This window comes from Bacteroidota bacterium, from assembly GCA_030706745.1.
Taxonomy (GTDB): Bacteria; Bacteroidota; Ignavibacteria; order Palsa-1295; family Palsa-1295; genus PALSA-1295.
Window position 1 is genome coordinate 1 of sequence record JAUZNX010000003.1, and the last position, 57,671, is coordinate 57,671.

Annotated in this window: 54 protein-coding genes, 2 tRNA genes and 1 riboswitch (1 of these 57 running past the window's edge); of the genes, 27 read left to right on the plus strand and 29 right to left on the minus strand. The window is 53.9% G+C overall.

Annotation, left to right across the window (positions count from 1 at the left end; translation table 11 throughout):
* The first annotated feature begins 79 nt into the window (after window positions 1–79).
* Window positions 80–1,069: a T9SS type A sorting domain-containing protein gene (locus Q8902_04735; protein ID MDP4198860.1), complete on the plus strand. Its 990-nt coding sequence runs from the start codon at window positions 80–82 to the stop codon at window positions 1,067–1,069.
* A gap of 36 nt (window positions 1,070–1,105) precedes the next feature.
* Window positions 1,106–1,318: a hypothetical protein gene (locus Q8902_04740; GenBank protein ID MDP4198861.1), complete on the plus strand. Its 213-nt coding sequence runs from the start codon at window positions 1,106–1,108 to the stop codon at window positions 1,316–1,318.
* Between the two features lie 12 nt (window positions 1,319–1,330).
* On the opposite strand, the gene asnB is transcribed toward Q8902_04740, so the two are convergent.
* Window positions 1,331–3,175: an asparagine synthase (glutamine-hydrolyzing) gene (asnB, locus tag Q8902_04745; GenBank protein MDP4198862.1), complete on the minus strand. Its 1,845-nt coding sequence runs from the start codon at window positions 3,173–3,175 to the stop codon at window positions 1,331–1,333.
* A gap of 139 nt (window positions 3,176–3,314) precedes the next feature.
* On the opposite strand from asnB, the gene Q8902_04750 reads away from it, so the two are divergent.
* The 5 genes from Q8902_04750 (at window position 3,315) to speB (ending at window position 8,023) form a co-directional block, all read left to right on the plus strand.
* Window positions 3,315–3,659, plus strand: coding sequence for a 4Fe-4S dicluster domain-containing protein (locus Q8902_04750; protein MDP4198863.1), 345 nt, complete (start codon window positions 3,315–3,317; stop codon window positions 3,657–3,659).
* A gap of 36 nt (window positions 3,660–3,695) precedes the next feature.
* The gene (locus tag Q8902_04755) at window positions 3,696–4,529 is read left to right on the plus strand and encodes an MBL fold metallo-hydrolase (protein ID MDP4198864.1); all 834 of its coding nucleotides are present in this window, start codon (window positions 3,696–3,698) and stop codon (window positions 4,527–4,529) included.
* A gap of 188 nt (window positions 4,530–4,717) precedes the next feature.
* Window positions 4,718–5,431: a DUF3575 domain-containing protein gene (locus Q8902_04760; protein ID MDP4198865.1), complete on the plus strand. Its 714-nt coding sequence runs from the start codon at window positions 4,718–4,720 to the stop codon at window positions 5,429–5,431.
* A gap of 85 nt (window positions 5,432–5,516) precedes the next feature.
* The gene (nadB, locus tag Q8902_04765; GenBank protein ID MDP4198866.1) at window positions 5,517–7,121 is read left to right on the plus strand and encodes an L-aspartate oxidase; all 1,605 of its coding nucleotides are present in this window, start codon (window positions 5,517–5,519) and stop codon (window positions 7,119–7,121) included.
* Window positions 7,118–8,023, plus strand: coding sequence for an agmatinase (speB, locus tag Q8902_04770; GenBank protein MDP4198867.1), 906 nt, complete (start codon window positions 7,118–7,120; stop codon window positions 8,021–8,023). The genes nadB and speB overlap by 4 nt, the downstream gene beginning before the upstream one ends.
* 7 nt (window positions 8,024–8,030) lie before the next feature.
* Here speB and Q8902_04775 read toward each other — a convergent pair whose 3' ends face one another.
* From Q8902_04775 to Q8902_04790, 4 genes are read right to left on the minus strand one after another with little or no spacing between them, the layout of a single operon-like run.
* Window positions 8,031–8,639 (minus strand): hypothetical protein, encoded by a 609-nt coding sequence (locus tag Q8902_04775; protein MDP4198868.1) that lies wholly within the window; start codon window positions 8,637–8,639, stop codon window positions 8,031–8,033.
* A gap of 8 nt (window positions 8,640–8,647) precedes the next feature.
* Window positions 8,648–9,244: a hypothetical protein gene (locus Q8902_04780; GenBank protein ID MDP4198869.1), complete on the minus strand. Its 597-nt coding sequence runs from the start codon at window positions 9,242–9,244 to the stop codon at window positions 8,648–8,650.
* Window positions 9,245–9,250: 6 nt separating this feature from the next.
* Window positions 9,251–9,973, minus strand: coding sequence for a hypothetical protein (locus Q8902_04785; protein ID MDP4198870.1), 723 nt, complete (start codon window positions 9,971–9,973; stop codon window positions 9,251–9,253).
* 17 nt (window positions 9,974–9,990) lie between these two features.
* The gene (locus tag Q8902_04790; protein MDP4198871.1) at window positions 9,991–10,992 is read right to left on the minus strand and encodes an ABC transporter ATP-binding protein; all 1,002 of its coding nucleotides are present in this window, start codon (window positions 10,990–10,992) and stop codon (window positions 9,991–9,993) included.
* A gap of 706 nt (window positions 10,993–11,698) precedes the next feature.
* Between Q8902_04790 and Q8902_04795 the strand changes: the two genes are divergently transcribed.
* From Q8902_04795 to Q8902_04815, 5 genes are all read left to right on the plus strand, one after another.
* The gene (locus tag Q8902_04795; GenBank protein MDP4198872.1) at window positions 11,699–11,962 is read left to right on the plus strand and encodes a hypothetical protein; all 264 of its coding nucleotides are present in this window, start codon (window positions 11,699–11,701) and stop codon (window positions 11,960–11,962) included.
* Between the two features lie 57 nt (window positions 11,963–12,019).
* Window positions 12,020–12,277: a hypothetical protein gene (locus Q8902_04800; GenBank protein ID MDP4198873.1), complete on the plus strand. Its 258-nt coding sequence runs from the start codon at window positions 12,020–12,022 to the stop codon at window positions 12,275–12,277.
* A gap of 143 nt (window positions 12,278–12,420) precedes the next feature.
* Window positions 12,421–13,881 carry an OmpA family protein gene (locus tag Q8902_04805; protein MDP4198874.1) on the plus strand — a complete coding sequence of 487 codons (1,461 nt, stop codon included), beginning with the start codon at window positions 12,421–12,423 and terminating at the stop codon, window positions 13,879–13,881.
* Window positions 13,882–13,992: 111 nt separating this feature from the next.
* Window positions 13,993–14,307, plus strand: coding sequence for a hypothetical protein (locus Q8902_04810; GenBank protein ID MDP4198875.1), 315 nt, complete (start codon window positions 13,993–13,995; stop codon window positions 14,305–14,307).
* On the plus strand, window positions 14,304–14,468 hold the full coding sequence (locus Q8902_04815; GenBank protein MDP4198876.1) for a hypothetical protein: 165 nt from the start codon (window positions 14,304–14,306) through the stop codon (window positions 14,466–14,468). Before Q8902_04810 ends, Q8902_04815 begins: the two co-directional genes overlap by 4 nt.
* A 73-nt stretch (window positions 14,469–14,541) precedes the next feature.
* On the opposite strand, the gene Q8902_04820 is transcribed toward Q8902_04815, so the two are convergent.
* Window positions 14,542–15,705, minus strand: a complete 1,164-nt coding sequence (locus Q8902_04820) for an ABC transporter permease (GenBank protein ID MDP4198877.1) — start codon at window positions 15,703–15,705, stop codon at window positions 14,542–14,544.
* A 26-nt stretch (window positions 15,706–15,731) separates the two neighbouring features.
* On the minus strand, window positions 15,732–16,667 hold the full coding sequence (locus tag Q8902_04825; protein MDP4198878.1) for an ABC transporter permease: 936 nt from the start codon (window positions 16,665–16,667) through the stop codon (window positions 15,732–15,734).
* Window positions 16,668–16,707: 40 nt separating this feature from the next.
* A riboswitch (cobalamin riboswitch) is annotated at window positions 16,708–17,000 on the plus strand.
* 180 nt (window positions 17,001–17,180) lie between these two features.
* Here Q8902_04825 and Q8902_04830 point away from each other — a divergent pair.
* The 5 genes from Q8902_04830 to carA all read left to right on the plus strand — a co-directional run bounded on the left by Q8902_04830 (window position 17,181) and on the right by carA (window position 22,766).
* Window positions 17,181–19,127 carry a TonB-dependent receptor gene (locus Q8902_04830; GenBank protein ID MDP4198879.1) on the plus strand — a complete coding sequence of 649 codons (1,947 nt, stop codon included), beginning with the start codon at window positions 17,181–17,183 and terminating at the stop codon, window positions 19,125–19,127.
* Window position 19,128: 1 nt separating this feature from the next.
* On the plus strand, window positions 19,129–20,202 hold the full coding sequence (locus Q8902_04835) for a hypothetical protein (GenBank protein ID MDP4198880.1): 1,074 nt from the start codon (window positions 19,129–19,131) through the stop codon (window positions 20,200–20,202).
* A 26-nt stretch (window positions 20,203–20,228) separates the two neighbouring features.
* On the plus strand, window positions 20,229–20,774 hold the full coding sequence (locus tag Q8902_04840; protein MDP4198881.1) for a hypothetical protein: 546 nt from the start codon (window positions 20,229–20,231) through the stop codon (window positions 20,772–20,774).
* A 118-nt stretch (window positions 20,775–20,892) separates the two neighbouring features.
* Window positions 20,893–21,576, plus strand: a complete 684-nt coding sequence (locus Q8902_04845) for an ATP-binding protein (protein MDP4198882.1) — start codon at window positions 20,893–20,895, stop codon at window positions 21,574–21,576.
* Entirely contained in the window at window positions 21,573–22,766 is a 1,194-nt protein-coding gene (carA, locus tag Q8902_04850) for a glutamine-hydrolyzing carbamoyl-phosphate synthase small subunit (GenBank protein MDP4198883.1), read from the plus strand. Before Q8902_04845 ends, carA begins: the two co-directional genes overlap by 4 nt.
* Here carA and Q8902_04855 read toward each other — a convergent pair.
* The 10 genes from Q8902_04855 to Q8902_04900 form a co-directional block, all read right to left on the minus strand.
* Complete coding sequence (locus Q8902_04855) at window positions 22,763–24,565, minus strand: hypothetical protein (protein MDP4198884.1); 1,803 nt, start codon at window positions 24,563–24,565, stop codon at window positions 22,763–22,765. The genes carA and Q8902_04855 overlap by 4 nt on opposite strands.
* Entirely contained in the window at window positions 24,562–28,062 is a 3,501-nt protein-coding gene (locus Q8902_04860; GenBank protein MDP4198885.1) for a tetratricopeptide repeat protein, read from the minus strand. Before Q8902_04860 ends, Q8902_04855 begins: the two co-directional genes overlap by 4 nt.
* A gap of 84 nt (window positions 28,063–28,146) precedes the next feature.
* Window positions 28,147–28,698 carry an HAD-IIIA family hydrolase gene (locus tag Q8902_04865; GenBank protein MDP4198886.1) on the minus strand — a complete coding sequence of 184 codons (552 nt, stop codon included), beginning with the start codon at window positions 28,696–28,698 and terminating at the stop codon, window positions 28,147–28,149.
* Window positions 28,688–30,133 (minus strand): undecaprenyl-phosphate glucose phosphotransferase, encoded by a 1,446-nt coding sequence (locus Q8902_04870; protein ID MDP4198887.1) that lies wholly within the window; start codon window positions 30,131–30,133, stop codon window positions 28,688–28,690. The genes Q8902_04865 and Q8902_04870 overlap by 11 nt, the downstream gene beginning before the upstream one ends.
* Before the next feature lie 101 nt (window positions 30,134–30,234).
* A complete protein-coding gene (locus Q8902_04875) occupies window positions 30,235–31,581 on the minus strand; it encodes a glycosyltransferase (protein MDP4198888.1) in 1,347 nt (448 codons plus the stop codon).
* Between the two features lie 453 nt (window positions 31,582–32,034).
* On the minus strand, window positions 32,035–32,181 hold the full coding sequence (locus Q8902_04880; protein MDP4198889.1) for a lmo0937 family membrane protein: 147 nt from the start codon (window positions 32,179–32,181) through the stop codon (window positions 32,035–32,037).
* Window positions 32,182–32,222: 41 nt separating this feature from the next.
* Window positions 32,223–32,369: a lmo0937 family membrane protein gene (locus Q8902_04885; protein MDP4198890.1), complete on the minus strand. Its 147-nt coding sequence runs from the start codon at window positions 32,367–32,369 to the stop codon at window positions 32,223–32,225.
* Window positions 32,370–32,452: 83 nt separating this feature from the next.
* Window positions 32,453–33,283, minus strand: a complete 831-nt coding sequence (locus Q8902_04890; protein MDP4198891.1) for a carbohydrate ABC transporter permease — start codon at window positions 33,281–33,283, stop codon at window positions 32,453–32,455.
* Window positions 33,284–33,286: 3 nt separating this feature from the next.
* Entirely contained in the window at window positions 33,287–33,868 is a 582-nt protein-coding gene (nadD, locus tag Q8902_04895) for a nicotinate-nucleotide adenylyltransferase (GenBank protein MDP4198892.1), read from the minus strand.
* A 128-nt stretch (window positions 33,869–33,996) separates the two neighbouring features.
* A complete protein-coding gene (locus tag Q8902_04900) occupies window positions 33,997–34,323 on the minus strand; it encodes a hypothetical protein (GenBank protein ID MDP4198893.1) in 327 nt (108 codons plus the stop codon).
* A 279-nt stretch (window positions 34,324–34,602) separates the two neighbouring features.
* Between Q8902_04900 and Q8902_04905 the strand changes: the two genes are divergently transcribed.
* From Q8902_04905 to Q8902_04925, 5 genes are all read left to right on the plus strand, one after another.
* Window positions 34,603–35,448, plus strand: a complete 846-nt coding sequence (locus Q8902_04905; GenBank protein ID MDP4198894.1) for an RNA polymerase sigma factor — start codon at window positions 34,603–34,605, stop codon at window positions 35,446–35,448.
* 5 nt (window positions 35,449–35,453) lie between these two features.
* A complete protein-coding gene (locus Q8902_04910) occupies window positions 35,454–37,022 on the plus strand; it encodes a hypothetical protein (protein ID MDP4198895.1) in 1,569 nt (522 codons plus the stop codon).
* Complete coding sequence (locus tag Q8902_04915) at window positions 37,022–38,515, plus strand: hypothetical protein (protein MDP4198896.1); 1,494 nt, start codon at window positions 37,022–37,024, stop codon at window positions 38,513–38,515. Before Q8902_04910 ends, Q8902_04915 begins: the two co-directional genes overlap by 1 nt.
* 133 nt (window positions 38,516–38,648) lie before the next feature.
* On the plus strand, window positions 38,649–39,809 hold the full coding sequence (locus tag Q8902_04920) for a pyridoxal phosphate-dependent aminotransferase (protein ID MDP4198897.1): 1,161 nt from the start codon (window positions 38,649–38,651) through the stop codon (window positions 39,807–39,809).
* Window positions 39,810–39,826: 17 nt separating this feature from the next.
* Window positions 39,827–42,952, plus strand: a complete 3,126-nt coding sequence (locus Q8902_04925; protein ID MDP4198898.1) for a M1 family metallopeptidase — start codon at window positions 39,827–39,829, stop codon at window positions 42,950–42,952.
* Between the two features lies 1 nt (window position 42,953).
* Here the strand turns inward: Q8902_04925 and Q8902_04930 are convergent, their stop codons facing one another.
* The 7 genes from Q8902_04930 to Q8902_04960 all read right to left on the minus strand — a co-directional run bounded on the left by Q8902_04930 (window position 42,954) and on the right by Q8902_04960 (window position 50,716).
* Entirely contained in the window at window positions 42,954–43,304 is a 351-nt protein-coding gene (locus Q8902_04930; GenBank protein MDP4198899.1) for a DUF6252 family protein, read from the minus strand.
* A gap of 173 nt (window positions 43,305–43,477) precedes the next feature.
* Window positions 43,478–45,592 carry a transketolase gene (gene tkt / locus Q8902_04935; protein ID MDP4198900.1) on the minus strand — a complete coding sequence of 705 codons (2,115 nt, stop codon included), beginning with the start codon at window positions 45,590–45,592 and terminating at the stop codon, window positions 43,478–43,480.
* 108 nt (window positions 45,593–45,700) lie between these two features.
* Window positions 45,701–46,249, minus strand: coding sequence for a hypothetical protein (locus Q8902_04940; protein MDP4198901.1), 549 nt, complete (start codon window positions 46,247–46,249; stop codon window positions 45,701–45,703).
* Between the two features lie 61 nt (window positions 46,250–46,310).
* Entirely contained in the window at window positions 46,311–47,156 is an 846-nt protein-coding gene (locus Q8902_04945) for a 3-hydroxybutyryl-CoA dehydrogenase (GenBank protein MDP4198902.1), read from the minus strand.
* A 13-nt stretch (window positions 47,157–47,169) separates the two neighbouring features.
* On the minus strand, window positions 47,170–47,910 hold the full coding sequence (locus Q8902_04950; protein ID MDP4198903.1) for a glycosyltransferase family 2 protein: 741 nt from the start codon (window positions 47,908–47,910) through the stop codon (window positions 47,170–47,172).
* Entirely contained in the window at window positions 47,911–49,509 is a 1,599-nt protein-coding gene (locus tag Q8902_04955) for a glycosyltransferase family 39 protein (protein MDP4198904.1), read from the minus strand.
* Window positions 49,510–49,543: 34 nt separating this feature from the next.
* Complete coding sequence (locus Q8902_04960) at window positions 49,544–50,716, minus strand: thiolase family protein (protein ID MDP4198905.1); 1,173 nt, start codon at window positions 50,714–50,716, stop codon at window positions 49,544–49,546.
* Between the two features lie 155 nt (window positions 50,717–50,871).
* Here Q8902_04960 and Q8902_04965 point away from each other — a divergent pair, with 155 nt between their 5' ends.
* From Q8902_04965 to Q8902_04975, 3 genes are all read left to right on the plus strand, one after another.
* Complete coding sequence (locus tag Q8902_04965) at window positions 50,872–51,294, plus strand: cobalamin B12-binding domain-containing protein (protein ID MDP4198906.1); 423 nt, start codon at window positions 50,872–50,874, stop codon at window positions 51,292–51,294.
* A gap of 80 nt (window positions 51,295–51,374) precedes the next feature.
* A tRNA-Ser gene (locus Q8902_04970) sits at window positions 51,375–51,465 on the plus strand.
* A 5-nt stretch (window positions 51,466–51,470) separates the two neighbouring features.
* A complete protein-coding gene (locus Q8902_04975) occupies window positions 51,471–51,944 on the plus strand; it encodes a putative metal-dependent hydrolase (GenBank protein ID MDP4198907.1) in 474 nt (157 codons plus the stop codon).
* Window positions 51,945–52,103: 159 nt separating this feature from the next.
* Here the strand turns inward: Q8902_04975 and Q8902_04980 are convergent.
* Window positions 52,104–52,177, minus strand: a tRNA-Met gene (locus tag Q8902_04980).
* Between the two features lie 161 nt (window positions 52,178–52,338).
* Here Q8902_04980 and Q8902_04985 point away from each other — a divergent pair.
* Window positions 52,339–52,923 (plus strand): hypothetical protein, encoded by a 585-nt coding sequence (locus Q8902_04985; protein ID MDP4198908.1) that lies wholly within the window; start codon window positions 52,339–52,341, stop codon window positions 52,921–52,923.
* A complete protein-coding gene (locus Q8902_04990) occupies window positions 52,920–53,585 on the plus strand; it encodes a class I SAM-dependent methyltransferase (GenBank protein ID MDP4198909.1) in 666 nt (221 codons plus the stop codon). Before Q8902_04985 ends, Q8902_04990 begins: the two co-directional genes overlap by 4 nt.
* 62 nt (window positions 53,586–53,647) lie before the next feature.
* On the opposite strand, the gene Q8902_04995 is transcribed toward Q8902_04990, so the two are convergent.
* The 4 genes in view from Q8902_04995 to Q8902_05010 are tightly spaced (at most 29 nt apart) and all read right to left on the minus strand, a layout consistent with a single transcriptional unit that may run on beyond the window.
* Window positions 53,648–55,369, minus strand: a complete 1,722-nt coding sequence (locus tag Q8902_04995) for a hypothetical protein (GenBank protein MDP4198910.1) — start codon at window positions 55,367–55,369, stop codon at window positions 53,648–53,650.
* Window positions 55,370–55,398: 29 nt separating this feature from the next.
* A complete protein-coding gene (locus Q8902_05000) occupies window positions 55,399–56,193 on the minus strand; it encodes a hypothetical protein (GenBank protein MDP4198911.1) in 795 nt (264 codons plus the stop codon).
* Window positions 56,190–56,720: a dihydrofolate reductase gene (locus Q8902_05005; GenBank protein MDP4198912.1), complete on the minus strand. Its 531-nt coding sequence runs from the start codon at window positions 56,718–56,720 to the stop codon at window positions 56,190–56,192. Before Q8902_05005 ends, Q8902_05000 begins: the two co-directional genes overlap by 4 nt.
* A gap of 15 nt (window positions 56,721–56,735) precedes the next feature.
* Window positions 56,736–57,671, minus strand: partial view of a hypothetical protein gene (locus tag Q8902_05010; protein ID MDP4198913.1) — the end only. The gene runs 1,050 nt beyond the window's last position; only the last 936 of its 1,986 coding nucleotides appear in the window; its start codon lies off the right edge, out of view; its stop codon occupies window positions 56,736–56,738.

Here is a 57,671-nt window from a genome sequence, read left to right on the forward strand (position 1 = left end):
AAGCCCATGGTCTTACAGATGGCCGTCGCTCGAAAACTCATACATCTCCTCTATGCGATGGAAAAGCATCAACGGGCATATGACCCTAAATATCAAAAATCACAACGGAACGGAGGAACGAACTAATACGGTATCTCCGGACTCAACCGGGTTCTACGATCTTCGGCAGATTATCACCGATGGTTGCGGCTCCGTCATGACTTATCAATGGACGGGGACGAATCCGCCTAAATTGTTTATCTCAACAGATCGAGGGGACTCTTGGATGGCCGCTGATTCGAGTATCCCTAATTATTATGGTTCTTTTGCTCGTGACAATCAATGCCACCTCATTTTGTGGAATAGGTATGGGATCTTCGAATCGTCGAACCATGGTGTGCATTGGGACAAACGCTATGAGGGAGCAATGGATACCGAGATTCAAGCCGCCGCATTTGATAGCAAGCAAAGGCTATTTGCATTGACCGCGAATGGCAATCTATTCCGCTCCTCTGATTATGGTCGCTCTTGGCAGTCAGTTTCAAGCGTGAACGAGGGTGGCCAAAAATATCTTTGGATTGATCCGAAGGATGATCTCTACACCCTGAGCGACATCGGGGCTGGCCTTCTTCTCTCAACCGATGGTGGGAATACCTGGTCGGTCGATACGCTGGGAATCGGCAACTCCTCCGCTAGTGGGATGGCATTCTCAAAAGATGGATACGCCTATGCTGTAACTCGAAGGGGTCTTGGTCTTATGAGATCACCACTTCTGGGCTTGAGCGTTAAGGGAAATGGCGAAGTACCAATGAACTCTACTGATGTTCAGTCTTTTCCCAACCCCTTCACCCGCTCGACCACCATTCACTTCGCGCTGCCGAAGCCGGAGTATGTGACAATTGCTGTGTTTGATGCCGAAGGCCGCGAAGTCGCGCGGCTGGCGAGCAGGGAGTTCGGTGTGGGCGCGCATGATGTGACGTTCGATCGCAGCGAAGGCAATACGCATGGCGCACTTCCGGCGGGTGTCTATTTCTACCGCATCACTGCTGGCGGAGAAGCGCAAACGCAAGCGATGATCGCCGAGCCGTAGTAGAACCGAATAGCGATTGACATGCGTTTTGCCAGCATGATTAGCAGACATCGACACACCACAATTGAGAGCAAGACCGCTCCGAAGCCACGCAAGCGTGCAGTGGTGAAAACGCGCGCGAACAGCCGCTATTCGTTCGAAAACGCCCTGAAATTCTGGAAATCTCACCGCGTTGATCTCTCGACGTTCGAGTTCGACCGGGCCGAAGCCAATGAGTCCCACCTATGGGCGATGATCGTTATGGATTGAGATGCGTTCGGCTCACCGCGCCGTTTGATCCGCATGGCATCGCCACCAATGCTCCAGGACGATGATGCTCCAGGGCTTCAGGTAATGCGAGTGGCCGGTGATGAAGTCGCGATGAACTTTGGCGACGCCCTCTTTTCGTAAAAGCCCCTCCTCAATGAGTGCAAGATTGCCGTTGGCGAGTAAATCAAGTTCGGGCTTGAGCGCGCCACGGAGCAGCCACTCGTGCATCGGTAGCTCGAAGCCAGACTTCGGCTTTTCGAGAATCTCGTTGGGAATCACGTCCCTGACAGCGTCCGCCAAAAGCTGTTTCGATCCGCCGCGCGCCTTAAGTTCGATTGGAAGTTGCCACGCGAATTCCATTAGCTCCTTGTCCAGCAACGGTGCTCGGGCTTCGAGGCTGTGCGCCATTGTCATCTGATCGAGATCGCGAAGCAAGGTATCGTGGAGATAGTACTGCAGATCGTGCTCGATAATACTTTGTAAATCTGGTTTTGGCACATAGGTCCTATAGGACTTATACGACTCACTCGAAGAATTCGCGAGCAATGAAGTAATCTCCTCAGCAGAGAACAGCGACCGGATGTTTGCCGGATCGAGCAATGCTCTCACGGCAGTGGCAGAGCGGCTGCCGGTATCTTTCGGGAGTAATCTAGCAAACCGATGCCGCAGTCCCGCCGGGAGCGACCACACCAATTCTGCCAGTTTCTTATGCTGGGCAAGCCAGCGATATTTGCGGTAACCCAAGAACAGCTCATCGCCGCCAACGCCACTGAGTACAACCTTGAGCGATGGACTTGCCGCGCGCGCGAAGTGCGCGACGAGGAAGGTGTTCAGCCCATCGCCCGTCGGGGAATCCATCGCGCTGAAGAACTTGGGAAGCAATGCCGCCACATCCTCTCCGGATATGATTCGCTCGTGATGACGCGTGCCGAATGCGGTTGCCCCGATGCGCGCCATCTCCGTTTCCGAAGCAACGTTCTTCGAGTGAAAACCGATGGAGAACGTCTCGATGGGTTTCGAAACTTCGCGAGCCATCAGCCCGACGACCGCGTTCGAATCGAGACCGGCCGAGAGAAATGCTCCGACCGGCACATCGCTAACCAAGCGGTACCGCACTGACTCTTCAAGGAGCCGCCGCGTCTCACGGACGGCCTCGGGATAAGCTATAGCCGTTGGGCTGTACTCGGGAAGCTGGTACCATTGTGAGATGCTGACCGTGTCACTCTTGACTCGCAGGACACTGCCGGCGGGCAAAGTCGATACGCCCTGAAAGATCGAGAGCGGATGGGGAACGGCATAGAACGCCAGGTACTTGCGCATCGCATCCGCCGAAACAAGTGGTCGAACCAAGCCGCTGCGTATCAGAGTCCGTGCTTCCGAGGCGAAGAGAAGGACTGAGCCTAGCGTTGAGTAGTAGAGCGGCTTCTTGCCAATCGCATCGCGGGCAATGAGAAGTTCGTTCGTGCTTGCGCCCCAGAATGCAAACGTGAAAAAGCCCCGCAGATCAGGAATAATCTTATCACCGAACCGCTCCAGCAACGCAAGCAGAACGGCGGTGTCGCTCGGTGGCACGGCCAGTTTGTATTTCGCGCGCAGCTCCCCGTAGTTATATATCTCTCCGTTGAAGATAAGGACATTTCCATCCTTTGATACCATAGGCTGGTGTGCCTCGGCCGATGGATCGATGATGGAAAGCCGGGTATGAGCAAAGCCGAGATGCCGATCGGGAGAAATCCATTGGCCGCTATCGTCCGGACCGCGATGGGCGAGTGAGGCGGACATAGTGGAGAGCTGCCGCCCTGTGTCTTCAGGAAGGGGCGTGCGATCGAGCGAAATCAGTCCAGCGATACCACACATTGTGAGGGACAACGGTAATGGTAAGATCTTTTGTTCGGTGGCGCCTTGTCGTAACAAAATCGCGCTCTCCGCTGTTGAGGGCGCGCAAGTTTCAAATTGGTGTTTTTTCAGGAAACAGGAAAAGGAGAAGCAGAGACTTATGGCCATCATGATCACGACGGAGTGCATTAATTGCGGTGCATGCGAGCCGGAGTGTCCGAACAATGCAATTTATGAGGGTGGCGCAAACTGGACCCTTGGCGGTCAGAGCTTTGGTGCTGACGATCCGGGCCCCAGCGGTGCGGTTGGATTCTTCTCCTCCGATTACTTTTACATTGTGCCGGATAAGTGCACGGAATGCGTGACCTTTCACGACGAGCCGCAGTGCGCCGCTGTGTGTCCCGTCGATTGCTGCGTGCCGGATCCGAATTGGGTCGAACCTCGCGAACAACTCGAAGCCAAGGTGGCTTGGCTGGATGAAGTCGATCCAGGTCGTAAGCGATAAATTTACTGCACTGATTTTCGCGCTCCGTTGCTCAAGATGCAGATAGGACCATATTCGCTCACGCCTATAGAGACCGGCCATTTTGCACTCGATGGCGGTGCAATGTTTGGCGTTGTTCCGAAGAATCTCTGGTCGCGAACGAATCCCGCTGATGAGCAGAATCGGATTGAGATGGCGCTTCGCGCACTCCTCCTCCAGACTGATGGGATGAATATCCTCATCGACAGCGGGATGGGCGATAAGTATGACGAGAAGACTCGCTCGATCTACAAACTCGACAATTCAAAATGGACGTTGTTGAGTTCGCTTGCAGAACGGGGCCTAAAGCCCGAAGATATTACTCATGTGATCCAGACTCATTTGCACTTCGATCATTGCGGAGGGCTTGTGACGCGCACCGAACAAGGCGAGTTGGTCCCGACTTTTCCGAACGCGCGTGTCTTCGTGCAGAAGGATAATCTTGCCTGGGCTCGGAATCCTACGGAGAAAGATCGCGCCAGCTACTTGAAGCATGATTGGGAGCCGATTGCCTCTATCGGTTTGCTCGAAGAGTTGGACGGGCCTGGCGAGCTATTTCCTGGCATCGAGCTTAGGATTTTCAATGGTCATACTCGCGCTCAACAATTGCCGCTCATTCACGACGAGGTTGGCAACCATCTCTTTTACTCCGCCGATCTCTTTCCTACAAAGGCCCACGTCAATCTTGCGTGGATCATGGGTTATGATAACTTCCCGCTGACCACGCTTGAAGAGAAACGCATGCTTTTGCCGGAAGCATACGAGGCAAAATGGTCACTATATTTCGAGCACGATGCAGCGAGTCCTGTCGCCAGAATTGAGAGTACTCCGAAGGGCTTCAGGGCGGCTTAAGGATTTATCCACAGGATCTGCAAAGGACGAGTGGCCGTGCGAAAGCTATAATGTTAATAATTTCGTAATATTTTGGCCGGTTCGAGGGGTGGTTTTCTTCATTCCCTTGGTATATTTGCAGTGTTTAAAGCCCGGTTCGATTGCCCGGAATCGGAAAATGTCGTTTATCACAACTTGGGGGATATAGTATGATTCGTAAAGCAACTGTTGCTACCGTTTTGATTGCAGTCTTTGGATTGTGTGTCGGTCTATCGACTAATGCCAACGCACAAGAAAAAGACGATTGGATGAAGCCAATCACAAAGCAGGGAAGTGCTGCCTTCGTGTTCACTATCAATGGACTTGGGAGTTTTGGTATTGGTGGCCCTGGTCTGGGCGCTGTTCCAGTGCCGATCCAAGGAGACTTCAATCCGAGATCACCAGCCGATTCGATGATGACTCTCAATGGTTTGGGAATGAAGTATTTCTTTTCCGACGATATGGCGCTTCGTGTGGCCCTCGGTTTCAATCACTCCTCGAGAAAGGATTTCGACACTTCGAGTTTCGCGCCTGCTATGACTGCCTGGGGTATTGGCGTAGGTGTGGAAGATCATTTTCGACCGCTCTATAGCGTCAGCCCATACGCAGGGCTTCAGGTCAAATATGCATCTGAATCCGCTGACGAACAGTCAAACCAAAATATCACCTACTCGGGCCATACCTTCGGGATCGGGGCCTTCGCAGGTTTTGATTGGTTTGTGACTCACGGCATCGCCATCGGTGCGGAAGGTGGTCTAGGCTGGATGACTTCGAGTTTTAGTCAGACATTGAGCGGAACCGGCGGATCAACCACAACAGGTCCAGACGTTTCCAGCATTGCACTCGCGATGGACGGGCTCGTCCACGTTGTCGTCTATTTCTGATTGGAATAGAAACGCTTGTTAAGCCCTCCAAATTGGAGGGCTTTTTATTATCATACTGCTGTTTAGCTGATTTCGCGGCAATAATTTGGAAACTGACGTCCTCGTTCTCGGCTCCGGCTCGGCCGGACTCTTTTTCGCTCTAACAATTGCGGAGCACTCCTCCTTTCGGGTTCTCATTATCACAAAAAAAGAGCGTTCGGAATCGAACACGAACTACGCACAGGGCGGCATTGCCAGCGTTGAAAGCGAGGAGGATTCTCTCGAAGCGCATATCCAGGACACGCTCATCGCCGGGGCGGGTCTCTGCCATCAGGATGCCGTAGATGTCCTGGTCCGCGAGGGTCCTGACCGTGTGAATGATCTGATTGAACTTGGCGCGAGCTTTACACGCAGTCGTGGCGGAAAGCTCCACCTGGGACGGGAAGGTGGCCACTCGGCGAATCGCATCGTGCATGCGAAGGATCTGACCGGCCGCGAACTGGAACGCGCGCTCCTCACGGCTGTCCAAGAGAAGCAGAATATCAAGATCATCGAGAATCACTATGCTGTTGAGTTGCTAACCGATCATCAACGAGTCGGGCGAAAAGGAAGTCCCAAAACGGTCAATTGTTATGGCGCGTATGTATTAGATGAAGTGACTGGCAAGGTTGAGATTGTTCGTGCCAAACGAGGAGTGATGGTTGCGACCGGTGGTGCGGGACAGGTATATCTCCACACGACGAATCCCGCCATCGCGACCGGTGATGGAATTGCCATGGCCCGCCGTGCTGGAGCCCGCATCGGGAATATGGAATTCATTCAGTTCCATCCAACAACATTGTTTCTACCTGGTGCACACTCCTTCTTGATTAGTGAGGCCGTCCGTGGAGCTGGTGGCATCCTTCGGAATCAAGCTGGCGAGCGATTCATGGAGCACTACGATCCTGCCCGCAAAGAGCTAGCTCCCCGAGACATTGTCGCTCGTGCAATCGATGCCGAATTGAAGCGCAGGGGAGATGACTTCGTCTACCTCGATGTATCGCAACTAGCGGCCAAGGCAATTCGCCAGGAGTTTCCGAACATTTATCGCCAGTGCAAAGAGCATGGCATCGACATCGCGAAGCAGCCAATTCCAGTCGTTCCGGCAGCGCATTATACTTGCGGAGGAATCGTCACCGATCTGAACGGCCGCACGAATATCAACCGGCTGTATGCCGCCGGCGAGGCATCCATGACCGGTGTGCATGGCGCCAATCGACTGGCCAGCAATTCATTACTCGAGGCGCTCGTCTTTTCCCGCCGTGCTGCAATGGACTTGCTCGCGTCAAGCATCAGTGAACGGGATAAGGCAATGTCGATCGAGCTAATGCCTTGGGATGAATCTGGCACCGAGAATGCCGAGGAATGGATTTACGTCTCCCATGACTTGCGGGAGGTGCAGCAGATTATGTGGGACTATGTTGGAATCGTCCGGAGCAATTATCGTCTTGAACGCGCACTCCGGCGTATTCAACTAATTCGGCGAGAGATTGAAGATTATTATCGCCGGACTAAGGTGACAGTCGGATTACTGGAGCTTCGCAATGTAGCCGAGATCGCGCTGCTGATCGTTCGGAGTGCGATGCGACGCAAGGAGAGCCGAGGACTTCACTATACGACAGATTTCCCCAAAACAGATGATCGTCATTGGAAACATGATACGATTCTATGACTAGAGCGTTACCCGAAGCAAAGAATTTTCTCGGCCTGCCGAAGCGATCGAGTACGTATGAAGCGAGTAAAGTCGTCATACTTTCAGCGCCGTATGAGAAGACCACGAGTTATGGCGGCGGTACCGCCAAAGGTCCCGCGGCCATTCTCGATGCATCGCATTATGTGGAATTTCTGGATGACGAGCTCTTCCGCGAATTGTGTTTCGAAATTGGAATCGCTACCATGCCGCCAATAGCATTTGGCAAGCGAGCAGGAAAGTTGATGCTTGCGCATCTTCAACAGGAAGTCGCGAAGCATCTTGATGCCGGCAAATTTGTGGTTACGCTAGGTGGCGAGCATACCATTTCGACAGCTCCCATTCTCGCTCACGTTGCCAGATATTCTAATATGTCTGTGCTCCATTTCGATGCGCACTCCGATCTTCGCCGCGAATATTCAGGGACACCTTACAGTCACGCATGTTTCATGGCTCGCGTTGCAGACGCTGGTTTCCAGATGTCGAACGTCGTTCAAGTTGGGATTCGCGCTCAAGAGAAGGCTGAGTATGACTATGCAGCGCAGATTGGCGTCCAAACCTTTTACGCTACAAAGATTCGCAGGGGAGATCACGGCAGCAGGTGGCAGAAGGCCGTCGTCTCGTCAATTCCTTCCAATGAAGTCTATGTGACCTTCGATGTCGATTACTTTGATCCCGCCATCATGCCATCGACTGGCACACCAGAGCCGGATGGATTCCTCTGGAACGAGACGATGGAGATCTTCCGCGAACTGAATCGCGCCGGCAAGCGGATCGTTGGGTTCGACGTGGTCGAGCTGGCACCGGATTCAAAGGCTCGCCATGCTACCTATCTCGCGGCAAAGCTGGTCTATCGAATGCTCAACTTTGCATTTGCCGGCTGAACGCACGTTACGGCAGACGTTTGAATGTAATATCGTCGAACCACACGGGGTTGCCATGAAGCGACCCGGTCGTCGCCCTGCAACCAGCCGATAACTGTAGCGTGACCGTATCGCTGGGTAGCAGAGAAAGCGTATCTAAAAGCCTCTCGCTGTGCCACTGATCCGTGTCCAAAGTAAGTTGTGTCTTTGTACTCGAGACTCCTCCGTTAGTCTTTATGATCGCCATCCAGCCTGGGGGAAATGTCCCCTCCTGAAGAATGTACTTCATGTGCAGCAGCGTAGTCAGAGAGTATACTCCACTGGAAAGGTTCGTAAAACTCCGGGTCACGTAATTCGTGGCTGGCGGAAAATCGGCTGTGTGTAGCTTCAGCGACCAGGTGCCATCGCCAGGCGGCGCGGAGAGATCGAAATCGACTGTATCCTCTGGAACAGAGGCGTGATAGGTCCAGCCGTTAAGTGAAGGCATGCCATTGATCGCGAAGAGCACGTGGTTCAGAATCACGGTGGTGTCCGGTTTGGAATTGCCCGTCGTGCCGGAAGGCGACGTCGAGGATTTGCATCCACCGACGATAATAATTAACGCGAGAAGAAAGCCAAATGCACGCAATCTCAACATAGCGAATCCTATCTAACCTTTCGAAATGTAACGTCATCAAACCGTACCGCATTTCCCTGGACGCTCGTATCTGCAACAGCCGCTGAGAGCTCAATCGTAACGGTATCGGAAGAAAGCAGCAATAGTGTATCGAACAGGCGCAACGGATGCCATTGGACGCTATCTCCACAACGCATGGTGTCGAGCAGCGATGCCCCGGCGCGCGCCCGTAGAATGCCAATCCATCCTTGTGAGGCCGACCGGTTACTGTACTTCATCTTGGTCCATGCTGTAAGTTCGTAAATTCCCGTCGTGAGATTCGTGAAAGATTGCGTTGCGCGATTGGTCGGATTGGGCGTGTCTGCCTTATGGAGTTCGAGACACCACGTGCCGCCTGTGGGCGCATCCTGCTGGAAGATCGCTGTGTCATCCGATGATGAAGGGTGGAAAGTCCAGCCATTGAGCGAGGGGCCATTGCCGCGCTCGAACATCGCATTGGTTGGGAATCTCAGCGAGTCCGGAGTGGTAGGCGAGTTGGTCGCAGGACCGTTGCCACTGGAGCAAGAAGCAAGAATGGCTGAACAAAGACAGAAGAACAGAAGCTCAAATCTCGTATGTCTAATCAAACTACTTTATCCTTTCAGTTTCCAAAGTGTTTCGATCATGTCATAGCCTTGCGGGTCCATCTGCTTCAAGCGCGCCTTGTCGAACGGCGCATACGAGAGAGGCCCACCAAAGTATGCCTCACTCAGGACTGCAAAATAATCGTGACTGATTCGAAACGGGAAGTGCTGCTGGTTGTTGATCTGAACGTCGTAGACATGGCTCGACTTCGCATGCTCGAATGCGTCATTGATCGTCTGATTGTGCAGGCCGAGCGCCTGCTGATGGTAGGAATACGCCAGCCATTTGAGCAACGGCAACGAGTCGTGAGGCATGTTCGCGTAATCCGGCGCCTGGATTTCAATCGCGCCCTCCATTGCCGGGTCGAGGTCCGGACGTTTCCTTGCCCAGTTTGCCATGCTGTGATAGAGGTGGAGAATTCGTCCGCTATGCGAATTCAGCGACAGCCATAGCGGCACTTCCTTCAGTTGGCCGATCGCGGCAGCCGGTATCCGCTGTTCGATCACACCGAGTTCGAAGTTCAGGATCGAGTCGGAAGATTTCAACAGCGACCCGTGGTTTCGCATCGAGGGATCAATGTAGACCTTCCAGCCGTGGATCGTCTTGACTGTGTGTGGAATCCAACGGCGTGCGGAACCCGCCGGGTGTGGAGCGGCAGGCTTCACCTGCGCGAGTCCATCGCTACTTAAACAGACGACGAACAGAACTGCAAAGGCGATGCGAGTCTTCATAGACCATCTATCTTGTGTTACGCTTCGACCAAATCCGCCGGCCGCTCGGCCTTGACGCGCTCCCAATGGAAGCACGCCGCAAAGTGTCCCTTCTCGTGCTCGATCAGGGCCGGTTCTGACTTGTAGCACTCTTCTGTCGCATACGGACAGCGCGTGTTGAAATGGCAGCCGATTGGGAAATTCGTAGGAGCAGGCACTGTGCCTTCGATTGTCATCAGCCGCTCCGTCTCGATATGAAGCTTCGGGATCGACCCAAGTAAGCCGACGGTATATGGATGAAGTGGGTTGTGAAAGATCTCATCGACATTGGAATATTCCACGATGTGCGCGGCATACATCACGGCCACATTATCCGCGGTCTCGGCAATGACACCAAGATCGTGTGTAATCAAGACGACGCCCATTCCAAGCTCTTCCTGCAAGCGATTGATCAAATCGAGGATTTGCGCTTGGACGGTCACGTCAAGCGCCGTTGTCGGTTCATCCGCAATCAGGATATCGGGTTTGCAGGAAAGCGCGATCGCAATCATCACGCGCTGACGGAGTCCACCCGAAAGTTGATGAGGATACTCGCTGTATCGCTGCTCGGGAGCAGGGATTCCGACCAGACGAAGCATCTCGATCGTTCGTTCTTTCGCCTCTGCTTTTGTCACCTTCTGGTGGAGCAGAATTGATTCTTCGATTTGATTGCCAATCGTAAAAACGGGGTTTAGCGAAGTCATCGGCTCCTGGAAGATCATGCCGATCTTATTGCCGCGAATCTTGCGCATTTCCTCGTCGCTCAGCTTGAGCAAGTCCTGACCATCGAACATCACCTGCCCACCGACAATCTTGCCTGGCGGATCAGGGATCAGCCGCATGATGGATAGCGCTGTGACCGACTTGCCGCAGCCCGACTCGCCAACGACGCCCAATGTCTGCCGGCGATCGACGGTATAGCTGACATCATCGACAGCTTTGGAAACGCCGTCGTCCGTGAAGAAATAGGTCTTGAGGTTCTTAACTTCGAGTAAAGCCATTCACAATAAAGAAATGAGCGCCCAATTCGTAACGATTATGGGAGAGCGCGGGTAGGAAACGGGTTGCTCCCGCATTTCGTCCCCATGTGTGTGCGATCCGTCTTTTCGAAACAGGTGCCCGAAGTTAAAGTAAAACTTTAATTCTCTCTTTTGAATTGTCATTTAATGAACGCCTTCTCCCTTTGCGCGAAAACCCGCATCGATTGTCAATGAGCAATGGGTGCCCATCAGCGCCCTCTCGAATATACGGCGCCCAAAACTGGAAGTCAATAGGTGACTGATCATTTTTGAATTTTATTTTGGCCGCTCGATGTCATCTCCGCGAACCGCCCGCCCTCGACCTGATCGGGGGACGGGAGTCCATTTCCCGCCCATCGCCATAGGGCACATTTCTGGCCGCACGACAATTGGATTCAGCACCAGATCATCAGCTCCTGAGGCGATTCATCGCGCCCTTCATCTTCGCAGGAGTCGCGGTGATGTCCGAACCTGTGACGACTTTGACATACGTGCAGACGTGAGTCGGCTTGCAATTGATAGATGGAGGACAGAATTGTGCTATCTTTGTATTGAACGTTCCATCGAACCGTCTGGCGAGTTGACAAGTCCCTCGGTCCCGGCCCGATCTAATGCTCTGATAATACGCATGGGATACCCCCTGCGCATTCCTATCCCTGACGTCTTCTTCTAATAACTTATTGTGACCATGAAAACAAAGTTCGTGCTCTTCGCTTCCTTGCTTTTGCTCGCGCTCGTCGCGGCATTCAATCCTTCGCGCACGCAGTTTACCAATGGCTCGACCTATATCGGTCCGGAACTCGGGCTGGGAATTGGTTTTGGAAACGGCATCATGTTCGGCGGAATGTTCGAGACGCCGATCACGAATCCCGGCACTGTCGGGCCGGGCCGGCTCGCCATCGCCGCGCGGGTCGATTACTGGAGCTGGGCGAATTCCTATCCCGGCGCTTAATCGTACACGTATTCGTATTCGTACATTCCGATTGGAGTCATTTGCGACTATCACGTTGTGCTTCTCGATCCGAAGGGGATGCAGACCAAGTGGGATCCTTTTGTCGGGATTGGGATCGGATACGTTATTGTCGGTTCGCGTTACTCTGGACCAGCCTCTGGAAATGGCTTCAATCCTTCGTCGAGTTATGGAAGCGGCGCGTTTTTTACCGGTCAGGTTGGAGCGCGATGTTTCTTTTCCCCGTCGATGGCCATTCGCGCGGTATATGGCTTGAGCTATCTTCCATTTTGCGTGGGACTCGACTTCAAGTTCTGAGCATACCGGACGATCTCGTTTCGCGGGTGATGGCCTCGGTCATCACATGCGTGCGTGGTGGTGCGGCGAGCTTCGTGTTCGCAGGAGACCCGTGCCTTTTATTCGTGTCTTTGTATTCTTGAGTTCTCTACTCAAACACCATCATGAAATCAACCATAGTTACACTTTCTCTGCTCTTCGCATTCACTACCGCGAATGCTCAAAGCGTCGCAAAGGCCCGAGTCCACCTCGGCCCCAATATCAACACCGCGAATTCCATCGAGTCGCATCCTGTGCTTTCACCGAATGGTAAAAGTTTATTTTTTTCCCGGGGCACGTTAGGGGCCACTCATGTTTTCCGCTCGGAATTGAACGGCATGAATGAATGGGGGAATGCCGTGGAAATTCCCGAGTTCGACATCAGAGGAGTTGGTGAGGTAGATTACGTTTTTCCCGATGGCAACCGAGTCGTGCTCTCCGGTCACTATAGGGATACCGATGGTGTGTTCGTGTCGGATTACAATGGAACGACATGGACCGAACCAACTCCCATTCAGTTTGAACATACAATAGCGAAATGGTTTTCTCCGAACGCGACATTCAGCACCAACGGAAAGGTTATGATTCTTAGTAACAATACCAAGCTATCAGCAAGCTTCCTCCGATCGAATGGAATTTGGAGCGACCCCGTTGCTATTCCAGAGCTCAATGCCGGGTTACTTTCATATACGCCGTTTCTTGCTGCAGATGATAGGACACTTTACTTTTCTGCCAACGGGTATGGAACACTCGGGGGAAACGACATCGTGAGAACGACGCGACTTGACGATTCGTGGTTGAAGTGGAGCAGACCGGAAGATCTTGACAATACTATTAATTCTCCCGATTGGGAATCGTATTTCTATATGAGTGCCGCCGGCGATGATGCTTATGTGTATAGTCGGGCGGTTGGCAATGGTGACATATACAGGGTCACAATCGCGGCCAAAGCGCGCCCTAACCCCGTCGCTCTAATTACGGGGACCGTCATCAATGCAAAGACAAAAGAACCGCTCGCCGCGGAGATCACCTATGATGATATTGAATCGAACCAGAATGCCGGCGTAGCGAAGACGAACGCGCACGATGGTAAATATAACGTCGTCCTTCACTATGGGAAGAAGTATAGCCTCGCCGCGCGAGCGGAGCATTTTTATGCGCTGTCGGATGTCCTCGACCTGACAACGGTGAGCACGTACCAGGAAATCAGCAAGGATATCCTGATGATGCCGATGGAAGTGGGTGAGACCATCGGACTCCACAACCTGTTCTTTGAAACGAACAAGGCAGAGCTTCAACCAGCTTCATTCACGGAATTGGATCGGCTGGTTGGCATCGTGCACTCGAACCCGTCACTGCGCATTCAAATTGGAGGCCACACCGACAATGTCGGATCATCGGATCATAACTACACACTTTCCCTGGCGAGGGTGAATGCCGTGATCGCCTACCTGACACGCAAGGGCATCCCCTCGAATCAGCTTACGGGTAAGGGGTACGGCCAAACAAAGCCTGTAACCACCAATGCCACCGAAGAGGGACGGGCGCAAAACCGGCGAGTGGAGTTTACAATTCTGGCGCTATAACTGGCACACCTGCTATGGGATCGACGATGTGCTTGGCCGCGGCGTATTCCCATTTCTAATAACTCATTTCTTCCAACTTTTTCTCGAAGATGAAACAAAAAACTCGTCCTCTTGGCTTCGATTCTCTTGCTCGCGCTCACCTCCGCGCCGGCCGCGCGCCCGCAATGGGTGGATACGAAAGGGCCGCGTGATGGGCCGTATGGGGTTACTGTCTATGCCCTTGCGGTGAGTGGCACGAACCTCTTTGCGGGGACTCTCGGCGTCGGCATCGTCTGGCGCCGGCCGCTTCGGAATTCGGAAATAGCGATGTTTCACACATCGCTCCGATCCAAAATTCGATTCAAAGTTACCCCAATACCTTCTCCCAATCCACTACCATCGCTTTCACGCCGGAGACGAGCGGCTATGCGGATGTCTCAGTCGTGAATCTGCTCGGCGTGGAGGTCGCGCGGATATTTTCTGGCGAGCTAACGGCAGGGGAGCATAGCTTCGCGTTAAATCCCTCTGGCTTGCCAGATGGGATGTATGAGTGCCTCATCCGCATGAACGGTCACGTGGAGACGTTGCCGGTGATGTTATCGCGATAGGTTGTGTAGGGGCAAGCTCCAGCTTGCACCACAACATTGTGCAAGCTGGAGCTTGCACCCACACGCACACCATTTATCGTTTCAGCTTCGGGTCGAACGCATCGCGAAGTCCATCGCCAAAGAGGTTAAAGGCGAAGACGGCGATCATGATGGCGAGAGCGGGGAAGAGGGTCAGGCCCCAGTTCGAACCGGCGGCGATGAAACCATAGCCATCGTGGATCATTTGTCCCCAGGTCGAGGTCGGCGGCTGCACGCCAAGTCCGAGGAAGGAGAGCGACGCTTCGTAAATAATCGCGTTCGCAAATCCGGCCGTAGCAATGACGATGATCGGTCCGAGCGAGTTCGGCAGGATGTGCCGGAAGATGGTCCGCTTGTTCGAGAGTCCGAGGGCTTTGGTCGCTTCGACGTACTCGGTCTCGCGCAATGCAAAGAACTGCCCGCGCACGATGCGTGCCATATCGACCCATTCCGTAATGCCAATGGCGAAAATCGTCTGCCACATTCCGAGACCAAGCGCAATCGAGATTGCGATGATAAGCAGAAGCGATGGAATCGACCAAACGACGTTCGTGAACCACATGAGTCCATCGTCAATCCAGCCGCGATAAAATCCTGCCAATGAGCCGAGCAGCACACCGATAAAGAGGCTGCACATCTCGGCGAAGAACGCAACGGTCAGCGAAACACGCGCGCCATACATGAGGCGCGAGAGCACATCGCGGCCATAGCGGTCCGTGCCGAGATAATAGACGGGTGTCTTGTGCCAATCGCTTTCGGAAGTGCCCGCAAGACGGGAGATCGCAATGGAGCGGTCACGGCCTTCCTCGGTTGTGTAAATCACACGGTTGCCCTGAGTGCGGCACTCCGCAATTGGGATCGGGATCGTTTGCGTGGGATCCACCTCGCTCTTCGTAATCAGAACGTTGCCGTGAAAATCCATCGGCTTCGTCGAATACTCGAGCACTTGCAGATTGGGATCGAACGGTGCAAGAAAGCTCGCAAAGGCCGCGACCAGAATGAGAACGAAGGTGGTCCCAAGGCCCAACATCGCCAGCTTGTTGCGGCGCAAGCGTCGCCAGGAGTAATACCAGAGCGAGTGCGGCGTGGTCTTGAGGATGGACTCGTTCTCAGCCCTCCGAAGATCGGTCTCCGCTTTCGTCAGGCGAATCGGCGCCGACGAGCGAGCGAGTGACTCGGCAGGGGCCGATTCGGTGCTGCTGCCAACTGCAATGTCCATTGAGTCCACTTTGTCCTTAGCGTCCACTATGATAGCTTCACCCTTGGGTCCAACCGGGCGTAGAGAATATCGACGATAAAATTTACAACGACGAAAATGGCCGCCGAAAAGATGACCGTACCCTGGATGAGCGGGAAGTCGCTTCGAAGGATCGCATCGACCGCTTGCAGACCGATCCCCGGCCAATTGAAGATATACTCGATGAAGTAGGTGCCGACCAGCAGTCCCGCGAGCCAGGCGCTCACGGTTGTGACGACCGGATTGAGCGCGTTGCGGAGCGCATGACGATACACGATGCCTTTCCAACTCACGCCTTTGGCCTTTGCCGTGCGGACGTAATCGCTCGAGAGCGTCTCGAGCATACTCGATCGCGTGACGCGAGCGATAATCGAAACAGGTCGGAGCGCCAGAACGAACATCGGCAAAATAAGATACTCGATGTGCAACTCATCACCTTGCCACATGTAGCCAGAGACCGGCAGCCAATCCAGCACCGCGCCGAACAGGAGCATGGCGAGCAATCCCATCACGAATGCCGGCACGGAAATGCCGACGAGTGCGAAGATCATCGAAGCGTTATCGATCAGGCTGTAGGATTTGACGGCACTAACAATTCCTATTCCGATTCCGAGGATGGTCGCAATGACCATCGCACTGATCGAGAGCGTAGCGGTCGCGCCAAATCGCTCCCAGATACTGGTCAGTACAGGGCGATTCGATGACCATGAACGGCCGAGATCGCCTTGCGCGACATCACCGATAAAGCGAATGTACCGTTGCCAGGCTGGCAGATCGAGTCCCAGCTGATGCCGAATGGCGGCCTGTGTTGCGAGATCGGCACGCTGACCTTGCATCATGCGTGCGGGATCGGGCAGCAGGTTCATGATCAGGAATACTACGGTCACCACGCCAAAGATGACGAGGACAGAATAGATCAGGCGGCGCAGGGTAAATGCAAGCATCTGAAAGACAAAACTACGTGGGCAGCGAAATCGCTTCGTATATTTGCAGCGAAGATGTGGTGCCTCGCATAAAAGTATGAGCGATCATGCTGTGAGGTGAAAAGGGAATCTCGTGATGCTCGGAGCAATCGTCCGGGCCAATTCGAGAGCTGCCCCGCAACTGTAACTCCGTAAAAGTCCACTGATCGGTCGAAACCGATTGGGAAGGCAAAGGGAGTTATGAGGATGGAGGATGAATCCTGAGATCATCGATGATCTCACAACATTCATCATTCATCATTCATAATTTCTCCGGGAGAAGCCAGGAGACCTGCCACGTCAGAAATAGATCATCTGCCTTCGTGGGAGAGGCAACGGTCGTACCAGCTCCGGCATTCGCGCGCGTTCGCGCCTTTTTCAATCCGGTTTCCGCTCGTACCGCTGTCCGCTCCCGCGTAGGTCCATCGGCATCGACCACGATGCAGGGAGATTCATTTAGTGCAGCGGCCCATCCGCTTCTTTGGTTTTGTCGTTATGCTGCTCATTCGAGCGGGCATTTTGCACGCCCAAACCGAAGATAGCATCAAGCATCTCCCGCCGAAGTCAATCGAGGTCACGGCTCCGCGCGAGTCCGATCTTCACGTTGTCGATCCGCGTGCTAATGAAATAAGGTCCGCGACCGAAATCACCAGCGTGACCGGTTCAACGATTGCCGGCGACGCACTCCGGACGCTCTCTTCGTCCCTAGATATTCGCCGGTATGGCCCGCTGGGTAGTATTGCGATTCCGAGTTTTCGAGGATTGCCGGCCGAGTATACGGTCGTTTATCGGGATGGTATTCAACTCACCAACGAGCAACTTGGCCTGACTGATTTGGGTCAGTTGGCTCTTCACGGTATTTCTCGCGTCGAGTTGATTCCAAGCTCTACGGCGGTGTTGCTCGGAGGTGATGCCATCGGCGCGGCGATTGACCTGGTGAGCCAATGGAGTGACACCGCAACCGTTCGAATTGGAACGGAGCAGTCTGGTTACCAGCATTCCAGCGGCATTCCGGAAAGTGATTACAGCGCCACCGTTGCCGCTCATCCCATAGATGGCCTCGACATATTGGCTGGCGGCTCCAGCGCGCAATCGAGCGGCAAATTCCCGTTCTACCAGAGCACGACCAATAGCTACGTTCTGCGAGAGAATAACGATGTGGTTCTGAGGAGCGCTGATCTTACTGCCAGGTATCAGGCTGACGGTGGTAAGACCATCCAGCTAATCTCCAACTACTTCTCTGCCAATCGCGGCTCGCCAGGATTTGCGACGACGCCCTACCGAGGCGCAGCTTCTTTGGATGAGCGGTTATCCGACGAGCAATACCTCACCGGTCTCAAGTTCGAACAGACCGGCGAACGTTCGTCAAGCACTATCCGCGGATATTATCAGCATCAGTATGAGTCGTTTGCGGGCGCCATTGAAGGCTTCCACGATACAACGAGGAATGAGATGCTTGGGGCGGACGTCACTGCAACATCAACGTTTAGCGAGTGGCTGAAAGGACATACCGGAGTCTCATACCAGCATTCGCGGCTTCTGGGATCGGCTGATGTGCTCACCACGCCAAACGTTGCGATAACCCGAGAGAAGGTTTCGGGTTACGCGGCAGCGATAATCGCACCGGTCGAGTTCTTCCGTGCAGCGCCCTCGGTGCGAGCGGAATACGTTTCGGATATTGCGGCATTTGAGTTACTACCGCAATGCGTCCTCGAGTTTGTGCCACTCAGCGAACTCTCAACCAGTCTGGCCTATAGCAAGAGCTTCCATGCTCCGACACTGAACGCGCTATACTGGAAAGGGCTCGGCAATCCGGCACTCAGGCCGGAGCACTCGGACAACGTTCAAGTGGCGGCCAGTTATTCCTCGGAAACTCTTGTTCTTCATCCACATTTGAGTGCGACATATTTTTATGCACGCATACAGGATGAGATCCTCTGGCAGCCACCCGGAACGGGTGGAGACGCCTGGCAGCCGTTCAATGTCGGGGTGGCGGAATCGAAGGGATTGGAAGTGGCTGGTTCGGCATCGTACAGCATCGATTCGCATTCGTCTGTTTCGGTCGAAGAGCGATACACGTTCCTCTCTGCGCACAACGTGACGCCGGGCGATACGGCCAGTGGCCGGGAGCTGATCTATTCCTCTCCGAGGCGGTCGCTATTGATCGGGAAAGTCCAGCGTGATGATTGGGGATCACTCGCGTTCACGGCGACCTACCAGGGCCACCGCTTTAGCGACCCTGCCAATACTTCGTTGGGCGAGCTTCCGCCAGTCACGACATACGATCTTGTCCTGTCGTCCCGCGAGTTTGCGTTCGGCAATATCGGCTTCCACGTTCTGCTCGGCGTAACAAACGTGACGGACGTGAATTATGAGGAGGTCATCTACTATCCATTGCCGGGTCGCGCCTACAAACTTTCTATTGAACTCAACTACCATTGAAATGAAAAAACGCCATATTGCTTTCTGCGTTGCCCTGCTGTGTGCGGGCACGCTTCCATCCTGCAGTTCGACGACGGCGCCGCCACAATCAAACTTAATTCCCCTAGCGATCCATGATACGATCGAGCTGGCTTCCAGCGATCGGGCACTCTACGTGGTCAACGAGGGCAACTTTGGCAAACTCAACTCGTCGCTTGATGTCGTCGTCTTTCACAGCAGGTTGACAACATCGGATACAACGATCTATCATGGTGTCCTCGCCGGCCTTGGTGCCGGAAATGATGTTGCATTTAACGGGGATGAACTTCTCGTATTGGATAACGGCTCGAACCTGCTCGACCTTGGATCTGAAAATCCGCTCCAGTCCATGTCGGCGCTTCCGATGGGGGTGGACATGCCGAATAAGATGGCGGTGATCGGCACGAACCGCTTGCTCGTCACACGGCGAGCATCGAACAGTGCGGCGATCGTGGACCTGTCGCAGTCGGCAATTGTGGATTCGATTCCACTTGGTGAGCCGAGCGTTGCTGTCGCGGTCCTGAACAATAAGGCGTATATCACTACGGGTTCCTACACCGGTCCCTGGCACCTGAAGATCGTCGATCTTGTGTCGCACGCCGTGAAGAAGACCATACCCCTGGGTGGGTCACCGGAGCAAGCGGTTGCCGACTCCACTTCGAGCAACATTATCATCGGCATGATTGGTGATTATGCCACGGTCTCGCCACAATTCTATTTTGTAAACGCTACAACTGATCTCATCGCCGATTCACTGACCGTTGGCACGCCCAAGGACGATGCCGAGCTTACGACCGGCTCGAAGCACTTCATTATCATGGGTAGCGATATTTATGCGCTTAACGCGCCAACTCACCAGTTGGGAGCAAGCTTGGTACACGCTTCGTCGCCGCTCTACAAGGGCTTCTACGATGGCTCAACCAACCAGATTTTCGCTGGTCTGTATGACTTCACCAGCGGTGCCGGGAAGGTAGAAGTGTATGATGCGACTACTGGTTTGCTGAAATGGTCGTTCGCCACCGGAATCGGCCCTGCACATTTCGCGTTCTACCACTAATTCTATATCAGCATCGCTGCAATACTATGAATCAGAATCGTAATCAAGCCATTTTAGCAGGACTTCTTGTCCTCTTTGCGATGGCGACCCGTGTGCTGTTTAACCAGTTGCACGTATACAATTTCAACGCGGTCATGGCCGCCGGACTATTCGCCGGCGCATTTCTCGGGAATCGCCGATTCGGCATCGTAATTCCGCTTATTGCCATGCTGGCGACGGATTTTGTGCTCGGCTTCTACGATTGGCAACTCATGCTCTTCGTCTATGGCTCGCTGGCCGCGGCCGCATTCATTGGGAAGTGGTACGCCAAGAATGCCACTCTACCACGCTTTGCCACATCGGTTTTGGGCGGCTCGCTGCTGTTCTTCATGGTGACGAACGGTGCGGTCTGGCTTCTGGCGGAAGGGGCGATCTATCCGAAGACGTTGGCTGGGCTCGCACAGTGCTACGCGGCAGGACTTCCGTTTTACCGGAATACGCTGCTCGGCGACATAACCTGGAGCACCGTGCTCTTTGGTAGCTACGAATTGCTCCGTTTCAGGCTCCCGAAGCCAAAGGCAGCCGTAGCATGATGATGACGAATGTTATAGCAACGAAGGCTCTCGCGGAAGCGAGGGCCTTCTTTTTGTCAACAATGCTCCCCCGGCATTTCAAGGCAAGGGAGCATCGATCGCGATTCGGGGGTGATTGTTGAAGACAGCATTATCCTGGAGCAGTGGGAAGGACAGTGCTTGGGCACTCCATGTGTTGCGCCAGCAGTGCGTCGAGGTCAGCATGTTGCTGACGACTGTGAACCAGGCGTTCGATCGCGTGGCGATGCACGGTGTGCGTCGGGAGTTGCTCGAAGCGCAGGCTGAATCGGTCGGAGTGCCGCTCATGGTGGTCGATCTGCCGTGGCCATGCTCGAATGAAGCATATGAAGGACGTATGAAATCGGCGACAGAAAAGCTGATCTACGATGGGTTTGACACGATGGCCTTCGGCGATCTGTTCTTACGCGACATCCGTGACTACCGGGAAAAGCAGATGGCCGGCAGGGGTCTGAATCCGGTTTTCCCTCTTTGGGATAGCCCAACAGCACAACTGGCCGAAGAGATGATCTCCGGTGGTTTGCGCTCGCAGGTCGTGACGGTCAATCCAAAGAAGTTAGATGCCAAGTTCGCAGGACGACCGTGGGACCGCGCTTTCATTCAGGAATTGCCCGAGGGGATCGACCCATGTGGTGAATATGGGGAATTCCACACCTTTGCATTCGATGGCCCAATGTTCGGACGCGCAATTGATTTTCGAGCCGGTGAGCATGTCGAACGCGACGGATTTGTCTTTGCAGATGTTCTACCATTCTACCAAGAGGAAGCAGTAAACCAGACATGAGCGACAAAGAGACACAAAGCCTGAATGGAAAATCTCCGGCAAGCAGCCGGATGCCTGCGCGTCTTGTTTTGGAAAACGGTGCTGTCTTTCAGGGGCTGGCATTTGGTGCACTGGATGTAAAGCGTACCATTGGCGAGGCCGTATTCACGACCAGCATTACTGGTTATCAGGAAATCCTGACTGATCCATCCTATGCAGGACAAATCGTCACCATGACCAATCCGCTCATGGGTAACTACGGCGCAACGCACGAAGATCTGGAAAGCAGCCATCCGTTCGTCAGCGGATTTGTCGTGCGTGAAGCATCGGAACGCTACTCCAACTGGAGGGCCGAAGAGAGTCTTGGTGATTTTCTTCGTAAGACGGGTGTGCTGGCTATTGAGCAGGTCGATACGCGGCGGCTTGTCCGGCTACTTCGCAGCGAGGGTGCTATGCGGAGCGTCCTTTCCATCGAAGCACTATCTGACGCGGAGTTGGTGGAAATCGCGCGGCTAAGTCCCAATATGGCTGGACTCGATCTTACCAAAGGCGTTACGACGAAACAAACCTATGATTTTCCGGAAATTACGAATGACGAATTTCGAATTACGAATCAGGGGACAGAGTCAGTTCGTCATTCCCCAATGCCTCATGTGGTTGTGCTCGATTATGGAATTAAGCAGAATATTCTTCGCAAGCTTTCTGCCCACGGTGCGCGGCTGACAGTCATGCCTTCGACTACAACGCTCGAAGAGATCATGGAACAGAAACCCGATGGGATTTTTCTCTCGAACGGCCCCGGCGATCCCGATGCCGTGAAGGATACCATTGCGATGCTCAAGCATCTTATCAAACGGGAGGAGCAGCCGATCTTTGGGATCTGCCTTGGACATCAACTGCTATCGCTCGCGCTGGGTGGCAATACCTACAAGCTGAAGTTCGGGCATCGAGGCGCCAACCACCCAGTCAAGAATCTGCTGTCGGACAAGATTGAAATCACATCGCAAAATCATGGTTTTGCTGTCGATTGGAAGACAATGCCGAACGACTGCGAACTAACGCATCTCAATCTCAACGATCAGACCGTCGAAGGCTTCCGGCATACGAAGCTACCTCTCTTCGCCGTACAATATCATCCTGAAGCCTCACCGGGACCGCATGAGAGCGACTATCTCTTCTCGCAGTTCATCGAGGCGATGCGGACCGCCTAAAAAGCGTAACGCGCATTCACCGTTACCGAACGCGGCGATTCGATATACCCTGGCCAGAAATCGCTGGCTCCGTTCAGAATATTTTCGATCTGAAGTATTCCTGCGAGCGCAGGTGTAAGTTGTGCCCGCAATTCAAAATCAATCATGCCGAGAGTCCGGTCGGGGAGCGTAATCGAGTGAAACCGGAGCGACGGCTTGAACGTCTCCCATAGAGAATTGAACCGATAGGTCGCCTCGAACTTTAGGATTGGTTCGAATGGCATGGCAATATCGCTATCGAGATCGGTTGCGGATGTCAACTTAAGCGAGGCCGTCAGTATGTCACGGTCAAACAAGAGGAAGTTGCCCGAAGCCCCAAACTCCTCACGCCGTGTTGAGGCTTGTCGTGCGGTCACCAGAATAGACGAATCTCGCAGCCGGAACGCCATGAAGACGGGTTCGTGGTCGCGTGTGATCACGCGAGCTTCGAGCCGAAGCACATCATCGGCTGAAATGGCGTAGTTCATAAATGCAGCCAGATTCAGTTTGTCTATGACAGCGCCTCGACCACTTGACTGAGCGTAAAAGGGATCGATAGCCGTAAGGGTCGCCATGCTCGAAAGCTGCGCCTGTGGATCGAAACTCCCACCAAACTCCCAACGCGGATTCAGGGCAATCCGGAGATGGGCAACAGGGGAAAGCGGTGTGCCACCCCCCGTTCCGGAAAGTAGCTTGATTCCGGCATCCCATGCAAACTCACTATTTGTTTTGGTGCCGAATAGCACAGAGCCGTCTTCCGATTCCACAAGACCGTCAGTATTGAGCGAGGCCCGTGAATAGGCGAGGCCAGCGCGGACCTGGAATGCGCTGGCAATCGTGGAGCCGAGGCCAAGCGCGAAGTATTGTGATGATTCCGAAGGGTTTTCTGTCAAGTCTTCACTCCACTCGCAGTCTGCAAGATGCAGTTGGTACTGCAAGAGTTCGGTTGCCTCCCCGTGGAGTGTTATACCCGCCTTCAGCAGCGCCATATCGTGATTCATCGATCTCGAACCGAGCGAGTCGCTGATTAAGGTCAGAGCGCGGTTCTCAATTCCCAGAGTCGCATCGAGCTCCGAAGCATGTCGCGTAAGAAGTGCCGGGTCGGTGCCAAGCGAAGCGTGAAACGCGCCGTCCAGACTCAAAAAAGTATGCAGCGGAAGCGAGGGACGCTCGACAAAATCGCCGCTCGCGTCATAAGACATTCGCTCGTCGAATGCTTGTTTGATAAATCCATAAATTGCTGGCTGGTCGATATTACCTCCGCCCACTTCAAGAAATGCTTCAAAGGGTTCGGGCATGGGCATCGACATCGGAATGGGTGACTGATCGAAGAAGGGGAGCACCTCTCGCGTCACCGGGTTCATTCGTTCAAGAATCGTTGAGTCGAATGGTACCTGCGTCATTTCGCTTTCAGTCATGATCGCGGCCGGGTAGTTAAAGTGAACGCGATTTCCAAATCGCGCCAGTTCCGGGATTTCGACGAGTTCCGAATCGAGCCACTCCTTATGCGAAAGCGATACCGCAGTGTCCACGAGTGCGAATGCCGAATCCGAGAAGGCTCGTTCGGTCGTATCATTCGCATGAGCATGTTCCAGATCGGAGGCATGGACCGTATCGCGATAGATCAGCGTCCGTCCCTTTTGCGAACGGCGAAGTTCCTGCAGCATGGATGGAGGAAGCGGTCGACTAATGCTTGCACTCCGAAGCGTAGAATCGACGGAGCCGGTTTGCGCCAGCACTGCCGCTGGCAGCAGAAGCAAAAGGAAGATGAGTAACTTCATCGAGCTTTTCCTTTCTTTGCGTTTTTCGCTATCTTTGCCGGCGCGATCTGTTTCAGCAGCGATTCGGCGGAGGCGCGCTGCCGGCTACTAGCACCTGGAGTTCGGAGCAATTGCCGCAACGGTTCAGCGGCTGCTGACTTCCGTCCCAGGGCCAATTCTGATTCTCCGAGAGCCAAAAGTCTCCGTGCTTCCGATTCGTACGAAAGTGGAAAGTCCTTCTTTGCAGACTGCAGGGCAGTGACGGCCGACCTGTAATCATTCAAAGTCAGATAACTCTCTCCGATGCGGACTGCCGCCGCACCACCCCAAACATCCTTTGGATGGGCGGTCGTAACGCGTGTGAATTCCATACGGGCTTCAGTCACTGTTCCCTTTGCTGCGAGAAGTTCACCGGCCCGAATCGCAGCTCGAGCCGAGACAGATGCTTCGATCGGGTAGCGATATGATAGGTTGCGGAAGACTGCGATTGCAGAATCTGGCTTCTTCTGGTCAGTCAGCATCTCCGCATATTCAACCATGGCCTGCGGTGCGGCATCGTTCGAATAATATCGGTCGGCAAATGCTGCTTGATAATCCGTTGCCGCCTGAGCGAGCAAATTCTCTTTCCGTTCAATTCGGGCGCGATCCAGATACGCTTCGGAAGCAATGCCGAGTGAGTCGTATTGTGCGATAATTGTTGCCAGTTGCGAAAGCGCCCGCGCAGTGTCCTTGCCGAGCAGGGACGCTCGGGCAAGTAGTAAGTCTGCGCGCGGTCGAAGACTGTGCATTGGATACTTGCTGATGAAGGATTCTAATAACTGTGTGGAGTGTGCGGCCTCGCCGACACGCAGACTGATCTCGCCAGAACGGAGCATGAGTTCCGGACCGAGTGGCGTTTCCGGATTGCGGGCCATGAATGTATCGGCGACGGCAATTGCTTCGCCGGGGCGTTTGAGGGTCAAAAGCGCATTCTGGAGAGCGATCAGTGCGTCGCCAGCCTCCCGCGAGCGAGGGTAATCGCGCAACAAGTCCTGATAGTAAGTGATGGCACTTCGAAGATCCTCATGGCGGCTTCGCTCTTCGCCAGCAACATACAGAGCGCGTGGCGCAAGCGCCGATTGATGGTACTGAGCAAGAATGACCTGCACATCACGCTCGGCCTCGGCAGTCTGGTTGATGGAGTATGCCGCCAGGGCTCGGTCAAAGTGGGCTTCGTCGATAATGTCGCTTCTGGGATAACGGGTTGCTAAATAGGCAAAAATATTCATTGCACTTCGTGCACTGTCCATGCGGTATCGAGTCACACCGAGCATGAGTAGCGCCCGCGTCGTGCGAAAATCATTGAAGGCGGGGCGATCGACAGCGAGATTGTAGAGCCGGTTTGCGTCCGCGAAGTTGCCAAGAGCATAATAGGAATCGCCGGCTCTGGCGAGAACATCGTAAGAAAACCGGCTAATGGAATCGAGAGCAATGACGCTCTGGAAGGCGGTCGCTGCGTGGGCATAGTCATTCGCTTCGAAGAGGCTCCACGCGTATCCATATTGGGCATCGACCTTGCGAGCGCTGTTAGGGAAGTCAGCCAAGAGCCGGGAATATGTTGTAAGTGCAGAATCATACTGGCCATCGCGCAGGTATGCCTTGCCGAGCCAGAAGAGGGCTTCATCGGTCCGTCCGGCTACCCGTTCGTTAGTGAGCCGGAGGTAGGTGTGGAGCTCGTCCGCGGCATCGTGCCACGCGCCAAGCGGGATCAGCGAGAGCCCTCGCTCGAGATGCGCTGCAGCACGGGCTGCTGTATCATCTTGAGGAATGTTTGCATAAGCATTCAGGAAGTAGGCATCCGCGCGCTCATACATGCCTCGTCGATAGGATAGCTCGCCGAGCAACAGCGAAGCATAGGCGCCCCTCACCGTTTGCTCGCTCGTGACCGGCTCGAGCAGCTTTGCCGCCTCGTAACTGTGTTCTCCGAATCGAATGAGAGCAAGTTGATATGCGGCAAGATCGCTATAAAGCATCGTCTTGTTGAGCGCAAGCTTCTCGAGTACATCGGAGGCTTCACTGCTCATTCCGGCCCGTGCCAGCGCGACTCCGGCATAATAGCGGGCGCGCTCCGGAAAATCATTGTAAAAGAACGATGCGGTATCGAGCGTTGTACCACCGAGAGCGCTGGTGGAAAGCGTCGCGGCGCGGCTCAGCGATACAGAATCGTTCAAGAACGGATCGAAGAATTCGCCGCGTTCTCGCAAGGTGGAGGTCGCCCCGCGAAGCATACTCTGGCCGGAGGTGCTTGTGTCGATCACTGCGAGTTCTAGAAAGGCACTTGCTGCCTCCTTATACTTTGCGCGCTCGAAGAGCGACCATGCCCGCTCGAAGCGAATCGCATTGGCAACGAACTTCGCTTCCTCGCTGCTTCGTTGGAACTGTGACATCGAATCGATCGATAATTCGGCATCACGAAGGACCTGAGTCGCGTCGTCGTATCGGGCTAGCCCGGAAAGCGTGCTTCCGCGCACGAGAGCCACTTCACTGCGGTAGTAATTCGAAGCCAATTGCGTGGCATATGCACCAGAGCCCTCCGGAAGCCGTGTCGAACCGAGCATTCGGTCGTGGGGCGTTCGGATCAGCATCATTTCTTGAATCAGTGGCGACACATACCCAAGATCACGATTGAACGATGGGGAGCGGTGCTCGGTCACGGTATAAAGTGAGTCGGCCTGATCGAGTGTGGTAAGCGCAGTGAGGAGATGACCGCTTCGTCGTTGCTCCGCAGCCTGCCGTAATAGAGCCAGCAAGAGAATCGGACTTTGTCGAATGTTCGCTGCCAAGGCAAAATTGGAGTCGGCTCCTGTCGCATTACCTTGTCGTTCCTGTAACTCGGCAAGCCGAAAGCTCGAGAATCCGATCATCCGTGAATCGCTCGAAGCAGTGATTGCTCTTCTATAAGCATTTTCGGATTGAGCAAACTCTCCCAGGGCGCGGAGTCCTTCGGCGCGCCAGAACTCCACTTCGGTCGTGATGTCCGCGGCGGAGGAGGCATAATCCGTAATGCCATTCAGTTGATTGAGTCCTGCAGCGATATCGGGCCGCCGAAGAGGCCTGTGGGCATAAGACTCCAGAGCACTTAACAGAGCCGCTCTGCTCTGTGTCGGGCTGGCTACCGTGGCACTGGAAACTGCTCCGGCTGCAAGGGCTTGCGCTTCCATGTTCGAGCCATGCAGGTAAGCTCCGAGAGATCGAAACAGATCGAGCGTTAGTCGTTCTTCAGCGCGTCCATATTCTTCGCGTTGATCGAGTTCTATGTCGAAAAGACGTTGCGCCGCTTCGCCCGTCAATCCCGTGCGAAATAAGTCAAGAGATTGCTCCGATTGCTCTTCGGATAGGGGCAAGAAGATTAGGGAGCGATCTGCCGCCGATGGGTTGGCCGAAAGATTGGCGTGCTGTGCGAGCCCCGTAGCAGGGGCCAGCAAAAGTAAAAGCAGGAGGGCGGCGCGTGTTCGGAGTGGCGCGGCCGGTGAATCCATCAAGTCGAGGCTGTTCTAAAGTGAGATGAGTCGTTCATATACAACGGCTACAGAACAACAATCGGTTCTAAACCTGGCATTCTGCTATAAAAATTTCAGAATCTCTTCGAGTGTGTGAATCACTTTCGTGGCCTTGGGAATTTCTTCAGAGTGAACGGTTACGAGATACGCGGTCTTGGTCCCGGCGCGCTGACCGGCTTCAATGTCACTCATGGAATCGCCGATCATCCAACTGTTTTCGAGATCGATATTCCATGTTTGCGCCGCTTCGAGAAGCATTGCTGGCGATGGCTTGCGGCGAGGATCCGTTGAATTGGCACTCGTGGCATAGAGGATATCATCGAATTTGACGCCAGTTTGCTGAAGCAGTCGGGACTGAAGATCGTCATGAACGGAATGGAGTGCGCCTTCCGTCATCAGCCCAAGCCCGACACCGCGCTGGTTGGTTATGATGATGGCGAGATACCCTTTGTTCTTAACCGCTTGCAGAACGGACGCAATTTCCGGTGAGAGGTCCAACTCGAGCGGATGGCGGACGTAACCGCCGAGGATCCGAGTATTGATCACTCCGTCACGGTCGAAGAAAATTGCACGTCGTTTGGCATCGTGCCCAGATGCATGAGAATCAATACGCATTCTTATCGCCGGCAATCACATGGATGATCGTGCGGCCAACAATAGCAAGGTCCAACAGGAACGACCAATTTTCAATATAGTAGAGGTCATGCTCGATTCGGTGTTGCATAGCCTCTGGAGTCTCCGTGGCTCCGCGCCATCCATTGACCTGGGCCCAACCGGTCAAACCAGGCTTCACGAAATGCCGGACCATGTACTGCGAAATAATATTCCGATAGTCTTCTGTATGCTTCAGCATGTGGGGACGAGGGCCAACAACCGACATGTCGCCGCGAAGGACGTTCCAAAATTGCGGGAGTTCATCCAGACTCGTCATGCGAAGAAAGCGGCCAACACTGGTTCGGCGGGGATCATCATCCTTTGCCTGTAGTATGTCGGCGGTACCATTCGAGCGCATTGTCCGAAACTTGTAGCACATGAAGGTCTTGCCACCGAAACCGGTTCGAGCTTGCTTGAAGAGCACCGGTCCCCGCGACGTGAGTTTGATCGCAATCCCGCTTGCGAGGTAAACCAGTGGAAACACAAACAGAATTACTGCCAAACTGAATAGGATGTCGAACGATCGTTTGGCCAATCGTTTAGTCCAAATGTCTAGCGGCGCTTCGCGAGTACGCACAATCGAAAAAGCTCCGATCTGATCGTAGGTATTGGTATCGAATGATCGGTCCACGGCACCAGCCTCCGGCCGAAGCAAGGAAACACGAATGCATCGGTTCTCGCACTCATGGATGAGATGCGAGATCGTTTCTTCTGTCGCGGTCGGCAGCGCGATCATGACTTCATCAATTGTCTCGCGGGCTGCAATCCGATCGATGTCAAGTACACGGCCTAGGATCATTGAGCGAACTCCGCTCTGAATTCCATTGTCATCGAGGAATCCGACAACATGATACCCATACTGTGGATCATCGGTTACCGTACGATAGAATTGTTCTCCGGCATTGCCCGCACCAATAATGAGCAAGTTCTTTCTCGGAGCCCGCTGACTCTGCACGGTTTTGCCGGCCGATTGCAGGATGATACGAAACGCCATCAATACGACCGGGGCCGCAACCAGAAAGTAGCCGAGAAAAAGTCTGGAGTAGTAAATGTAACCGCCGCGAGCGGTAATGACAATCAGAAGTCCCGCGCCCAGCAAAAGACCGGCGCGGCCAATCGCCCGAACGTCTTGAAGGCTCGTTAGGGCCGCATGCTTTGTCGCGACCGAGCGAGGCGTGTAGAGGCGTTGCCAAACGCCAATGATCATCCAGAGGCCAATGAGAAAATATTCGAGCTCGCGATAGACCGACCAAGCTGCGGCATTGTGCGGAGCGCCCATAAGTGGCATAAACGTCCCAAACCGAAGGCCCAGCGCCAAGTGGTATGTGGCATTGAGCACAAAGAGATCGGCCAGAAATAGCAGGGTTCGTCCGACGGCAGGGGGGCGTGATCGCATCGGGACCCCAAACTGTGAAACGTCAGATTTCGTCGCGCGCGATGAATTTCGCGCAAGCGGCTCACGAAAAAATCTGATCGTTTGGGCAGTTGCTTCCATTCTCAAGTCTCAACTAATTCAGGCGCCGTTTGGACAGTCGTCACTGGATCCGGTAGCAAGCCCGGCACGATTTCACGGATCGTCTGGTCCAATGCACGGAACATATGCTCCCAGGTATATCGCGTTTCCACGAGCGCGCGAGCATTCCGCGCAAGCTCGCTGGCGCGAGCCGGATCGCGCAGAAGCATCAGTGTAGCATCTGCCAACTCTTGATCGGTCGAGCGAATGAGAGCATGGACGCCATCCTCCAGGCCTTCGATTCCGGAAGCCCCAACGGGTGTCGTGACAATCGGAGTCCCAAGCGCCATCGCTTCGAGCAGTTTATTTTGAATGCCGGCTCCGACAGTTTGCGAGTGAACGAGCACCTTCGCTCGCCGCAAATATGGTCGCATGTCCTTGACATCTGGAAACAGCGTAGCTCCGGAAGTATGCTGCACAAGTTTCACGATTTGAGGATCGGGTGATTTTCCAACGACCGCCAGTTTGGTCGAGGGGGAGCCTTGCCGGATCATGGGATAGACCGATTTGAGCAGCCGCCGTGCCATCAAAATGTTATGGTATGTACCCAAATGGCCGAAAAAAATCAGGGAGTCCTCGCGTGGACCATCATAAAAATCATTGTCGGCCAGCGAAATGCCGTTCGATACGATTCCCGTCGGCAGCGTCGGATCTGCCATGAGAATCCGATGTTCGTCGGCTTTGGAGACAAACGTAATGCGTGCGAATCCTTTCGCCATCGCCCGCGGCTCATACGAGCGCAAGCGAATTGCATCCATTTTTCGAATTAAGTACTGCGCATGATCGGACGGACTACGCCAGAGAGAGAATCGCTGCGATGCGCGTTCCTCGAGGATCACACGAGCATCTTCAGCCACCAGCAATTTCGGTGTCCGCGTGTGATTGCGAACGAAGTGGGCCGTGCGAAGAAAGAAGCAAACAATTAAGTCATACTCGTTTGCGGCGAGTGCCTCATCAACAGCCTGCTGCATCGCGCGGTCGTTGTAATAGGTAAACTCGATTGGCGTGGTAGAGATCACGTGAGTAACAACTCGGCGTAATGCGCGTGCATGATCGAACGGGACAATTCGAACGTTGGCAAAAGCGTCAAGCGCATTCGCGGTCTCCGGCGTCGCCGCATGCGCCTCATCCAGTGCGATGAGATCGACCTGGGCCTCGGTGGACAGATGACGAACAAGGTGGTACGCTTTGATCCGATCGCCACCGATCAAAGGAAATGGAAAGCGATGGGATAAAAAGAGGATGCGCGGACGCTTCTTTGGCGAATGACCATTGGCATGGCCATTCCGCGCAAAGCCATTCAGGGGAGTTCCTGTGTGACTTCCATTCATTGTATGTCCGTTCCTTGCCCCACTTATCATCGGCCGTCTCCCAGATTCACGTTCTCGATATTCACGCACGCGAAGGTCTCATGCTATTTAGAGGAACCCCGAAGCAGTAAAAGGTAACAGGTATTAATTGATACCCTTCTATGTCCGAACTTGGGTCTCGAGGCGCAGCAGTTGCAAGCGCTTGCGGGGCGGTCGAACGCATGGTACGATTCATGCGAGTACGAGCCAGCGCGAGATATGGTCCGAGGTCCGTCAGAGGAAACGCAAACGCCGGATTGTGCAAGATTCTTCCCGATTTCTTAAGTTATTCGATAGTCACGAATGAGTGCCGAAGCCAAAGCCGGATCAAACGATTCCAGCTTAAGTTCGTAACACAAAAATAGACAACCTTATTGCGAAAAGCAATAGGGGCACTCATTTGTGACCTTACCGGGGATTGCCCATATGGGCCGATCAAATCGGACGCCGGCCTTGAATGATGCGAACCAGCACCACAATGATCGCGATGACAAACAGGATATGAATAAGGGCGCCGATATTGAAAACCGTATACCCAAGAAGCCACGCAACAATAATAAGTACCAAAATAAACCAAAGCATACGCGTTGTCGCTAAAATAGTGTGAAGTTGCCTCAGCCCGTTTAAACCGCACGTCGGCCGGTGATGAGTCGTACCAACAGCAATATTATCGCCAGCACTACCAATAGATGGATAAGTCCTCCGGCAATGTGCATGGCGATTCCCAGAACCCAGAGTACCAGCAGGATCGCGATTATCGTCCAAAGCATAATTTTCTCCTTCCGCTTCAATACGGCAATATTTTGCGTGAAGAAGTTCAAGAAGCGTACCATTAAGAGGACGCTCTTGGCAACTAACCTTTTATCGCGCCTGCTGTGAAGCCCGCAATGATTTTTCTCTGGAAAACCGCGAAGAGAATCAGGACCGGGATCGCGCTCATTCCGGCTCCTGCCATCAGGTGACCCCAGTCTATGGACTGTTTTCCCTGATAGAAGGCTAGACCTACTGGTAATGTCCGCATGGAGGCTTTATTGACGAAGAGAAAAGGAAAGAGGAATGAATTCCAACTGGTCAGAAACTGATAGATAAAAAGCACCACCAGCATCGGTGTCGCGAGCGGGAAGATGATGCCGCGGAGAATTGCGAAGGTTTTGGCTCCATCGATTCTTGCAGCTTCCTCCAGTTCTTTGGGGAGGCTCTCGATGTATTGCCGCATCAGGAAGATACCAAATGGAGTGACGATGAATGGCAAAGTCAAGGCAAAATATGTGTTAATCCAGCCAAAAGTCACCACTTCGCGGTACAGCGGGATCATCACGACATGCGGAGGTACCATAAGAACCCCCAGCACGCTCGCGAACAGCAGTCCCTTGAGGTAAAAGCTTCGGCGAGCAAGGGCATAAGCCACCATAGTACAAAAAATGCAGCTACCAGTGGCCACAATCAGCGCCACGATCAGGGAATTGATGAAATAGATCCCGAACTGATCGGACTGAAGCGCATCGGAATAATTCGAGAATGTGAATATTCCATGCAGCAACTCCCTGAATGTCGCATTGCCAGCGGGATTATCCGAAAGCGATAACAAAATCATCCACACCAGCGGAAAGATCATTGACGCGCCGGCCACGAGCAGCACGATGTGTGCAAGCGTTGAGGAGCGCCCTTTCAATGTCGTGATCATTGTCTACAAGTATAGATCGTGTTCACGAATGTACGCCCGAACGGACTCGGGTACCTGGTAACGAATAGACTGACCATCACGAACACGCCGGCGGATCTCGGTCGAAGAGATCTGGAGTTGAGGAATAGTGAGATTCTCGACCAGAATCTCGAGTTCAGCCTCAATGGGCTGGCGTGTAGAGGCTGGGCGATCGAATACAACCACCTTGCACAGTCTCAAGATTTCATCCGCCCGATACCATGAGCCAAAAATCTCAAGTTGGTCCCTGCCAATCAAGAGATAAAGTGCCTTTGGTTGATAGTGCTGGCGTAGCGCCTGAAGTGTATCAATCGTGTAAGAGGGCCCTTCTCGTTCTATTTCCATGGCAGAGACCTCAAAGCTTGGATTATCTTCGGTTGCCATCCTGATCATTGCCAGCCGGTGTCGGGCCTCTGTGATTGCCTGTCCGGTTTTGTGAGGAGGAATGAAAGCAGGAATAAAGAGCAGCTTATCCAGCTGGCAGGTCTCGACCGCAATCTCACCTGCAATGAGATGCGCGAGATGCGGGGGATCGAACGTGCCACCGAAAACTCCGAGCCGGTTCATGGTTGTACTAACAACGATCGAAGCGAATTCCTTTTATCGAATAAAAAAAGAGTCTGACACGAAAGTGCCAGACCCTTACCTTTGTTCTTCGCTTGCTTTCCCTCGAATGAGGGTAACCTTTTCTAATATTAACGGTGCAGGATCGAATCCAACACTGTGGTATCGAGTCCGCCGGTGCCGCTATCAGGTGGCGGCGGCGGGGGCGGTGGTGGTGGCGGAGGAGGCGGTGGGTTCTTTATACCGCTATCCGGTGGCGGCGGCGGAGGTGGTTGTCTATGGTGACCAGTGTCAACCGGAGGTCTCCGGCGGATAGTGGTATCCTTACCATGCTTTATACCGCCGCCAGTGCCGCCTGTTCCGCCAGTGCCAGGACCAGTCGGGTTAAAGCAGCTCGCCACTCCAAAGCCTAACGCGGCTATGAACGATAGTACTGCAAATTGCTTGATTCGCTTCATGTACGTATTGATTAGAATTATCCTGAATGTGACCGTTTCAAAAACCCTCACAGCCATGTCCGGAGATATAACTCCTCAAGGACAAGCTTATCACAGACAAATTTAAAATAAGTTCTGGCAATTAGAAAGCGACAGCCATTCTATTGGAAAAGCGGCATGTACATGAGTTGTTGTCAACATCCCAAATACTTCTGGTCGGCCAATTCCCACAGAAACCCAATCAAACGTTTGTAACGCAAATGCCCATTCCACGCCAAGTAGCCTAGGAGTAATAAGCACTTGAAGAGTCGCATTGCGGCTTCTGCTCAGCAAGTCCTCGAAATCAATCCTGTTATAAACCGTTTGCAGGAGTGTTACATGGACAGGAGCAAGAAAACGTTGGGCGAATTGGCGATACCAATTGGTGCGATCAATGCGCGTGCGTATTCCGAAAAGCGAGGAAATAGGGCGTTGCGCGAGCAACCACCCGAAATCGCTTCGGATCGTGCGGCGTCTGCGCTTGCCGGGTCCATAGCAGATGCTGAGGTCACGTCAACGAGCCAACTGACTCGTGCCGAGACCAAAGCTGCCCTCGAAAAACTGGAAGATGCCGATCTGCTGCGGCGATTTCAGTCGGGCGAAGAACACGCGTTCTATGTGCTCTTCGAGCGTCGGCATAAGGAGATTTACATGCATTGCTATCGCATGTGTAATCGAGATGGGGAGAAGGCCAACGACGCTTTTCAGGATACTTTTATGAAGGTATTCCAGCGCAAAGACCTTTTTACGGATGCGACGAATGGTCGCGCTTGGCTATACAGGATTGCGACGAACACCTGCCTGAATGCTCATCGCTATGACCGCCGGCATCCAACCGAAGGGTTGGAGGACAATGTGACTTCGATCGACCCGAGGTATCAACCGGATTTTGGAACCGAGCAAAGCTCGCTCCGCGAGGCGCTCGAATCTGCTGTTGCCAAGCTCCCCGAAGAGCTTCGACAGCCTTTTATTCTTCGCGAACTGGACGAACTCAGCTATGAAGATGTAGCCGAGCAATTGGGCATCACGATCGCGGCCGCAAGGCAACGGATCTACCGCGCGAAAATTTTGCTCCGCGAAGAACTTGAAGATTTAGTAAACGGATAGCCGTCATGGAACACTCGAATAAAATGGATGGCGCATTGCCTGGCGGGATACTGCCGAGTGGAATGTCGCAAGCCGAAAAGGACAAGCTCGAAGAACGCATCATGGCGTACTTCGATGGCGCATTGGATAAGGCGTCGTCGAATCGGCTCCTCAGCGACGTCTCGGCAAATGCGGAGGCGCGCGCGCTATTTCACAGTCACGAAGTGCTCAATCGTGTGATTGCTGCCGCGCGTGTGCCACTCGAAGCGCCCCTGGAAGTCAAACGGTCTATCGTCGAGCGCATCCCCAGTTTGGTCGCGTTCATACCCGGTCTACTCGGAACATCCCAGATGCTCCCGGTCTTGACACAGAGCGCGAATCCGTTTCTCGCATTCCTCAGCAAGATACCATTGTCAACCGCTATCTCCATCGGTACATCTGCCGTGGTGCTGACGACTGCTGGCGTGATTGTGAAGAACAAGCTCGATGAAAGTGCTGCCAACGAAGCGAGATCGCATGTTGCAGTTGTCCGGCAACATGAAGCACCTCCGGCGAGCGCGATGCCTTATGCACCATTAGCGACGGCGAATACTGACGCTGCTCACGCACCATCGATGAATGGAGCAACTCCTCACATCGCTACTGAGAATGCAGCATCTACTGGTTCGACGGCTGCAAAAATTGCACGTACCAGAGTAGCAAATAATAGGGCAGCGACTTCTAATCAATCTTTCGCTGTCGCGAATAGGGCCTTTCGAGCCGATGAAGCCGCGAATTCCAACAATAGAATTCAGGCGAATGACAGTCGTCATAGTCAACCGGTAGTAACGAGAACTCCAAGCGCCCTTCCCGAGCAATCGAAAGCAGATGCTCCAACGCCCCCGGATAATACTCCTGCACTCACTGCGGTCGCGCCATCTAGTGTGCCGGCGGTTGCAGCGAACATTCCGGTTTCGCGTCCTTCTGTCATTTCGCCAATGCCACTCGATTTTGGTGACGGGATTGTTTTACGACCTTTCGTCTCCTCTGGAGTTGGGATTGCGTCCTGGTCCGCTGGGCCAACACTTGTCGAAGGTGCGAAGCACCGAAGCGCAGGAAGCAAACTCATCCAGGACTTTCGAGCCGGGTTCGATCTTGCAGTCAACGACGTGCTCTCACTGCGATTCGAGGGAGGCCAGAGCCAATTCGCGCATCAGGTCTTGCATGGCGATAATCTCTCTGGCAACGGAGAATTGCCAACGTATGCCATCTATACCGCCGTTACCCTCGATCAGGCATATTGGACCGGGATCGGTCTATCATACTCGATTGCTGTCGGTCAGGTGCCACTACAGTTCAGTCTTGATGGAGGCCCGGTATGGCTGCATCCGATTGGATGGACTGCAGGTCTTGGCCTTTCGACCGAGTTCGATTTAGGCTCTAGGCTCGCACTGCGACCTGGCATGACCTTCAACCTTACTGGTACGGGCCGCGATGGGATGCGGAACGCCGACGCCAATCCCGCATCAAGTATTTTCCTGAATCGTGAGTTCAACGAATCGAGGATGATCTACTCCTCGCTTGGACTTAACATCGGCTTTATGTTCCGATTCTGATGAAATCCTTACTTACCATATTTCTCCTCGGCCTAGCACTCGCTGGCTGCACCACGCTAACCGCGCCGGTGCCGGCGACGCTTCCGTCCGACCTGACAAGCTACTTCTGGCCGAATAAGGATACCTCCTTCAACTATATCGCTAGCACTGGTAGTGGTCATGCGATTACGCTAACGTCAGGTGGGGCGATTTATGATAAGGACCTCGGAACAGATTCGACAGTATTACTCAATGTATCCCTTGGCAATGCTCAAGTGAACATTTCCGGTCTGTCCGCAGCGGACTTACTCGGTCTCGATGCGTCCTTGAGCATCGTAAGTGATACCGCCCCGAACTTCGGTAGTAATCCATTGGCCCTCAGCTCGATAGCTTCAATTGGCAAGACATTATATGCTTCGAGCGGCAATAACATATACCAATATTATCCACATGGGGATTCTTTGCATGCGGTATGGCAAGCGCCGTTCTCGGGTATTCGCCTGATTGCGGGACGGGCATCGAATCTTTATGCATTCCAGATCGGTGGTAATGGGATTGCAATAAAGCAAAAGGGCGCCAATTGGACGGCTTCTGTCCCGGCGCCGGGAAATATCAACTGTTTTACTCCAGGCGATGAGTTTGGGCACGATCATGTCCACTTTTGGATCGCAACTGGCCCCCGCCTCTATCGTTATTCCCAATCCGGCTGGGCACCGGTCGGGTTCGTCTTCTCAGCGCCAATTACGGCCATGGACGAAGTTTTTGACGATGACAATTTGCTAGTTGGGTTAAGTAACGGCGCGCTGTTTAATGTACATTCTGACGGTCATCGTGATTCGTTAGGAATGCTGCCGCCACCAATCACTGCCATTGAAAACGGGTTCGTAGGCACTTCGAATGGCTTGTTTACTTTCTATGGACCCAGCCTCACGCCCGTACGGAATGGCGCGATTACGGCTCTTCTCGGATCAGGCGGCGGTGGGGTTTTTGCCGGGCTTAGCAATGATAGTGTCTTTTGGTATTTCAATAATGCTCAGATCGACTTTGGGACTCCCGCAAGTGTTCCCGTGAGCCAATTTAGTGATACGGGGCTTACACCACCTCTTTTTGCGCTGGCCGGTTCGCAACTCTACGAGCATCAAAAGGATAATAGCTGGGTGCTACGAGGTCAGGGTACGCCAACCGCTTCAAAATGGACTCCGGGCACCTTCACGATGTTGAAAGATGTCCCGGATTGGCGCGCGGCATATGTGGAAGACTTTTCGTCCAACGACATCCGAGGCTACGCATATTGGGCAAGCGTTGTGCTTGGCACGCAGGGGAGCGCGAACATTCAGCTTGATGGTCTTGCATACAACGATGTGATTGCTGTACAATACACACCGATGATAAATGGTGTTGTCGAAAACATATCCGCGCCAACATATCTGATCTACTATCAGCGCGGCCGGGGTCCTATTCGAATCGAGCGAACCGAGGCCGGGGTTAAGACCATTACCCGGCTGGTCCAGTAACGCAACTTCAATTCGCTCTAATCGGCGGAGACGAAAATTCTCTCTCGTGCGTTTGTAGTCCTTCCTATTTGTGCGGATGAGCGCCTGCGGAAGCAGGAATCATGCGCGGTACGTTCGGACATAACCTTAGACAATGCAAATCGCACAGCGTATCGATCGTCTCGGCACCGAGACCTCTTTTGTAGTCCTCGCCAGAGCTCGTGAACTCGAGGCCCAAGGTAAAGATATCGTTCACCTTGAGATCGGCGAGCCCGATTTCGATACTGCACCGAACATCATCGAGGCCGCCAAGAACGCGCTCGATGCGGGTTACACGCACTACGGTCCGGCGGCGGGCTTGCCACAATTCCGCAAGACGATCGCCGAAGTCGAGGGCGCGCGGCGTGGACTCGAATTCAAGCCGGATATGGTCGTCGTTACGCCCGGCGCCAAGCCGATCATGTATTACGCCATCATGGCGATTGTCAATCCGGGCGATGAGGTGATCTACCCGAATCCTGGTTTTCCGATTTACGAAAGCGCCATCGAACTTGCCGGCGGGACAGCCGTGCCGCTGCCGCTGCTGGAATCGAAGGGGTTTAGCTTCAACATTGATGATCTGAAGTCGCTCATTACGCCGAAGACGCGGATGATTGTCATCAACTCGCCACAGAATCCGACTGGCGGCATTCTATCGCAAGAGGACCTTCGGGAAATTGCTGAACTCGCAGTGAAGCACGATTTATGGGTCCTCACCGACGAAATCTATGGCCGCGTGACCTATGATGGCTTCAAAAATTACACGATTGCGAGCTACCCCGGAATGATGGAGCGCACCATCATTCTCGATGGATTTTCGAAGACTTACGCCATGACCGGCTGGCGATTGGGCTACGGGATTATGCCGAAGCATCTCGCCGAGGTTGTCGCCAAACTGCAGACGAATGTTGCAAGCTGTACTGCGAGCTTCATTCAAGTTGCTGGTATTGAGGCACTCACTGGCCCTCAGGACTGGGTGGACAACGTGGTGGAAGAATTCCGCCGCCGTCGCGATCTTATTGTTGACGGAATGAATTCACTCCCGGGCTTCAAGTGTCACAAGCCGCTCGGTGCGTTCTACGTGTTCCCAAACACGACCGGTACGGGCATGGACTCACGGACGCTGGCGAACAAAATCCTGAACGAGGGCGGCGTTGCATGTCTGTCTGGTTCGACGTTCGGCAAATATGGCGAAGGCTACGTCCGATTCTCATACGCGAACTCGATGGAGAATATCGAGAAGGGCATCGACCGGATCCGCAAACTACTTTCATAAAGGATGAGGGATGAAGGATGAGAGATGAAGGTTCTGCTATTGTGAGCTTCAAAAAATCTACCTGGATTATTGTATTTGCCTTCATCCTTCATCCCTTATCCTCCATACTTGCCGGACAAAAATACTGGCAGCAGCACGTCTCCTACGACATCCGTGTCACGCTGATCGATAGCATCCACACGTTGGATGGCTCGCTTTCGGTCATCTATTCCAACAACTCACCGGACACGCTCCGAGAGGTCTACTTTCATCTTTATGCCAACGCCTTCCAGCCAGGTAGCTTGATGGATGAGCGTGCGCACGCAATCCACTCCGCGCCTATATACAACCGCATCAGTTCTCTGCCGGAAAGGGAGCAAGGCCGATATTGGATCGGCGCGATGATGGCCGATAGCTTGACCGCCAAATACGCGATCACCGGTACTGTTATGCGCGTGGCTCTTCCAAGGCCGCTGGCTTCAGGTGGATCGGTCACCATCGTCTTTCCATTTCGAGAACAGGTGCCGCGACAAATCCGTAGGAGTGGATGGATGTCTCGAGAGGGTGTGCAGTATTCCATGTCCCAATGGTATCCCAAGATCGCCGAATATGACAACGAAGGCTGGCACCGGCAGGAGTATGTCGCGCGCGAGTTCTACGGCGTTTGGGGCGATTTTAATGTCGAGATAACGGCGCCTTCGCGATTCGTCATCGGCGCCACCGGTGAGTGTACAAATCCGCGTGATGTCGGGCATGGGTATGACCGAATCGCTGGTGGTGAGCGGGAAGGCATTCTCTTCCCAACAGAGGCAGCGCCTTCCATCACTACGTGGCACTTCCACGCATCGTCGGTCCATGATTTTGCCTGGGTTGCCGACGACGATTACGTTCACGAATGGTCGACCTGGCAGGACACGATCATGTTGCATGCGTTTTATAAGCGTCGCTACGCGCCGTTTTGGCATGATGCAATCCGATACTCACGTCATGCGCTTGAGACATACAGCGAGTTGTTTGGTCCATATGCGTATCGCAACTTCTCCTGCACAATGGCCGGTGATGGCGGAATGGAATACCCGCAGCTAATCATGATTACCGGTTACAGACCCACACCGGGCTCCATGGCTGGTGTGATAGCCCATGAGACGGCGCATCAATGGTTCTACGGCATGCTCGGCTCGAACGAAACGCGCGAAGCCTTCATGGATGAGGGCTTTACGTCGTGGGCCACTACCGTCGCGATGAATCGGTTATGGGGTGACCATCAAATTCCACCCGGACAGGAGCGGTCGTGGCTCGACGGGTTCATTCCGAAGTTCAGTAACAAACGGGATAATTATCGCGGGTATCAAAGCCTTGCAAGCGAAGGCTTTGAAGAACCACTCGATATTCCGCATGACTGGTTCCGCGAGGACCTAACCGCAGGTCAGGTCTACGGCAAGACGCAAGCGATTCTCTCGATGCTTCAATACACGCTGGGTGATGAGGTCTTTGCTCGTGGCATGAAAAGATACTATAATGAGTGGCACTTCAAGCATCCACACTTGGTCGATTTCAAAAGAGTGATGGAAAACGTGGCCCACACCGATCTGGACTGGTTCTTCGATGAGTGGTTCCGTACAACGCGAACAGTTGACTATGAGGCGATGGACGTATCTTCAGAGGTGGTTGCCGAAGGATACAACAACACACTCAGGCTTCGCAACAACAATCTGGCCGTCATGCCGATCGACCTGCTTCTGCATTATGATGACGGATCCGCCGGCGCTACGACCATTCCCCTGGTGACAAACAAAGACCTTGTTTATCACAAGAGCGGCGTCGAAATGTTTCTGCCAGGCTGGGATTGGGTCTCGCCAAACTATGAGGCGAGCTTAGTCACACCAAAGCGCATCTCATGGTTCGAAATCGATACCTCCTGGCGCCTGCAGGACCTGCACTGGCTGAACAATTACAGCGCGCGCTCGGCCCTTTGGACCCCACCAGGCGAGTGGGCAGTCTGGAAGCAGCTATTCATCTATCCGCCGATCGACAAGTACTATTCCGTGGTCCGACCGATTCTTTGGTGGGACTCGATTTCGAAATTCAATGCCGGAGTCGGGGCAAAATTCGGAATGAACAACAGCTTCTCCGGCGACGCGAAGTTGATCTACAAATCGGATCCGCTTCGCGATACCACTCCTTTGTGGTACGATCATTTGGACGGCGCACTGGACTATCACATACCAGTGGATTGGCTGGGCCGCCTCACAACCTTCGGAGTCAGGGCGAGTAAGATGGATGGCATCGGCACGGTGGGCGCTGAACTGACGAAGGTTTTTCGACCCGAATATTTGCGGCTTGGTCCAACGCACACTGGTTCGCTCTACCTCGAATCACAAACGTTGCTGAATCCGTCCTATCCTGTTTATCATTCCGAGTGGTCGGCGGCTGGCAGTGAGGTTGCTGGGCTTACCTACTCCGTCGTGAGCGAGGATGCGACCGAGCGGTTCGATCTCAAAGCGGAAAGCGCTGTGTGGGGAAGCTCATTCGAGCGGGCGAAAGTGAAGTTCGAGGACGATTTCAGTCTGGGCGGGAATTTCGGCAGTCGCATACGGCTGACTGCTGGAACGGCGACAGCTTCAACGCCCGTGGAGCGAACATTCTGGCTTGCGCGCGCAAGCAACTATGAGGACAACCAAAGCTCGTTTTTCCGGGCGGTGACGGATGTGAGTCCTGCGCTCGATCGAAAAGCCTCGGCGTTTGTCGAGGGTGGGGCGGGCGTCCGCGGCTATGCAATCGACGAGGTTGCGGACACGGCGCATAGCCTGCGTGGTACGCAAATGTTTGGTGTAAGCGATGACATCACGCTGCCGAATGTGCTCCGCAATCTCTGGAGCCCACTCGCTACATTAGGTTTTGGGCTGTTTGTGGACGCCGGGTGGGTGGGCGAGCCAACCCTCGACTTCTGGCATGACGTCCGCACGAATCTTCGAACAGATGCGGGAGCAACCGTTTCGGTCAATCTGCGCGATTGGTTGCCATACCAGCTTCGCGGTGTAGCAGATGAATATGCGCCAGTTCCATTGATCAAATTGGTCCTGCCACTGTATGAAAATCTTCCTGCTGATGGGAAGAAGCCCGTCGCGTTCCGCTGGGGGCTCGCAATCGGAGCAAGCCTGTAATCTACAGCAGGAGGCTGAAATTGAACGTACCACCGGTCACAACCACGCTGTCGCCGGCTGTGGACTTTGCGTGGAAGCTGAATGTGCCAGCCGCGCGCGAAGACGAGAAGGTCGTTAGGTGAACGGCTCCGATACCCGGTTCAGATACGTAAGATGTTCGTGCGCTTGTGAAAATGCAACCGACAAGCGAGTCATCGATGGGATACAGCCCGGTATCCGTGATCGCGGTCGAAAGTTGCAAGTCGATGCCGAGGGTATCCATCGTGCCACTCAGATCGAGCAGCCCTGACTGAGGATGGCCCACCCCGGTGATTTGGGCACTCCAAGCTTTACCGTTGACCGTAGCGGTCATCGGAGAGTATTGTGTGTTCGATTTTGGGCTCGTAGATTGTTTGCACGACGTAAGTGACGCAGAGCATACTGTGCACGCGACAAGAATTAGAGACAAGTTCCTCATGTGGCAGTCATGTTCTCCAAATGCCATTTGGTTCCAAGACTTCAGGCGTACACTACAGAGTCATATTTCTAAGCTGGTCTCTCAATCTTCAGCCGCTGGTGCCGTCCATACTTTTGCTGCAACTCATATAGCTCCCGTTGCGCGCGGCGAGGATCATGCAATAGCATGCCAGCGATGTGTGATATGTTTTGCGCTGTGAATCCGTAGTGTTCGAGGATCGTCTCGTAGGGTGCTGAGACGCCAAAGTGATCGACCGCGAGCGATGCGCCCATCGAACCAACCCAGCGTTCCCAACCGAGCGATGCGCCAAGCTCGATCGAAAGCCGGCAGGTAACTTCGGGTGGCAGAATCCGGTCGCGATAGTTCTCGGACTGCGCCTCGAAAAACTCCCAGCACGGCATGCTAACCACTCGCGTCATCAGTCCATTAGCCTCCAGCAATATTTGTGCATCGAGCGCGAGTTGGACTTCGGAGCCGGTCGCGATGAGGATAATTTCGGGCTGACTCATCGCCTCCGAGATCACATACGCGCCCTTGGCAAGCCCAGCGGCGCTTGCGTATTTCGCGCGATCGATCACAGGTAGCTTCTGCCGCGTTAGCACGATGCCCGAAGGCCCCGTGAGTTGCATCATGCAGCGCCAGGCCTCGACCGTCTCGTTGGCATCGGCGGGCCGGATCACTGCGAGGTTCGGCATCGCCCGCAATGACATCAACTGCTCGATCGGTTCGTGTGTCGGACCGTCTTCTCCAAGCGCTACGCTATCGTGCGTCCAGACGAATTTCGAGGGCACGTTCATCAGTGCAGCTAGCCGCACTGATGGACGCATGTAATCGCTGAAGCAGAAGAAAGTTGAGCCGCTTGGATAGATGGCACCGTGCGCGGCCATGCCGTTGATAATTGCGGCCATGGCATGCTCGCGAACACCGAAATTTATTGTGCGGCCATGATAACTGCCCTTCTTGAGGGGACTCGGCTCAAAGTCGTCCCACTTCTCGAGCTTGGTAAAAGTCGACTCGTTCAAATCGGCCGCACCGCTCGTCAGCGTCGGTACAGTCTCAGCGATCGCGTTCATCACCTTGCCACCGGCTGTACGCGTCGCGAGCGGGCCATCGGAGACTTTGAAGACTGGCAGGTTCTTGTCCCAGTTTTCCGGTAGTTTGTGTATGAGCGCATTCGAAAGTGTCTGCCAATCATCCGGATGAGCTTTCCGATATATCCTGAATAACTCTTCCCACTTTCGGTGTATCTCAATTCCACGCGAGCCCGCTTCACGGAAATGGTAGAGTACATCTTCAGGAATGTAGAACTCGGGCTCTCGCGGCCACCCCAAATGGTCCTTTGTCAGAGCGACCTCGTCCTTCCCGAGTGGATTTCCATGGGCCTTGCCGGTATCCTGCTTATTTGGACTTCCATACCCAATATGCGTGTGGCAGATGATGAGAGTGGGCTTGTCCCGGATAGACTTCGCAACCGAAATCGCATGATCGACTTGGTCGAGATCATTTGCATCGGGGAGATCAATTACGTGCCAGTGGTAAGCTTCGAATCGTTTACTTACGTCTTCAGTGAAGGCGATCCGCGTATCACCATCGATCGTAATTCCATTGTCATCGTAAAATGCAATGAGTTTGCCCAATTCGAGATGACCTGCGAGCGAAGCAGCCTCACTCGTTATACCTTCCTCCATGCAGCCATCACCTGCGAAAACATAAGTGTAATGATCGATCACATCCTGCCCGGCATGATTGAATGTGCTGGCAAGGAATTGCTCGGCAATTGCAAGACCGACGGAGTTTGCGAAGCCTTGCCCGAGTGGTCCGGTCGTTACTTCAATGCCGGGTGTATCGCCGCGCTCCGGGTGGCCCGGAGTTTTCGAGCCGAACTGCCGGAAGTTCTTAATCTCATCGAGGGATAGATCAAATCCGGTTAGATGCAGCAGGGCATAGTGCAACATCGAAGCGTGGCCGTTCGAGAGTACGAAGCGGTCACGATTGTGCCAGCTTGGGTCTTCAGGGTCGAAGCGAAGGTGCTTGGTCCAGAGCAGATACGCGATGGGAGCGAGGCCCATCGGTGCGCCGGGATGGCCCGACTTTGCCTTCTCAACAGCATCGACGGCCAGAAAGCGGATGGTATTAACGCAGAGTTCGTCGAGTTCTTCGGGGCTCAGGTGAGTGCGTGGCATTGTTTAAAAAAGCTTGAGTGGCGCGTGGATGCGTAGCGGGTAACGACAGAGTATATACTGGTAGTTGCTAATTCACTCGTTACGCGTTTTGCATCCACGCGTTATTCGTTACCGTTCGATATTCACTTCGTGCCCGAGCATCCAGCCGAGCCCGAAAAAGAAATTAGCGCGCAGTTGTGTTTCTCCGCCGGTGAGCACAAGTGTCGGGCCACCGCCGTATTCAAATGCGAAATCGCCAAAGCGGGTGGTGCGCACGCTTCCTAATCGAACGCCTAAACCAAACAGTGGCTCGGCATTGCCAGTGAGATTTGGACCCTGCGACACCCCGCCTTGTGTGATCCATTCCCAATATCCGCCGGCCGGTGCTTGCGAGTGAAAGAAGCGCCGAATTCCAAATTGCATGAGCGCCTCGGAGTGGTCCCAGTACGGGTAATATCCCGCGCTGAATTCATAGCCCAAGCGGTCCGATCTCGGAAAGGAATATTCAATCGAACCGCTGAGCACTGGCTCGAAATCCTGGAACGGCGTGAAGAAGATGTTCGTGTTGATCGGCGTGATTATCAGCGCGCCGCTATAGCTCGAACGGAATCTTGCCGTTTGAGCCTGAGCAAGCCCCGACTGTATGAGCAATACCGTGACAAAAATGGCTGACCGCATATCCTTGTCACCACATTTTGTTCAAATTAGTTCGCGGGCAATCGGGCCTTCAGCCTAGAGGTCAATATTTATAAAATCCCTGCCCGCTCTTCTTGCCCAATGTACCGGCCGCAACCATCTTCTTAAGTAGTGGCGCAGCGCGGTATTTATCATCCCCCAAGCCGGTGTGAAGCACGTTCATGATGGCGAGGCACACATCCAACCCGATGAAATCGGCCAGTTGCAGGGGTCCCATCGGGTGCGCCATGCCCAGCTTCATCACGGTGTCGATGTCCTCGGCACTTGCGACGCCTTCCGAGAGGGTAAAGATCGCCTCGTTGATCATCGGCATCAGAATTCGGTTCGAGACAAACCCAGGCGAGTCGTTGACTTCGACCGGAGTCTTGCCCGCCTTTTCGGAGAGTGCGCGCACGGTCTGATAGACCTCGTCCGTGGTCGCCATACCGCGAATGATTTCAACCAGCTTCATCACCGGTACCGGATTGAAGAAGTGCATTCCAATCACGTGTGTCGGACGCTTGGTCGTGGCAGCTAGTTCTGTGATCGAGATCGAGCTGGTGTTCGAAGCCAGGATGACACCTTCGCGTGCGTTCGCGTCGAGTTCGCTAAAGATCTGGCGTTTGAGGTCGAATCGCTCCGTCGCGGCTTCGACAATCAGGTCTGCAGTTTTCGCGGCCGTACCGATATTCGTTTCGGTTTTGATTCTCGCGAGCGTTGCCTTCTGATCGTCCTCGGTAATCGCAGCCTTTTTGACTTGCCGGGCGAGATTGGAGGTGATCGTCGTGATCGCTTTGTTTAGAGCGTCCTGACTTACATCGACCAGTGTGACATTGTATCCGGTCTGCGCGAAGACATGCGCGATGCCGTTGCCCATGGTGCCAGCGCCGATAACGGTAATATTTTGAATTGCCATCGTTGTTTTACTTGAGGTGAAGGAATGGAATGAGGAGCATGTCCCAAAATACTTTCAGTGTCCGCACGAGGTTGTACGTAATCCGCGAATCCTGATCGTGCGTCCACTCGACCGGAAACTCGACAACCGAATAGCCCCGTCGCGTTGCCAGCCAGAGAACCTCGCCATCGAAGATGACTGAGGTTAGTTTGACGTGGGTAAACAGGTCGTGTGCAGCCGCGCGAGTAAACAGTTTAAATCCGCACTGGGTGTCCTTGAGCTTGAGTCCGAGATAACTTCGCTGGATGAGACCGAAGATTTTTGAAAGGCGCTCTCGGATGAACGACTGGTGTTCCATGACTTTAGTCCCTGCAATGGCCCGCGAACCGATCGCAATGTCCATGCCGGTATCCAGTAGCGCCTCGGCCACATGCAGATATTCCAGCGGCACGGCGTAATCGGCATCCATGAAAAGGATACGTTCGCCTTTTGCTTCGCACATTCCTACCTTGAGCGCCTTTCCCTTGCCGGCGTTCGGCTGGTATTCGATGCTGCGACCCAAAATGTTTGCGGGAAGCTGAAGAAAGAGGAGATCGGCCTCGGCCTTTGTCGTGTCGCGGCTGCCATCGCTCACGATGATGATCTCGAATGTGCCGGGCTTACCCGCCAGGTATGCGAGGGTCGCGCGGAGTGTTCGCGGCAAGCGCGTCGCTTCGTTGTAGCAGGGGATGACGATCGAAAGGTCGATGGTCGATTGGCCGTCGTTCATTCAGTGGCGAAGCTGATAAGCGATGGTGGATTGTATCGTATCGCGAGCGACATATCGATCTTGCAGCAATTGTTCGAGTTCAGGATAGCGCAGAGCGATGGTCGTTCGGCTGTCATCGTTCGTATTACCCTGCGATGTGTATCGGTCGGCCGTCTCAACAAGAAAAAGCTCGGGAGGGTTACGTATGAGCGAGGTCACTAATTCGTCCCGCTCATGCTTAGGGGCGCCGATTGGTTTGAAGTGAATCGTATTCAGGTACTCATTGGCGGGCTGACGGCCACTCTTCCAATAAACGTACGGCGCGAAGCCGAAGATGAAGATACGATCGCTGGGTTTTGTGTTCGCGAGCACAAAATTTGTGAGCGAGTCACCGGCCACGTAGCCGTTTGGAGGGGTCTCGCCGCGCACCATCGCGCCAAATTCATGCGCGCGGGTATGCAAGTCGGCACGCGAGGTCCACGCATAACTCAGAAGGCAAAGCAGGATGGCGAGGACTGTCGCGTTCGCCCAAACAGGTAGAGTATCGCGCTTCGAAAGTAATTGGCCAATATGTCCAATCCCCGCGCCAACCAGAAGATCAGCCCATGGCAAAAGAACGGCATAATGATATGTAAAGCCCTTGTTCTGGGCTTGGACGATAATGTATGCAATGAGGCATCCAAATACCAGCAACATTAATGATAAATATTCCTCACGCGTGTGCTTCGCCCTCGAATCGCGATCGAACGCCCAATAGATCCATCCAAGCATTGCAGCAACGAACCACGCGATGTCCAGCGCGTGGAAACTGGTCCGCAGATTCGTGATAGCGGTAAATGATCCGGAGTAATTATTAGAGACATAGGTGGATGTGGCAGAAGTCGTGATCTGCCACAGCGGCAACAGCTCGCCATTCGCGACGAGGTAGAGGCTCTCTGCTCCAATGGCAATGGCGAATCCTGTTAGCATCCAGGTTATCCCCTTCCAGCGGAGTTGACGCTCATCGCCGGAGTGAGTCCAAACGACAGCGGCGGCAAGTATGAGAAAGAGGGCACTCGGATACTTGAAGTAGAACGTGATTCCAATGCAAACTCCGGCGAGTGTCGCGCGAAGCCAAAGCCCGCGTGTTTCCGAAATAGTGCGCTGGGGTAAGACGAGCAATACGGCCAGTAGCAGGAATGGCACGCTGTACGTCTCTGCCTGCGCAGTGTCCCAATGGCCGAAGATATAGTATTGGAGAAGAAACGCGACCGAAGCCATCACGGCTGAGACATGCCGCCACGGAGTATTTTTCCAAAAGCGAGTTGCGAGCAGGAAGACCAGCGCGATGCAGAGCAGCGCGTTCAGATAGTCGAATATCCGAATGGCACGAACGCTCTTGCCGAACAGCGCGAATGCGGTGGCATAGGTGTAAAAGACATTCGGCGGCTTAATGTCCCAAAAGTCGAGATAGGGTCGTTGGCCGTGAAGAATCGCGCTGCCGCCGTATGCGAATGTGCCCTGATCGTAATCGAACGGCCAGTAGATAGTAGGGAGCAGCAGGAGCGCTGCAACTCCAACCGTGAAAAGTAGAGCCCAACGAGTGGATAGTGGATAGTGGATAGTGAATAGTTCTCTCATTCGCAGTCCTCTTAACTATCCACTATCCACTACTTTAGAGGCGTTCCACGATCATGGTCGTGGCCTCACCGCCGCCAATGCAGATCGATGCAAGTCCAATGCGCTTGTTTTGACGTTCGAGCGCGTTCAGGAGCGTGATGATAATACGGGTGCCGCTTGCCCCGATTGGATGACCGAGCGCTATGGCACCGCCGAGCACGTTCAGTTTCTCAAGCGGAATGCCGAGCGTATTCTTCGCCGCCAGCGAAACGACAGCAAATGCTTCGTTGACCTCGAACAGGTCAATGTCATCCAACGTCAGCTTGGCGCGCTTGAGCGCCGTGCGGATCGAATAGACCGGTGCCGTCGTGAACTTAGCGGGTTCCTGCGCATGGGAAGAATAAGCAAGGATACGCGCCGTTGGCTTGTAGCCTTTCGTCTTGGCGAACTCTTCACTTGTGACTACCAGAGCCGCTCCGCCATCGTTGATCGAACTGGCATTGGCGGCCGTTACTGTACCATCCTTGCGGAAGGCGGGCTTGAGCGTTGGCACTTTGTCGTACTTGACCTTTTTCGGATTCTCGTCCTCGGTCACTTCGACGGTTTCCTTTCCGCGTTGCACCGTTACGGGCGTTATTTCGGATGCAAAAGCACCATTCGCCATCGATTCGTTGGCAAGCTTGAAGCTGCGGATCGCAAACTCGTCCTGCGCTTCGCGTGGGATGGCGCATTCGTCGGCACACATTTCCGCCGCCTCGCCCATGTGGAAATTGTTATAGACGTCCCACAAACCGTCCTTGATCATTTCATCGACGAGTTCGGCATTGCCCATCTTGTAGCCCGAGCGGGCCTTTGCTAAAAGGTACGGGGCGTTCGACATGGATTCCATGCCGCCCGCGACGACGACGCTCGCATCATTCAGCAGGATCGCCTGTGTCGCCATCATGACGGCCTTCATGCCGGAGCCGCATACTTTGTTGATCGTCGTGCACGGCGCGCTGTTCGGGATTCCGGCGCCAATTGATGCCTGCCGGGCCGGTGCTTGTCCCACGCCCGCCGTCAGGACGCAGCCCATGTACACTTCCTCGACATCTTCGGGCTTGACGCCCGAGCGTTCGAGCGCGGCTTTAATTGCGACAGAGCCGAGTCTCGGGGCCGGTACTTCGGCGAGAGAGCCCATGAATGTACCGATTGGGGTGCGTGCGCCGCGAAGAATTACTGGTGTCATAATAGATGCTAAGTGCTCAGTGCTAGTACAAAGTTTGGAGGTCGAGTGCACCTGAAACAACCCGGTGAAGTATTTTGTCCCGTTCTGTGTTTAGCACTGGCTGACCATCTTAGGACCCAGCACTCAGCATTTAGTACTCAGCACTTTTAAGCACATTGAGAAAGATACGAGTTCTCATCGCCAAAGCCGGATTGGACGGTCACGATCGCGGCGCGAAAGTTATTGCCGCCGCACTCCGCGATGCCGGCATGGAGGTAATCTACACCGGCTTGCGCCAAACGCCCGAAATGATCGCCGAGGCCGCATTGCAGGAGGATGTTGACGTGGTCGGCATATCCATGCTTTCCGGCGCGCACATGACAATCTTCCCGCGAGTCCTGAAGCTCCTTCGCGACCGAGGGCTCGATGATGTCCTGCTGACCGGCGGCGGCATTATGTCGAACGATGACATCGAGGAGTTGAAGAAAATTGGCGTTGGCCAGCTCTTTACACCCGGTGCGGCGATGGCCACGATAGCTGAGTATATCCAAAATTGGGTAATGGAACGCGATGCGGCTCGAGTAGCGACCGCTGAATAACGGCTTCTGAGTAACGACAAAAAGAAGTCTGCAATTTTCCTTTCTCGTTACTCGTTAGTCGTCCGCTCAATACTGAGTCTGGAGAGGTGCAAGAGTGGTTTAATTGGGTCGCCTGGAAAGCGGCTGTGCGTTAATAGCGCACCGAGAGTTCGAATCTCTCCCTCTCCGCCAACAGCATGACGATTACTTCCTGTACCGAGAAGATCGAATCCATTCGGGCACTTCCCGAGCGATTGACCGATGCCGTCCGAGGCTTGACGGAAGCCCAGCTCGATACACCCTATCGCGATGGCGGCTGGAGTCCCAGGCAGATAGTGCATCACGTTGCCGACGCCCACATGAATGCCTTCGTTCGGATGATGCTGATCCTCACTGAAGATCACCCCAAGGTCAAACCATACGAGCAGGATGCCTGGGCAAAGACCTCATCTTACAAAGGGCCGTTGGAACCGTCGCTTGCTATCATTGGCGGGCTTCACTCGCGAATGGCCAGCCTTTTCGAATCGCTCGGGGATGGGGAATGGAGCCGGACAATGAATCACCCCGAACGAGGCGATGAGTCTCTCGAAACCGTGCTCGAAATGTATGCGAACCATGGTAGGGCCCACGTCGAGCAAATTCTCTCTCTCCGACGGCAGAGGGGGTGGTAGAAATGCAGGGTTCTGCCCGGAACCAGGCCCGCTCGCCAAGCGTGAGTTTACGATGGGTAAGGAATGCTCTTGAGTGTCTGGCAGGACTCCTTAGGGGTTCCAACGACGTCTGGTAACCTCGACAAGACTTAGGTGACACAACCCTTTGTGCGCTTTATGTAGCGGGGGAGGGATTCGAACCCACGACCTACGGATTATGATTCCGACGCTCTAACCGACTGAGCTACCCCGCCAAATTCAATTACGAATGACGAATGAAGAATGACGCATGGGTCATTCTTCATTCGGGCCGTCCGAACGAAATTCTTGCTCAACGTGGTTCCGTCGCACTGTGACTCAACTTTTATTACAATACCTCGAACGTCCGCCCCGAGAACCCACGCCTAATCCGCCGGTGGTCATTTTAATACATGGGCGCGCTGCTGAGGCGAAGACAATCTTCTCCATTGAGGGCCTTCTCGATCCATCGTATCACGTTCTGGCCATCACCGCGCCCTATGAGTCCGCACTGGGAGGTCGCGAGTGGTTTCACCCGCCGGAGCCGCTGCCCGGGGAAGTCCATGATGCGAAGCAGTTTGAAGAATCCGAGCGGATGCTGACGGCCGATATCGAGGCCCACATTGCGAGGCTGAATGCAGATCGGTCGCGAGTATTTCTCTGGGGCTTCAGCCAGGGCGCGGCGATGGCATTGATCCTGGGACTCCGAGGTCAAATCAAGCCGCAAGGTGTGATTCCAATGTGTGGCTTCTTGCCGACCGGCGTGAAGCACTGGAAATCGTGGGATACAAGCCCACGGTTCTTGTTCGTCCACGCAACGGAGGATGAAGTACTTCCGACGGAATCATCCCAAAAGGCTAAAGCTTTCGTTGAATCAAAGGGTGCAAGTGCTGAGTACCATGAGTATAAAGGACGCCATAAGATGACGATGGACTCGATCAAGTTTGTGAATGATTGGATTAAAACGATAGCGAGCGCGTGACCGAGAAACTCCATTACGATTTCGACCTTCGACTGGAAGTGCCATCGAACGCACACGGCCTGCAATTCGCGCTCATTCCGGAACACTCGCGCGTTCTCGATGTCGGATGTGGTACCGGGATTATCGGTGCGGAACTCCAGAAACGCAAGGCGTGCCTGGTCGATGGAGTTGACTTCGACGAGCAGGCTCTTCCGGTAGCCAGCACGCGCCTGCATCGCGTCTCCGGTGCAAACCTCGACGAACGGGATTGGGCGGAGCATCTCAAGCTGGAGGGCCTCAAAGGATACGACATTGTGATTTTTGGCGATGTGCTCGAACATACGCTCGAGCCGGAGAACGTACTTCGAGAAGCGAAAGCACTTCTCGCGCCGAATGGCCGTGTCATTCTGAGCATCCCGAACGTGGCCTACTTTACGGTGCGTCTTCGAATGTTGTTCGGAAAATTTAATTACGAGGAGAGCGGCATTCTGGACCGCAATCACCTGCGGTTCTTTACGCTCGCCACTGCTCGCGCAATGGTTTCACGCGCCGGATACAGCATCGTCTCCCAACAGTATGCCAGTTTTGTGTTGCCATGGGGACGTCCGATGCCACGGTGGCTGATGCGAATGTTCCCGGGATTGCTGGCGGCAGGGTTTATATTCGAGGCTAAACCCGTGTAGCGCCGGACCTTTAGGTTCGCCGTTGAAGACAATTCACCGGACCTAAAGGTCCGGTGCTACAACTACTTGGTAAAATCCAGCACTCGCGTCTTGCCCTTATAGCGTATGGTCAGCACGCCGCTACCTTTTTTCGATTCGAGGAAGGGGGAGTGGAAGAGCCAATTCTTATTTTCTATCTTCGACAATTTCATTAAAGTACGATTGCGTGCCTTGCTGCAAAGTAATTCAACTTTGTCATTTGCAACTACAACGGAGTCGTAGCATCCCTCATCGACATCGAACCATTTCGGTGGTTGACACCAGACAACATAGCCACCATGTGAAGCTTTGCTGCGGAACCGTTTGCCGTGTTCTTCCTGAATTATCTCATAGGGACTCAACATATATACCCAGACGTAGTGCTTCCAGTCAGTTATATTAATCCAGCCGGGTTTCCCTTCATCTTCAAGACTACTCCCAACGAAATCAGTTGGAATGAAAAGATCGTACTCGTGATACTTCACGCTATCCGGCAAATCGTATAGCGCCACGAGTACATTCTTATCCTGATAAATACGCTCGTAGGGCGAGCCGCCGTACGATTTATCCTCGCTGGTGTAGCCTTTCTTCACCTGTTCGATGCGTTCGAGCATGAAGCTTGGATATTCGGGAAAAAACATACCGAGTTCGTCGGCGCTGACGTATGGATGCAGTCCCGTGATGATATTATTCGGTTTCGCGGAGTTGAAGACCAGCGACCACGACTGCTGCTGTATCGGCTGTACGATCCCGCCCTGCATCGAGCCGAGGCAGTAGTCTTTCGTCATGTACTCGTATTTGTAGACCGGCGCGTGGAAAGTTGAGTCATGTGTTGCGTCGCTCTTGCTCCACTCGTCCATGTAACGAATCATCTGCCGCCCGCGCTTGAGGGAGAATTGCTCGTAAGGCTCGGTCCGATCGGTCGCAATCTGGCGGATAATCTTGGGGCAGGTAAATTTTGTCATTGTCGCGAAGGCAACATCGGGGAGGAGATGCGTGACCGAGTCCTCGAAGAAATACTGGCCATAGGAGTTGATCTCCGCCTTTCGCGGATCGAGCGCGGCGTCATCTCCGACGCGGGAGTGGGTGCCACAATAGCTCCCATTCAGGTAGTCGGAAGCATAGTCCGCGAGTATATACTCGAGCATCATGGTGAAGCGGCGCTTGAGGCGGGCGTCCTTTGTGTACTCAGCCAGAAGCAGCAGAGGAGTGATATAGTAATAGCCATAGCGCGGCGAGGACCATTCCGTTGTTCCGAAGCGTGTGGTCTCATCAATCCAATGATCGAGATATGCTTTCGACTCGGCATAGATCGCACGCGAACTCTTACCCATAAACCATTCTGTATCAGCAAGATCCGGCCATGCTTGGGACATTAGTAGCAACGACCCATAATACATTAGGAAGTGGTTCTCAGTGTCTCCTCGGTAGGGCGTGTTATGCTTCCAGGCCGATCGGATGCGCGCTTTGTATTCCGGCCGGAGCACGTCCTGCGTGGCGTAGAAAAGTCCTGCGCAGCCGTACATCCAGAACATATCGCCGTATGCGCGCGCGAGCAGTGTATCCAGATGCCGGTAGGCGTCGGCGGTATCGAGACCGAGGCGGATTTTCGCGGCGATAATGGCAAAATCGTTGCGGGCGGGGATGCCAGAGACGCGAGTTAGCACGGAGAGTTTCGTGGCGGGGGATTGTGCGCTTGTCTGAACTGTGATTTGTGTGATTAGAGTGATCGGAATGATGATTCCAGTCACGATCATGCGCATCATTTTGATCACATAAATCATAGTTCAGACAATTATGGCGTGACGAGAAAGGACTTGAGAGTCCAAATTTGACGGTATGGCAACTTGTTCTCCGGCGGCATTACCCTTTTGGATTGTCTCATCACACCCGACCCCAAGGTCGCAATTAGGACCAGGCCAGTCTCTTCATCTCCGATTACAAGCCTGCTCGAAGACCGCGCCATACCATCCAAATGACACTCATATGGATCGATCGTTCTCGGGGCCGGCTCCGGCGAGCCAATCCAGGCAGCGTCGTTCGCTGTCCGGATGTAACTTGTATTTCGACTGCAAAGGAAAACCGTATCGTAATTGGGAATCGCGTAAGCTGCCATCGAGGCATATGGCTCATACATCCCACGAATGCTCGTATTCCAGGTCTTCCCCGCATCCTCTGTCCACCACGGGCCGTGTGCTGTGGCAATGTATATCTCCTCCGGGTTCTTTTGATTGACGGCTACATCCATCACTTCAGAGATGCGCCAGTCGGTGAGCTGCTTCCAGTGCTCGCCATAATCGGTCGAGCGGAGAACGCCGAGCCCGGTCGCCTCGTAAATGATGCGGCCGTTCGAGGACTGGACCATGTCCATCGAGAAGCACTTGATGTTATTCCAGCCCAAGTGCCGCCATGTCTTGCCGGTGTCGTCGGATTGGTAGAGGCCGGAGCCGTTCGAGCTCCCGCCCAGAAAGGCTCCGGTGCTATCATTGCCGATGGCGCATGCGAAGATGCGGAGATGTTGGGCATGGAGCACGTTCGTCAGCAGCAGCACGCCAAGGAATCCAATGGACAGTGAGAAGGGGGTCTTCACGCTTTTCTTGTCACGGCGTATTTTGTGATTATTGTTCCGCGATCGTTTACTTTTTCGATGCTGATCTGCTCCAAGTTGATGTCGAGTTCTTCTTCGATGACAAAGTTGCCACCCGTTCCGAATATTTTCGGTTCGAGCGTCAGCCACAATTCATCCACTAAATTGTCGCGAAAGAATGAGGTGGCGACATGTGGTCCGCCAACGACGAGCATTCTCCCATATCCTTTGTCTTTGAATCGCTGTGTCAATTCCTCTGGAGCCAAATCGGAGAATTCTAACTGACCTGGTACCACGTATTTCTTGTACTGTGTAGGATTCCGCGTCATGATAACGAGGAGATTCTTCGGCGAGGGCTTGACCGGCGCAAAGTCAAAGGTGCCGCTTCCCATAATGATGAGAGGACTCTCGTCCCATGTCTTCTTAAAATAAGACTGGTCTTCTTTTGAAGACCATTGCTGGACATGTGGGTCGCCCCACTTCGTAACCTTTCCATCGAGGGTTGTAACAAAAACAACGATCGTCTTCATAATGCCATTCTATAATTACAACAGGCGCCCACGGCTCGCTGGGTTTGGTATAGGAACACTTGAATCACGAAAACGAAGCTCCCCGAAGAATCCTCCGAGACGAGGTGTAATAATTAGTTGGTCATTCTCAACGCGAGCAACCAACAAATGTTTGACCACCAGCGTGATCCACTGTGCCCATGCCCAAACAACAATTCCGGTTGGCGGGAGCGGGGGAGTGGGTCGGTCGCCGTAGAACTCGAACCAGCTCGCACCTGCCCCAGCGCGTTCGATCAACCAGTTGATTGCTCGCTGGGCCTTCATCACATTGCCCGCTTCGAGCGATGCCGCCGCCATGAACATCGTCGCAAAAGGCCAGGGACCCGGCGAGTCCGGCTCCGAGAGCACATTGTAGCGGCCATATCCGCCACCTTCCCACGATTGCGACCAGAGCGCGTCGAGCGCGTCGAGCGTCGTCTTCGCCACGTCCGATTTTGGATCGACCACGCCAAAACAAATCGGGAAACACTCGGAAACATCCGGCTCCCAGATTCTCGCGCCTTTGGAGGCAAGCGGCATCCCGTCTGGCACGAATTGCTTCTGGAATTCCGAATTGATGTTTGCTAATGTGAGCTCCGTTTGGATAGATCCATCGAGCAGCCGACGCTTGATGATGCGGCCAGACTCGATCATTGAGTGTGTCGGATGCTCGAGAAAGCTCTGGCGCATGCGTTTGGCTGTAGCGCTCCACCGGGAGCGATCATCCTCGCGATCCAACTGCTTCGCGATCCAGCTTGCATCACGCAAACCGAGGATGCCGAACGTCTGGTGTGAAACGTCGTAGCCAGGGAGAATGCCCATTGCTTCGCCCCGCTCCCAGATGTCTCTCGAAGCCATGAGCAGTCCGGTCTCTTCGTTCAGATATTCGGGCCGGAGCAAGTAGTCGGCAATGGCTTGGATTCGTGGATAAAA

What these genes read in the sequence shown, in the direction of transcription:
- Q8902_04735 (MDP4198860.1), top strand. Translation starts at nt 80, where the DNA reads ATGACCCTAAATATCAAAAATCACAACGGAACGGAGGAACGAACTAAT.
- Q8902_04740 (MDP4198861.1), top strand. Translation starts at nt 1,106, where the DNA reads ATGATTAGCAGACATCGACACACCACAATTGAGAGCAAGACCGCTCCG.
- asnB (MDP4198862.1), bottom strand. Translation starts at nt 3,175, where the DNA reads ATGTGTGGTATCGCTGGACTGATTTCGCTCGATCGCACGCCCCTTCCT.
- Q8902_04750 (MDP4198863.1), top strand. Translation starts at nt 3,315, where the DNA reads ATGGCCATCATGATCACGACGGAGTGCATTAATTGCGGTGCATGCGAG.
- Q8902_04755 (MDP4198864.1), top strand. Translation starts at nt 3,696, where the DNA reads ATGCAGATAGGACCATATTCGCTCACGCCTATAGAGACCGGCCATTTT.
- Q8902_04760 (MDP4198865.1), top strand. Translation starts at nt 4,718, where the DNA reads ATGATTCGTAAAGCAACTGTTGCTACCGTTTTGATTGCAGTCTTTGGA.
- speB (MDP4198867.1), top strand. Translation starts at nt 7,118, where the DNA reads ATGACTAGAGCGTTACCCGAAGCAAAGAATTTTCTCGGCCTGCCGAAG.
- Q8902_04775 (MDP4198868.1), bottom strand. Translation starts at nt 8,639, where the DNA reads ATGTTGAGATTGCGTGCATTTGGCTTTCTTCTCGCGTTAATTATTATC.
- Q8902_04785 (MDP4198870.1), bottom strand. Translation starts at nt 9,973, where the DNA reads ATGAAGACTCGCATCGCCTTTGCAGTTCTGTTCGTCGTCTGTTTAAGT.
- Q8902_04790 (MDP4198871.1), bottom strand. Translation starts at nt 10,992, where the DNA reads ATGGCTTTACTCGAAGTTAAGAACCTCAAGACCTATTTCTTCACGGAC.
- Q8902_04795 (MDP4198872.1), top strand. Translation starts at nt 11,699, where the DNA reads ATGAAAACAAAGTTCGTGCTCTTCGCTTCCTTGCTTTTGCTCGCGCTC.
- Q8902_04805 (MDP4198874.1), top strand. Translation starts at nt 12,421, where the DNA reads ATGAAATCAACCATAGTTACACTTTCTCTGCTCTTCGCATTCACTACC.
- Q8902_04820 (MDP4198877.1), bottom strand. Translation starts at nt 15,705, where the DNA reads ATGGACATTGCAGTTGGCAGCAGCACCGAATCGGCCCCTGCCGAGTCA.
- Q8902_04825 (MDP4198878.1), bottom strand. Translation starts at nt 16,667, where the DNA reads ATGCTTGCATTTACCCTGCGCCGCCTGATCTATTCTGTCCTCGTCATC.
- Q8902_04830 (MDP4198879.1), top strand. Translation starts at nt 17,181, where the DNA reads ATGCTGCTCATTCGAGCGGGCATTTTGCACGCCCAAACCGAAGATAGC.
- Q8902_04835 (MDP4198880.1), top strand. Translation starts at nt 19,129, where the DNA reads ATGAAAAAACGCCATATTGCTTTCTGCGTTGCCCTGCTGTGTGCGGGC.
- Q8902_04840 (MDP4198881.1), top strand. Translation starts at nt 20,229, where the DNA reads ATGAATCAGAATCGTAATCAAGCCATTTTAGCAGGACTTCTTGTCCTC.
- carA (MDP4198883.1), top strand. Translation starts at nt 21,573, where the DNA reads ATGAGCGACAAAGAGACACAAAGCCTGAATGGAAAATCTCCGGCAAGC.
- Q8902_04855 (MDP4198884.1), bottom strand. Translation starts at nt 24,565, where the DNA reads ATGAAGTTACTCATCTTCCTTTTGCTTCTGCTGCCAGCGGCAGTGCTG.
- Q8902_04860 (MDP4198885.1), bottom strand. Translation starts at nt 28,062, where the DNA reads ATGGATTCACCGGCCGCGCCACTCCGAACACGCGCCGCCCTCCTGCTT.
- Q8902_04865 (MDP4198886.1), bottom strand. Translation starts at nt 28,698, where the DNA reads ATGCGTATTGATTCTCATGCATCTGGGCACGATGCCAAACGACGTGCA.
- Q8902_04870 (MDP4198887.1), bottom strand. Translation starts at nt 30,133, where the DNA reads ATGCGATCACGCCCCCCTGCCGTCGGACGAACCCTGCTATTTCTGGCC.
- Q8902_04875 (MDP4198888.1), bottom strand. Translation starts at nt 31,581, where the DNA reads ATGAATGGAAGTCACACAGGAACTCCCCTGAATGGCTTTGCGCGGAAT.
- Q8902_04880 (MDP4198889.1), bottom strand. Translation starts at nt 32,181, where the DNA reads ATGCTTTGGTTTATTTTGGTACTTATTATTGTTGCGTGGCTTCTTGGG.
- Q8902_04885 (MDP4198890.1), bottom strand. Translation starts at nt 32,369, where the DNA reads ATGCTTTGGACGATAATCGCGATCCTGCTGGTACTCTGGGTTCTGGGA.
- Q8902_04890 (MDP4198891.1), bottom strand. Translation starts at nt 33,283, where the DNA reads ATGATCACGACATTGAAAGGGCGCTCCTCAACGCTTGCACACATCGTG.
- nadD (MDP4198892.1), bottom strand. Translation starts at nt 33,868, where the DNA reads ATGAACCGGCTCGGAGTTTTCGGTGGCACGTTCGATCCCCCGCATCTC.
- Q8902_04900 (MDP4198893.1), bottom strand. Translation starts at nt 34,323, where the DNA reads ATGAAGCGAATCAAGCAATTTGCAGTACTATCGTTCATAGCCGCGTTA.
- Q8902_04910 (MDP4198895.1), top strand. Translation starts at nt 35,454, where the DNA reads ATGGAACACTCGAATAAAATGGATGGCGCATTGCCTGGCGGGATACTG.
- Q8902_04915 (MDP4198896.1), top strand. Translation starts at nt 37,022, where the DNA reads ATGAAATCCTTACTTACCATATTTCTCCTCGGCCTAGCACTCGCTGGC.
- Q8902_04920 (MDP4198897.1), top strand. Translation starts at nt 38,649, where the DNA reads ATGCAAATCGCACAGCGTATCGATCGTCTCGGCACCGAGACCTCTTTT.
- Q8902_04925 (MDP4198898.1), top strand. Translation starts at nt 39,827, where the DNA reads ATGAGAGATGAAGGTTCTGCTATTGTGAGCTTCAAAAAATCTACCTGG.
- Q8902_04930 (MDP4198899.1), bottom strand. Translation starts at nt 43,304, where the DNA reads ATGACCGCTACGGTCAACGGTAAAGCTTGGAGTGCCCAAATCACCGGG.
- tkt (MDP4198900.1), bottom strand. Translation starts at nt 45,592, where the DNA reads ATGCCACGCACTCACCTGAGCCCCGAAGAACTCGACGAACTCTGCGTT.
- Q8902_04940 (MDP4198901.1), bottom strand. Translation starts at nt 46,249, where the DNA reads ATGCGGTCAGCCATTTTTGTCACGGTATTGCTCATACAGTCGGGGCTT.
- Q8902_04950 (MDP4198903.1), bottom strand. Translation starts at nt 47,910, where the DNA reads ATGAACGACGGCCAATCGACCATCGACCTTTCGATCGTCATCCCCTGC.
- Q8902_04955 (MDP4198904.1), bottom strand. Translation starts at nt 49,509, where the DNA reads ATGAGAGAACTATTCACTATCCACTATCCACTATCCACTCGTTGGGCT.
- Q8902_04960 (MDP4198905.1), bottom strand. Translation starts at nt 50,716, where the DNA reads ATGACACCAGTAATTCTTCGCGGCGCACGCACCCCAATCGGTACATTC.
- Q8902_04975 (MDP4198907.1), top strand. Translation starts at nt 51,471, where the DNA reads ATGACGATTACTTCCTGTACCGAGAAGATCGAATCCATTCGGGCACTT.
- Q8902_04995 (MDP4198910.1), bottom strand. Translation starts at nt 55,369, where the DNA reads ATGATGCGCATGATCGTGACTGGAATCATCATTCCGATCACTCTAATC.
- Q8902_05005 (MDP4198912.1), bottom strand. Translation starts at nt 56,720, where the DNA reads ATGAAGACGATCGTTGTTTTTGTTACAACCCTCGATGGAAAGGTTACG.